52 protein-coding genes (2 of these 52 only partly in view) are annotated in these 56,993 nt (G+C 61.6%); 26 read left to right on the top strand and 26 right to left on the bottom strand.

What is annotated here, in order from left to right:
- Window positions 1–321, bottom strand: partial view of a [protein-PII] uridylyltransferase gene (locus F0A16_RS06055; RefSeq protein ID WP_149434471.1) — the 5' portion only. 2,355 nt of this gene lie to the left of the window's left edge; only the first 321 of its 2,676 coding nucleotides appear in the window; its start codon is at window positions 319–321; the stop codon falls past the left edge of the window.
- Between the two features lie 45 nt (window positions 322–366).
- On the bottom strand, window positions 367–1,158 hold the full coding sequence (map, locus tag F0A16_RS06060) for a type I methionyl aminopeptidase (RefSeq protein WP_149434472.1): 792 nt from the start codon (window positions 1,156–1,158) through the stop codon (window positions 367–369).
- A 376-nt stretch (window positions 1,159–1,534) separates the two neighbouring features.
- On the opposite strand from map, the gene rpsB reads away from it, so the two are divergent.
- From rpsB to tilS, 18 genes are all read left to right on the top strand, one after another.
- Entirely contained in the window at window positions 1,535–2,266 is a 732-nt protein-coding gene (gene rpsB / locus F0A16_RS06065) for a 30S ribosomal protein S2 (RefSeq protein WP_149434473.1), read from the top strand.
- Window positions 2,267–2,437: 171 nt separating this feature from the next.
- The gene (gene tsf / locus F0A16_RS06070; protein ID WP_110714747.1) at window positions 2,438–3,307 is read left to right on the top strand and encodes a translation elongation factor Ts; all 870 of its coding nucleotides are present in this window, start codon (window positions 2,438–2,440) and stop codon (window positions 3,305–3,307) included.
- A gap of 155 nt (window positions 3,308–3,462) precedes the next feature.
- A complete protein-coding gene (pyrH, locus tag F0A16_RS06075; protein ID WP_149434474.1) occupies window positions 3,463–4,218 on the top strand; it encodes a UMP kinase in 756 nt (251 codons plus the stop codon).
- 10 nt (window positions 4,219–4,228) lie between these two features.
- Window positions 4,229–4,786 (top strand): ribosome recycling factor, encoded by a 558-nt coding sequence (gene frr, locus F0A16_RS06080; RefSeq protein WP_149434475.1) that lies wholly within the window; start codon window positions 4,229–4,231, stop codon window positions 4,784–4,786.
- Between the two features lie 64 nt (window positions 4,787–4,850).
- A complete protein-coding gene (uppS, locus tag F0A16_RS06085) occupies window positions 4,851–5,612 on the top strand; it encodes a polyprenyl diphosphate synthase (protein WP_149434476.1) in 762 nt (253 codons plus the stop codon).
- Window positions 5,605–6,405: a phosphatidate cytidylyltransferase gene (locus F0A16_RS06090; RefSeq protein WP_149434477.1), complete on the top strand. Its 801-nt coding sequence runs from the start codon at window positions 5,605–5,607 to the stop codon at window positions 6,403–6,405. The genes uppS and F0A16_RS06090 overlap by 8 nt, the downstream gene beginning before the upstream one ends.
- Before the next feature lie 7 nt (window positions 6,406–6,412).
- Window positions 6,413–7,633, top strand: a complete 1,221-nt coding sequence (gene ispC, locus F0A16_RS06095) for a 1-deoxy-D-xylulose-5-phosphate reductoisomerase (protein WP_149434478.1) — start codon at window positions 6,413–6,415, stop codon at window positions 7,631–7,633.
- On the top strand, window positions 7,633–8,988 hold the full coding sequence (gene rseP / locus F0A16_RS06100; protein WP_149434587.1) for a sigma E protease regulator RseP: 1,356 nt from the start codon (window positions 7,633–7,635) through the stop codon (window positions 8,986–8,988). Before ispC ends, rseP begins: the two co-directional genes overlap by 1 nt.
- A 149-nt stretch (window positions 8,989–9,137) precedes the next feature.
- Window positions 9,138–11,477: an outer membrane protein assembly factor BamA gene (gene bamA / locus F0A16_RS06105; RefSeq protein ID WP_239023727.1), complete on the top strand. Its 2,340-nt coding sequence runs from the start codon at window positions 9,138–9,140 to the stop codon at window positions 11,475–11,477.
- A gap of 97 nt (window positions 11,478–11,574) precedes the next feature.
- Entirely contained in the window at window positions 11,575–12,078 is a 504-nt protein-coding gene (locus tag F0A16_RS06110) for an OmpH/Skp family outer membrane protein (protein WP_149434479.1), read from the top strand.
- Between the two features lie 22 nt (window positions 12,079–12,100).
- Entirely contained in the window at window positions 12,101–13,141 is a 1,041-nt protein-coding gene (lpxD, locus tag F0A16_RS06115) for a UDP-3-O-(3-hydroxymyristoyl)glucosamine N-acyltransferase (RefSeq protein WP_149434480.1), read from the top strand.
- A gap of 150 nt (window positions 13,142–13,291) precedes the next feature.
- The gene (fabZ, locus tag F0A16_RS06120) at window positions 13,292–13,735 is read left to right on the top strand and encodes a 3-hydroxyacyl-ACP dehydratase FabZ (RefSeq protein WP_149434589.1); all 444 of its coding nucleotides are present in this window, start codon (window positions 13,292–13,294) and stop codon (window positions 13,733–13,735) included.
- A complete protein-coding gene (gene lpxA, locus F0A16_RS06125; RefSeq protein WP_149434481.1) occupies window positions 13,732–14,499 on the top strand; it encodes an acyl-ACP--UDP-N-acetylglucosamine O-acyltransferase in 768 nt (255 codons plus the stop codon). The genes fabZ and lpxA overlap by 4 nt, the downstream gene beginning before the upstream one ends.
- A 10-nt stretch (window positions 14,500–14,509) precedes the next feature.
- Entirely contained in the window at window positions 14,510–15,679 is a 1,170-nt protein-coding gene (gene lpxB / locus F0A16_RS06130; protein WP_149434482.1) for a lipid-A-disaccharide synthase, read from the top strand.
- Window positions 15,680–15,687: 8 nt separating this feature from the next.
- A complete protein-coding gene (gene rnhB / locus F0A16_RS06135; protein WP_187775916.1) occupies window positions 15,688–16,311 on the top strand; it encodes a ribonuclease HII in 624 nt (207 codons plus the stop codon).
- Window positions 16,312–16,474: 163 nt separating this feature from the next.
- Window positions 16,475–19,984, top strand: a complete 3,510-nt coding sequence (gene dnaE / locus F0A16_RS06140; protein ID WP_149434483.1) for a DNA polymerase III subunit alpha — start codon at window positions 16,475–16,477, stop codon at window positions 19,982–19,984.
- Between the two features lie 123 nt (window positions 19,985–20,107).
- A complete protein-coding gene (locus F0A16_RS06145) occupies window positions 20,108–21,061 on the top strand; it encodes an acetyl-CoA carboxylase carboxyltransferase subunit alpha (protein WP_149434484.1) in 954 nt (317 codons plus the stop codon).
- A 186-nt stretch (window positions 21,062–21,247) separates the two neighbouring features.
- Window positions 21,248–22,558, top strand: a complete 1,311-nt coding sequence (gene tilS, locus F0A16_RS06150) for a tRNA lysidine(34) synthetase TilS (RefSeq protein ID WP_149434485.1) — start codon at window positions 21,248–21,250, stop codon at window positions 22,556–22,558.
- Window positions 22,559–22,571: 13 nt separating this feature from the next.
- On the opposite strand, the gene F0A16_RS06155 is transcribed toward tilS, so the two are convergent.
- On the bottom strand, window positions 22,572–24,080 hold the full coding sequence (locus F0A16_RS06155) for a Ppx/GppA phosphatase family protein (protein ID WP_149434486.1): 1,509 nt from the start codon (window positions 24,078–24,080) through the stop codon (window positions 22,572–22,574).
- A gap of 190 nt (window positions 24,081–24,270) precedes the next feature.
- Between F0A16_RS06155 and F0A16_RS06160 the strand changes: the two genes are divergently transcribed.
- The 5 genes from F0A16_RS06160 to folM all read left to right on the top strand — a co-directional run bounded on the left by F0A16_RS06160 (window position 24,271) and on the right by folM (window position 29,549).
- The gene (locus F0A16_RS06160; RefSeq protein WP_187775917.1) at window positions 24,271–24,603 is read left to right on the top strand and encodes a thioredoxin family protein; all 333 of its coding nucleotides are present in this window, start codon (window positions 24,271–24,273) and stop codon (window positions 24,601–24,603) included.
- Between the two features lie 424 nt (window positions 24,604–25,027).
- A complete protein-coding gene (gene rho, locus F0A16_RS06165) occupies window positions 25,028–26,287 on the top strand; it encodes a transcription termination factor Rho (RefSeq protein WP_110602257.1) in 1,260 nt (419 codons plus the stop codon).
- A 222-nt stretch (window positions 26,288–26,509) separates the two neighbouring features.
- Window positions 26,510–28,027 (top strand): 4-hydroxy-3-polyprenylbenzoate decarboxylase, encoded by a 1,518-nt coding sequence (ubiD, locus tag F0A16_RS06170; protein WP_149434488.1) that lies wholly within the window; start codon window positions 26,510–26,512, stop codon window positions 28,025–28,027.
- 20 nt (window positions 28,028–28,047) lie between these two features.
- Window positions 28,048–28,860: an FAD-binding oxidoreductase gene (locus F0A16_RS06175; RefSeq protein ID WP_149434489.1), complete on the top strand. Its 813-nt coding sequence runs from the start codon at window positions 28,048–28,050 to the stop codon at window positions 28,858–28,860.
- A complete protein-coding gene (gene folM / locus F0A16_RS06180; protein WP_149434490.1) occupies window positions 28,857–29,549 on the top strand; it encodes a dihydromonapterin reductase in 693 nt (230 codons plus the stop codon). The genes F0A16_RS06175 and folM overlap by 4 nt, the downstream gene beginning before the upstream one ends.
- A gap of 69 nt (window positions 29,550–29,618) precedes the next feature.
- Here folM and F0A16_RS06185 read toward each other — a convergent pair whose 3' ends face one another.
- Both F0A16_RS06185 and F0A16_RS06190 read right to left on the bottom strand, forming a co-directional pair.
- The gene (locus F0A16_RS06185) at window positions 29,619–30,326 is read right to left on the bottom strand and encodes an anti-sigma factor (RefSeq protein ID WP_149434491.1); all 708 of its coding nucleotides are present in this window, start codon (window positions 30,324–30,326) and stop codon (window positions 29,619–29,621) included.
- Complete coding sequence (locus F0A16_RS06190) at window positions 30,305–30,859, bottom strand: sigma-70 family RNA polymerase sigma factor (protein WP_149434492.1); 555 nt, start codon at window positions 30,857–30,859, stop codon at window positions 30,305–30,307. The genes F0A16_RS06185 and F0A16_RS06190 overlap by 22 nt, the downstream gene beginning before the upstream one ends.
- Before the next feature lie 182 nt (window positions 30,860–31,041).
- On the opposite strand from F0A16_RS06190, the gene F0A16_RS22105 reads away from it, so the two are divergent.
- Together F0A16_RS22105 and F0A16_RS06195 are read left to right on the top strand one after the other, a co-directional pair.
- Window positions 31,042–31,167, top strand: a complete 126-nt coding sequence (locus tag F0A16_RS22105; protein ID WP_275401750.1) for a hypothetical protein — start codon at window positions 31,042–31,044, stop codon at window positions 31,165–31,167.
- Window positions 31,168–31,297: 130 nt separating this feature from the next.
- A complete protein-coding gene (locus F0A16_RS06195) occupies window positions 31,298–32,401 on the top strand; it encodes a 3-deoxy-7-phosphoheptulonate synthase (RefSeq protein ID WP_149434493.1) in 1,104 nt (367 codons plus the stop codon).
- 113 nt (window positions 32,402–32,514) lie between these two features.
- On the opposite strand, the gene F0A16_RS06200 is transcribed toward F0A16_RS06195, so the two are convergent.
- The 14 genes from F0A16_RS06200 to F0A16_RS06265 all read right to left on the bottom strand — a co-directional run bounded on the left by F0A16_RS06200 (window position 32,515) and on the right by F0A16_RS06265 (window position 47,754).
- Window positions 32,515–34,650: a phosphatase PAP2 family protein gene (locus F0A16_RS06200; RefSeq protein WP_149434494.1), complete on the bottom strand. Its 2,136-nt coding sequence runs from the start codon at window positions 34,648–34,650 to the stop codon at window positions 32,515–32,517.
- Between the two features lie 128 nt (window positions 34,651–34,778).
- The gene (locus F0A16_RS06205) at window positions 34,779–35,501 is read right to left on the bottom strand and encodes a type II secretion system protein N (RefSeq protein WP_149434495.1); all 723 of its coding nucleotides are present in this window, start codon (window positions 35,499–35,501) and stop codon (window positions 34,779–34,781) included.
- The gene (locus tag F0A16_RS06210; protein WP_149434496.1) at window positions 35,498–35,968 is read right to left on the bottom strand and encodes a hypothetical protein; all 471 of its coding nucleotides are present in this window, start codon (window positions 35,966–35,968) and stop codon (window positions 35,498–35,500) included. Before F0A16_RS06210 ends, F0A16_RS06205 begins: the two co-directional genes overlap by 4 nt.
- Entirely contained in the window at window positions 35,965–37,281 is a 1,317-nt protein-coding gene (locus F0A16_RS06215; RefSeq protein ID WP_149434497.1) for a type II secretion system protein GspL, read from the bottom strand. Before F0A16_RS06215 ends, F0A16_RS06210 begins: the two co-directional genes overlap by 4 nt.
- Window positions 37,278–38,336: a type II secretion system minor pseudopilin GspK gene (gene gspK, locus F0A16_RS06220; protein WP_239023728.1), complete on the bottom strand. Its 1,059-nt coding sequence runs from the start codon at window positions 38,334–38,336 to the stop codon at window positions 37,278–37,280. The genes F0A16_RS06215 and gspK overlap by 4 nt, the downstream gene beginning before the upstream one ends.
- Window positions 38,333–38,938, bottom strand: a complete 606-nt coding sequence (locus F0A16_RS06225) for a prepilin-type N-terminal cleavage/methylation domain-containing protein (RefSeq protein WP_149434498.1) — start codon at window positions 38,936–38,938, stop codon at window positions 38,333–38,335. The genes gspK and F0A16_RS06225 overlap by 4 nt, the downstream gene beginning before the upstream one ends.
- Window positions 38,935–39,306 carry a type II secretion system minor pseudopilin GspI gene (gene gspI, locus F0A16_RS06230; protein WP_149434499.1) on the bottom strand — a complete coding sequence of 124 codons (372 nt, stop codon included), beginning with the start codon at window positions 39,304–39,306 and terminating at the stop codon, window positions 38,935–38,937. Before gspI ends, F0A16_RS06225 begins: the two co-directional genes overlap by 4 nt.
- Window positions 39,303–39,812, bottom strand: coding sequence for a GspH/FimT family pseudopilin (locus tag F0A16_RS06235; RefSeq protein ID WP_149434500.1), 510 nt, complete (start codon window positions 39,810–39,812; stop codon window positions 39,303–39,305). Before F0A16_RS06235 ends, gspI begins: the two co-directional genes overlap by 4 nt.
- A complete protein-coding gene (gspG, locus tag F0A16_RS06240) occupies window positions 39,809–40,255 on the bottom strand; it encodes a type II secretion system major pseudopilin GspG (protein WP_149434501.1) in 447 nt (148 codons plus the stop codon). Before gspG ends, F0A16_RS06235 begins: the two co-directional genes overlap by 4 nt.
- A 27-nt stretch (window positions 40,256–40,282) precedes the next feature.
- A complete protein-coding gene (gene gspF, locus F0A16_RS06245; RefSeq protein ID WP_149434502.1) occupies window positions 40,283–41,488 on the bottom strand; it encodes a type II secretion system inner membrane protein GspF in 1,206 nt (401 codons plus the stop codon).
- A gap of 131 nt (window positions 41,489–41,619) precedes the next feature.
- On the bottom strand, window positions 41,620–43,140 hold the full coding sequence (locus F0A16_RS06250; RefSeq protein ID WP_149434503.1) for a GspE/PulE family protein: 1,521 nt from the start codon (window positions 43,138–43,140) through the stop codon (window positions 41,620–41,622).
- Complete coding sequence (gene gspD / locus F0A16_RS06255; protein WP_239023729.1) at window positions 43,137–45,266, bottom strand: type II secretion system secretin GspD; 2,130 nt, start codon at window positions 45,264–45,266, stop codon at window positions 43,137–43,139. The genes F0A16_RS06250 and gspD overlap by 4 nt, the downstream gene beginning before the upstream one ends.
- Window positions 45,263–46,141, bottom strand: coding sequence for a hypothetical protein (locus F0A16_RS06260; protein ID WP_149434504.1), 879 nt, complete (start codon window positions 46,139–46,141; stop codon window positions 45,263–45,265). The genes gspD and F0A16_RS06260 overlap by 4 nt, the downstream gene beginning before the upstream one ends.
- Window positions 46,142–46,143: 2 nt before the next feature.
- The gene (locus tag F0A16_RS06265) at window positions 46,144–47,754 is read right to left on the bottom strand and encodes a bifunctional UDP-sugar hydrolase/5'-nucleotidase (protein WP_149434505.1); all 1,611 of its coding nucleotides are present in this window, start codon (window positions 47,752–47,754) and stop codon (window positions 46,144–46,146) included.
- A 392-nt stretch (window positions 47,755–48,146) separates the two neighbouring features.
- Here F0A16_RS06265 and F0A16_RS06270 point away from each other — a divergent pair, with 392 nt between their 5' ends.
- Window positions 48,147–50,300, top strand: a complete 2,154-nt coding sequence (locus tag F0A16_RS06270; RefSeq protein WP_149434506.1) for a PhoX family protein — start codon at window positions 48,147–48,149, stop codon at window positions 50,298–50,300.
- A 127-nt stretch (window positions 50,301–50,427) separates the two neighbouring features.
- Here F0A16_RS06270 and ppk1 read toward each other — a convergent pair whose 3' ends face one another.
- The 7 genes from ppk1 to ubiB all read right to left on the bottom strand — a co-directional run.
- The gene (ppk1, locus tag F0A16_RS06275) at window positions 50,428–52,638 is read right to left on the bottom strand and encodes a polyphosphate kinase 1 (RefSeq protein ID WP_149434507.1); all 2,211 of its coding nucleotides are present in this window, start codon (window positions 52,636–52,638) and stop codon (window positions 50,428–50,430) included.
- A 39-nt stretch (window positions 52,639–52,677) separates the two neighbouring features.
- Window positions 52,678–53,685 (bottom strand): porphobilinogen synthase, encoded by a 1,008-nt coding sequence (gene hemB, locus F0A16_RS06280; protein WP_149434508.1) that lies wholly within the window; start codon window positions 53,683–53,685, stop codon window positions 52,678–52,680.
- A gap of 173 nt (window positions 53,686–53,858) precedes the next feature.
- Entirely contained in the window at window positions 53,859–54,632 is a 774-nt protein-coding gene (gene tatC, locus F0A16_RS06285; protein ID WP_149434509.1) for a twin-arginine translocase subunit TatC, read from the bottom strand.
- Entirely contained in the window at window positions 54,629–55,054 is a 426-nt protein-coding gene (tatB, locus tag F0A16_RS06290; protein WP_149434510.1) for a Sec-independent protein translocase protein TatB, read from the bottom strand. The genes tatC and tatB overlap by 4 nt, the downstream gene beginning before the upstream one ends.
- Before the next feature lie 5 nt (window positions 55,055–55,059).
- Window positions 55,060–55,341 (bottom strand): Sec-independent protein translocase subunit TatA, encoded by a 282-nt coding sequence (tatA, locus tag F0A16_RS06295; RefSeq protein ID WP_149434511.1) that lies wholly within the window; start codon window positions 55,339–55,341, stop codon window positions 55,060–55,062.
- Between the two features lie 39 nt (window positions 55,342–55,380).
- Window positions 55,381–55,722, bottom strand: coding sequence for a phosphoribosyl-ATP diphosphatase (locus F0A16_RS06300; protein ID WP_149434512.1), 342 nt, complete (start codon window positions 55,720–55,722; stop codon window positions 55,381–55,383).
- Between the two features lie 68 nt (window positions 55,723–55,790).
- On the bottom strand, window positions 55,791–56,993 hold the 3' portion of the coding sequence (gene ubiB / locus F0A16_RS06305; RefSeq protein WP_149434513.1) for a ubiquinone biosynthesis regulatory protein kinase UbiB. It continues 420 nt past the right edge of the window; 1,203 of the gene's 1,623 nt are visible here — the last part of the coding sequence; the start codon falls outside the window, past its right edge; it ends in the stop codon at window positions 55,791–55,793.

Here is a 56,993-nt window from a genome sequence, read left to right on the forward strand (position 1 = left end):
CAGCAGCAGATCGATGTCGGAGTAGGGGTGCAACTCGCCGCGACCGTAGCCGCCGACGGCCAGCAGGGCGACGTTGTCGTCCGGCCACTCGAACCGCTCCCAGGCGATCTCGAGCAGTCGGTCGAGGCACCAGGCGCGGCCGTAAACCAGGTCGCGCACGTCGGCGCCGGCGCGAAAACGGTCGTCGAGGCGCTCGCGGATCGTTTTCAGGGCCTGCTTGAACAGCGCGATGGGTTGGGAGTCGCGTGCCAGTTCCTCGCGAAAGGCCGCTGCATCAAATAGTGTTTCGTCGGGTTGAAAACGATAATGGTGCAGCAGCATGCGACGGGTGTCTCCGGGGGCGGCGAGGCAGCAGGCGGGCGACGATCAGTCCGTCAGGAAGCCGAAATCTTCGTCGGAACGGGCCGTCAGGACCTCCACGCCGGAAGCAGTGACCAGCAGTGTGTGTTCCCACTGCGCCGATAGGCTCTTGTCCTTGGTCACTGCTGTCCACCCGTCCTTCAATACCTTGGTGCGATAGCTGCCGGCATTGAGCATCGGCTCGATGGTCAGGCACATGCCTTCGGCCAGCTCGGCATCGGCTTCCGGGGCGTAGCCGTCGTAATGCAGCACCTGCGGCTCCTCATGGAAGCCTGCGCCGATACCGTGACCGCAGAAATCCCGGACCACGGAGTAGCCGGCTTTCTCGGCGTGATTCTGGATGACCCGGGCGATGGTCGACAATCTGGCGCCCGGCCTGACTTCGGCGATACCTTTATAGAGGCTTTCCTGGGTGACGCGGCAGAGGCGCTCGCCCTGTATCGTGTCACCGATGACGAACATCATGCTGCTGTCGCCGTGATAGCCATCCTGTGTCTTTACGGTGATATCGATATTCATGATGTCGCCGTTCTTGAGCTTCTTGTCGAAGTCGGGGATGCCGTGGCAGACGACGTGGTTGATCGAGGTGCAGATCGATTTGGGAAATCCGTGGTAGTCAAGAGGCGCGGGGGTCGAGCCCAACTCCTTGACGATGAAATCGTGGCAGAGCCGGTCGAGTTCGCCGGTGGAGGCGCCGGCCTTGACGTGCGGAATGATCATCTCGAACACTGCGGCGGCCTGGCGGCCGGCTTCGCGCATTTTTTCGATTTCGTCGGGCGTCTTGCGTGGAATGTTCATGCGCTCTCGCAATGGGGGTCGATAGGGGCGATGGAGTATCTTGGGCAGCGATCGTCTATCCTTGGGTGTTGCCGAGCTTTAGACGACCGGCGACTTCATCTTGCCTGCGTTCTATGGTATAAATCCGCGCGCTCGACTGCAATTGCCCGCCTACACGTTCCGGCGAGAACGCGAGGACGGTCGGTCTGGCATGCGACAAGCGTCTTTCGCTGTCACCAGGGTGGTCGAGTCAGTAGCGACGACGGCTTGCGAACGATGGCCGCGTCATCAAAAACACACACGCACCGACACATGGTCCCGGGTGCCGCGACGGTCTAGCCGAGCGGTCGGATCCATGGGGTGTGTGGAGGCCTAACCCGATTCTTCAGGAGTCATCATGGCACAAGTCAATATGCGCGATCTGCTCAAGGCAGGCGCACACTTCGGTCACCAGACCCGTTACTGGAATCCGAAGATGGGGCAGTACATCTTCGGTGCACGTAACAAGATTCACATCATCAACCTCGAGCATACGCTGCCAGCACTGCTGGAAGCGACGAGCATCGTCGAGAAGATGGCCTCTTCCAGCAACAAGATCCTGTTTGTCGGCACCAAGCGTTCCGCCAGCAAGATCATCAAGGAAGAAGCGAATCGCGTCGGTCAGCCGTTCGTCAACCATCGCTGGCTGGGCGGCATGCTGACCAACTACAAGACCATCCGGCAGTCGATCAAGCGTCTGCGCGAACTCGAAACCATGCGCGAAGACGGCACGTTCGAGAAACTGACCAAGAAAGAAGTGCTGATGGCGACGCGTGAGCAGGACAAGCTCGAGCGTTCCATCGGCGGTATCAAGGAGATGGGTGGTCTGCCCGACGCGCTGTTCGTGATCGACGTCGATCACGAACGCATCGCGATCAACGAAGCCAACAAACTCGGCATTCCGGTGATCGGTGTCGTCGACACCAACTCCAACCCGGACGGCGTCGATTACGTCATTCCGGGTAACGATGATTCCATTCGTGCCATTCAGATCTATGTGCAGGCGATTGCCGACGCCTGCGGCAAGGCGAAGGAAGGTCGTCCCGACGAGTTCGTCGAGGTGAGCGAGGCCAGCGAAGCCGCTCAGTAGTCGAGATGAAAACGGCATCGAGTCTGCGCTGAGCGTGCTCCCGCAGGGCGGCAGTCGGTTCGCCGACATCGGCGCAGATACAAGGGGGCTCCATAGCCCCCTTTTTACACCCGGAGCGACGCTCTCGTGGCGTCGTTCGTCAGACGAAACAGCGATTCTCAGGGGTAGAACATGGCAGCTATCAGCGCTTCTCTAGTCAAGGAACTGCGTGAGCGTACCGGTCTCGGCATGATGGAATGCAAGAAGGCATTGACCGAAGCCGATGGTGACATCGAGCGCGCGATCGAGGACCTGCGCAAGAATTCCGGTCTGAAGGCCGCCAAGAAAGCGGGGCGAACTGCCGCCGAAGGCGCGATTCTGACCCGAGTTGCCGAAGACGGCAGCTACGCCGCGATGCTGGAAGTCAACTCGGAGACCGACTTCGTCTCCCGTGACGACAACTTCAAGAGCTTTGCCTCCAAGGTTCTGGCCAAGGTGTTCGAGACCAAGTCCGAAGACGTCGCGGCCATCATGGACGGTGAGCTGGAAGATGCACGCAATCAGCTGGTGCAGAAGATCGGCGAGAACATTTCCGTGCGTCGCGCGGTCGTCGTCGATGCGCCGGAAGGCGGCGTCGTTGGCGCTTACGTTCATGGCGACCGTATCGGTGTGCTGAGCGTGCTCAAGGGTGGTAACCCGGAAGTGGCCAAGGATGTTTCCATGCACGTGGCCGCGATCAACCCGGTCGTCGCGCGTCCGGAAGATATGCCGCAGGCCCAGCTCGACAGTGAAAAGGCGATCATCCTGGCCCAGCCGGACATGGCCGGCAAGCCGGCGGAAATCGCCGAGAAGATGGTCCAGGGTCGCCTCAAGAAGTATCTGGCGGAAAACAGCCTGACCGAGCAGCCTTTCGTCAAGGACCCGAACCAGACCGTTGCCGAGTACGCCAAGACGGCGGGCGGCGAAGTGGTTGGCTTCACACGCTTCGAGGTTGGTGAGGGCATCGAGAAGGAAGAGGTCGATTTCGCCAAGGAAGTGATGGAACAGGCTCGCCGTAGCTGAGTTCCTTGCAGTGCCTGGGATCGTGCACAGGTGCTTTTGTCTGTGGCCGGTCCCTTTGATGGCGTGCGCGAAAGCGCACGCCATCGCGTATCCGGCGGATGAGAAGATCGTCCGCCACCTGCCGAATCCGACTCGTCAAACCAGGAGAGAGCGTCATGCCTGAAGTCATCGATCGACCCAGCAAGCCCAATGAGCGTAGCGACAAGTCTAAGTACAAGCGCATATTGTTGAAGCTGTCAGGCGAGGCGCTGACCGGTGAGCAGGATTTCGGCATCGACCCCAAGGTGCTCGATCGCATGGCACTGGAAATTGGCCAGTTGGTGGGGATCGGTGTCCAGGTTGGTATCGTCATCGGCGGAGGCAACCTGTTTCGTGGCGCGGCGCTGCACGCGGCGGGCATGGAGCGGGTCACCGGCGACCATATGGGCATGCTGGCCACGGTGATGAACGCCCTGGCGATGCGAGACGCGCTGGAACGCTCCAATATCCGTTCGCGAGTGATGTCGGCGATCCCCATGAGTGGTGTCGTCGAACACTACGACCGGCGTACCGCGATTCGGTACCTCACTTCTGGCGATGTGGTCATCTTCTCTGCCGGCACGGGCAATCCCTTCTTCACGACCGACTCGGCCGCCTGTCTGCGAGGCATCGAGATCGACGCCAACGTCGTGGTCAAGGCAACCAAGGTCGATGGCGTCTACGACAAGGATCCGGTCAAGCACCCGGAAGCCGTCAAATACGAGCGTTTGAGCTACGATGAGGTCCTGGATCAGAAGCTCGGCGTAATGGATTTGACCGCCATCTGTCTGGTACGGGACCATGACATGCCGGTTCGCGTCTTCGACATGACCAAGCCTGGGGCACTGTTGAATCTGGTGGTCGGTGGGCGAGAAGGCACACTGATTGATTGAGGTTTAGGACATGATCGACGATATCAAGAAAGATGCTGGCGCGCGTATGCAGAAGAGTCTGGATGCGCTTCAGAGCAATTTCCACAAGATCCGCACCGGCCGGGCGCATCCGAGCATCCTGGATGCGGTGATGGTGGAGTATTACGGCAGTCAAATGCCGATCAACCAGGTCTCGAACATCACGATCGAGGACGCTCGGACTCTGGCCGTGACGCCTTGGGAGCGCCCGATGGTGCCGAAAGTCGAGAAGGCGATCATGACCGCCGATCTCGGGCTCAACCCGGCTACCAACGGCAACGTGATTCGCGTGCCGATGCCGCCGCTGACCGAGGAGACGCGGCGCAACTATATCAAGCAGGCGCGTGCCGAGGCCGAAAACGCCCGAGTCGCGATTCGGAGCATTCGCCGCGACGCCAATGGCGATCTCAAGGCGCTGCTCAAGAACAAGGAGATCACCGAAGATGACGAGCGTCGCGGCGAAGAGGAAATCCAGAAGTTGACCGACAAGCATGTCAGCGAGATCGATCGACTGCTGGAAACCAAGGAACACGACCTGATGCAGGTATGAGGGCCTGGGCGCCCGACGTCCTCCGGCACGCGGGCGCCGCTACCCACCTGTCTTGCGAGCTATCATGACAGACACGCAGTCGCGTGACGTTCAAGCGACGCCGTCGATGCCCCGCCACGTGGCGATCATCATGGATGGCAACAATCGCTGGGCGCGCGCCAGAGGGCTTTCCAGCGCACAGGGACATCGCGCTGGCGTCGAGTCGTTGCGCGCCGTCATTCGGCGGGCAGCGGAGCAGCGCATCGAGACCCTGACACTATTCGCCTTCTCGAGTGAAAACTGGCGTCGCCCCTCGGCCGAGGTCGGTGCGCTGATGGAGCTCTTCATGCTGGTGCTCAAGCGCGAGGTGAAGAAGCTTCACGAGAACGGTATCCGGCTGAGCATCATCGGTGATCGCCGGCGCTTTTCGTCCTCCCTCCAGAAGCACATGAATCGTGCCGAAGCGTTGACCCGAGACAACTCCGGAATGCACCTCGTCGTGGCAGCCAATTATGGCGGACGCTGGGACATCGCGTCCGCGGCGCAGCGTCTGGCACGCAAGGTCGCCGATGGGGTCATGAGTCCGGATGCGGTCGATGAATCGGCGCTGGATCGTGAGGTGTGCCTGAGTCAGGAGCCGCCCATCGATCTGTGCATCCGCACCAGCGGAGAGCAGCGGATATCCAACTTCCTGTTGTGGCAGCTTGCTTACGCGGAGTTCGTCTTCGCACCGGAGCTTTGGCCCGACTTCGATGGTGCGGCGTTCGATGCCGCGCTCGATGCTTTCAAACAACGCCAGCGCCGTTTCGGCATGAGCCAGCAGCAGGTCGAGGTTCAGGGTGCTTAAACAGCGAATACTGACGGCGCTGGTGTTGGCGCCACTGGCCCTCGGCGGCCTGTTCGGCCTCTCCGGGGGCGGCTTTGCCGCCTTCACCGCGTTCGTCCTGCTGCTCGGGGCCTGGGAGTGGGCACGTCTGGCCGGATTCGACGCGGTCAAGCCGCGACTGCTCTACACCGCCGGTCTCGGTTTACTGCTGTTGGTCGCGTGGTGGTCGGGGTGGGTTGTGGAGCGTTGGCCGCTATGGGGCGGTGCGCTCGGCTGGTTGGCCAACACGTGGTGGATTTCGCGTTACCCCGGGGCGACCGGCCAGTGGCAGCCTCCGGTGCTGCGCCTGAGCATGGGCGTGTGGGTGCTGTTGCCTTGCTGGGTGGGGCTCTATCAGTTGCGGCAGCAGGGCAGCGAGTGGCTGCTGTTCGTGTTGCTGCTGGTCTGGGTGGCGGACATCGGGGCCTATTTTGCCGGGCGGCGCTATGGCCGGCGCAAGCTGGCGGCGAACGTCAGTCCGGGCAAGTCATGGGAAGGCGTCTATGGCGGTTGGGTTGCCGTCGCGCTGCTGGTGCTCGTCTACGCAGCCTGGCTCGAACTTGATTTTGGTCAGGCGCTGGCCTTGCTGGTGGTCGCGCTGGTGGTGGCTTTTATCTCCGTCATCGGGGATCTACTCGAGAGCATGCTCAAGCGCTTCTGCGGGTTGAAAGATTCCAGTCACCTGCTGCCGGGCCACGGTGGCATTCTCGATCGTATCGACAGCCTGACGGCTGCCGTTCCCCTCTTCGCCTTGATCCGCCCCTGGCTGGGATAGCGCACCGATGTCTTCCTCTTCCTGCAAGGTCACACTACTGGGCGCGACCGGTTCCATCGGCCGCAGCACGCTGGACGTTATCGCCCAGCACGCCGATCGCTATCAGCTTCATGCGGTGACCGCCCAGCGTTCCCGCGAGGCGCTGCTTGAGATCTGCCTACGATTCGAGCCGCAGAGAGCGGTGATTGGCTCGTCACAGGATGCGGAGTGGCTACGCTCCCGGCTTCGGGAAGCCCGGTTGACGCGGATCGACGTCTCCCATGGGGAGTCTGCCCTGCTGGAAGTGTCGCGCGCGCCCGAAGTGGACGTCGTGATGGCGGCTATTATGGGTGCGGCGGGGCTGATGCCAACGCTGGCGGCGGTCGAGGCGGGCAAGCGCGTGCTGCTGGCCAACAAGGAGGCGCTGGTGATGTCCGGCGGGTTGTTCATGGATGCCGTGTCGCGCCATGATGCCACTCTTTTGCCTATCGACTCGGAACATAATGCCATCTACCAGTGTCTTCCTATGCAGCGTGCTGGTAGACATCGCGAATTGACTCGTGATGGAGTATCGCGGCTGCTGCTGACGGCGTCGGGAGGGCCGTTTCGAACCTGGTCGCTGAATGCGCTCGAAAATGTCACGCCTGATCAGGCGTGTGCGCACCCCAACTGGTCGATGGGGCGCAAGATCTCCGTCGATAGCGCCACCATGATGAACAAGGGGCTCGAACTGATCGAGGCGTGTTGGCTGTTTGATACGTCGCCTGCGCAGGTCGAGGTGGTGGTTCATCCGCAGAGCATCGTCCATTCGATGGTCGGGTACGCCGATGGTTCGGTGCTGGCGCAGATGGGTAATCCCGACATGCGTACGCCGATCGCCTACGGTCTGGCTTGGCCTTCGAGACTCGATGCCGGGGTCGAGCCGTTGGATCTGTTCGCGGTATCCCGGCTCGATTTCGAGGCGCCGGACGAGGCCCGGTTCCCGTGTCTGCGGCTGGCTCGAGAGGCGATGGAAGCTGGTGGCACGGCGCCGGCGATCCTCAATGCCGCTAATGAAGTCGCGGTGCAGGCATTCCTCGACGGAGAGCTCTCTTTTCTTGGCATTGCCAAGCTGGTCGAGGCCACGCTCGAGGCGACCGAGATGCGAGCAGCGGATTCGTTCGACGTGATATTGTACGAGGATGCACGAGCGCGGCGGTCGGCCGAGCGTCTGCTGCATCAACGGTCTTTTCAGAGGGGGCGGGCGTGATGGATACGATCCAGAACGTACTGGCGGTCATTGTCGTACTCGGCCTGCTGATTACGTTTCACGAGTTCGGGCACTTCTGGGTGGCCCGACGCTGCGGCGTGAAGGTCTTGCGCTTCTCGGTGGGATTCGGCAAGCCGCTGTGGTCGCGTTTCGATCGCCAGGGTACGGAATACGCCATCGCCGCCATCCCGCTCGGTGGCTACGTCAAGATGCTCGACGAGCGCGAGGGGCCGGTAGCCCCGGCAGAGCTGGCTCACGCGTTCAATCGCAAGAGCGTCTGGGCGAGGATCGCGATTGTGGCGGCGGGGCCGATCGCCAATCTGCTGCTGGCTTTGGTCGCTTACTGGGCGCTGTTCGTCTATGGCTCCACTACCGTGGCCCCGGTGATCGGCGATGTGACGCCGGGGTCGCTCGCGGCCCAGGGCGGGCTACAAAGCGGGCAGGAGATCGTCAGCGTCGAAGGGCGCGAGACGCCCTCGTGGACCGAGGTCAACCTCCAGCTTATCGCTGCCATCGGTGCCAGCGGCGAGCTGGACGTCACGACCCGAGATCCCGCAGGCGGGGCGACTCGAACTCATGCCGTGCCCGTGCAGCAGTGGCTGGTGCGTCAAGATCCGCCGCAGCCGATGTCGTCGCTCGGAATCACGCCCTGGCGTCCCGAGGTACCGGCGGTGCTGGGCCGCGTGCTCGAGGATAGTCCGGCGAGTCGTGCGGGATTGCAGGCCGAGGACCGTATCGTCAGCGTCGACGGCAAGCCGATCGCCGACTGGGTCGCGTTCGTCGACGTGGTGCGCAGCCACCCTGGCGCCGAGCTGTCGCTGCAGGTCGAGCGGAATGGCGCGACCCGCGACGTCACGCTGACGCCCGAAGCGAGGCAGGCGGAGGATGGCGAGAACATCGGCTATGTGGGCGCTGCTTCCCGGGCGGTCGAGTGGCCCGAGTCCTATCGGCGCGAGATTCGCTATGGCCCGGTGGCAGCTGTTGGGCAGGCGCTGAGCAAGACCGGCGAAATGACCTGGCTGACGGTGGACTCGATCCGCAAGATGATCGTCGGCTGGATTTCGCCCTCGAACCTCTCCGGACCGATCACCATCGCCCGTATCGCCGGAGACTCGGCGCGTAGCGGTGTCGAGACGTTCATCGGCTTTCTGGCCTATCTGTCCATCAGTCTGGGGGTGTTGAATCTGCTGCCGATTCCGGTTCTCGACGGCGGTCACCTGGTCTACTACCTGATCGAGCTGGTTCGGGGCAAGCCGGTGTCGGAAACGGCCCAGGCGATGGGCTTGCGCGTTGGCGTGGCATTGGTGGGATGCCTGATGGTGATGGCGTTCTACTTCGATTTGATGCGGCTTTGACGACAGGACGTCGTTGCCGGACGGCGCCGAGAGCATCGGCGCGCGGGAAGACCCCATGAGTGGCGAGTGACGAGCTTGTCAGTCATAGGGAGAAATGTATAAGGTGCCTGTTCGATACGCGGGCGGACCCCACAGAAGCGACTGATTGCATGAAACTCAAGACCATCGGATTGGCAGGACTTCTGCTGGCCAGCTCTCCCGTTGCGCTGGCGGCACCTTTTGAGATTTCGGATATTCGTGTAGAGGGGCTGCAACGCGTCTCGGCTGCATCCGTTTTCAACGCTTTCCCCGTCAGCGCCGATCAAACAGTCAATGATCAGCAACTGGGCCAAGCTGCCCAGAAACTGTTCGATACTGGGTTGTTCGACGATATTCGCCTTTCCCGCGACGGTGACGTGCTGATCGTCAACGTGGTCGAGCGGCCGTCCATCGCCGAAATCAACATCGACGGCAACTCGCAGATATCCGACGATGATCTGCGCAAGGGGTTGAGCGACGCGGGACTGGCCGAGGGCCAGGTCCTGCAGCGCTCGACCCTGGAGGAGATGCAGCGCGAGCTGGAGCGTCTCTATCAGTCCCAGGGCCGATACAGCTCGAACATCAAGACGTCGGTCGAGCAGCTCGAGCGCAACCGAGTTCGCGTCAACATCAATATCAACGAAGGCGAAGTCGCCAAGATTCGCCAGATCAACGTTGTTGGTAACCAGGCATTCGACGACGATACGCTGCGTGATCTGTTCCAGCTCGAGGACAAGCCTGGCTGGTTCTTCGGCTGGTTCTCCGACGACGAGTATTCTCGCGAAGCGCTTTCCGGTGACCTGGAAACGCTGCGCTCGTGGTACCTAGACCGAGGCTACGTCAACTTCGCCATCACCTCGACTCAGGTGTCGATCAGCCCGGACAAGTCTCGCATCTTTGTCACCATCAACGTCGACGAGGGCAAGCGCTACAAGCTCGACAAGATCAACTTCGCCGGCGACCTGAAAATTGACGAGTCGACCGCCCGTTCGCTGGTGACCGCCAAGCCCGGCGAGTATTTTTCCCAGAGCAAGCTGACCGAATCGTCGGAGGCGCTGCGTCAGAAGCTCGGTGCCGAAGGGTTTGCCTTCGCCGATATTCAGGCCGTACCCACCGTCAATGAGGCGGGCGATACGGTAGATATCACCTTCCGCGTCGACCCGGGCCGGCGTGCCTACGTGCGTCGTATCAATTTCGAAGGTAATACCACCACGCAGGACGAGGTGCTGCGTCGAGAAATGGTGCAGATGGAAGGCGCGCCGGCCTCGACGGATCAGATCTCCCAGTCGCGTCAGCGTCTCGAACGGCTGGGATTCTTCAAGCAGGTTGACGTGGATACCCGACCGGTGGCCGGCGAACCGGACCAACTGGATGTCACCTACAACGTTCAGGAGCAGCCGTCGGGTTCCATCTCCGCCAGCGTCGGCTTCTCCCAGAGTGCTGGGGTCATCTACGGTGCGGCGCTGTCGCAGAGCAACTTTTTGGGGACCGGTAACCGGGTCAACATTGGTGCACAGCGAAGCGACACGTTCACCAACGTCAACTTCGGCTTCACCGACCCGTACTGGACTCTCGACGGTATCTCGCGTGGTTACAACATCTTCTATCGCGAAACCGACTACGAAGACTCCGATATCTCGACCTATTCGACCGATTCCTACGGCGGTAACATCAATTTCGGGTATCCGATCAACGATCTGTCGCGGCTGAACTTCGGTGTCGGCCTCGAAAACCTGTCGATCGATACCTACGACGACACGCCCTCCGAGATCGTTCGGTATACGGACGATCAGGGCGAAGACTTCTTCAACTACAAGTTGACCGCCAGCTGGACGCGCAACAACCTGAATCGCGGCATCATGCCGACTGCCGGCAGCTATCAGCGCGTCTCGCTGGAGACCGCGCTGCCCGGGTCGGACGCGGAGTACTACAAGCTGCGCTATCGTGGCCAGAAACTGTTCGAACTCAACCCTGACTGGTCGCTCAAGTTCAGCAGCAACCTGGGCTATGCCGATACGCTGGGTTCCAACGATCCTTACCCGTTCTACGAGAACTTCTACTCGGGTGGCCTGGGCTCGGTGCGTGGCTACACGGGCAACACTCTAGGGCCGAAGACCACCGAACGCGGTGACGGCGACGACGATACCCTGGGGGGCAACGTGCTGGTCGAAGGTTCCGCGGAACTGATCTATCCGTTCCCGTGGGTCGAGGACCGCCGTTCGCTGCAGACCAGCATCTTCCTCGACGGCGGCAATACCTTCCTGACTGATTGCTACGAGGTGGTACCTGGCGATGGTCCCTCCAGTTGTAACAGCGGGGTCCATCTCGACGATTTGCGCTACAGCGTGGGCTTGGGGTTGTCCTGGCTGACGCCGGTGGGGCCGTTGACGTTCAGCGTCGCCAAGCCGCTGAACGAGAAGGATGGAGACGATCCCCAGGTCTTCCAGTTCTCGCTTGGCCAGACTTTCTAGTTCAAGCGCGGTGAGTTCGCGGCGTCTCGATGACGTCGCAAAGTCGAATTCAGATGTTTTCAGATGATAATTCAGGCTCGTTCCAAGGAGATGCCGCATGCGCAAAATAGCAGGAGTTCTCGGGCTAGGTTTGTTGACGATGGTCTCCGTCCCGGCGATGGCGACGGAAGTGGGCGTGCTCGATTGGCGCGAGGCACTGATGTCCTCCAACTCCGCCCAGGCATCGATGAACCAGTTGAAGAATCGCATCAGTTCCCAGCAGCAACAGGCGGAGTCGTTGAGCCAGGAGCTGCAGCAGCTGCAGCAGCGTCTGCAGAAAGATGGCGACGTGATGTCGGAGTCCGAGCGCAACTCGGTGACCCAGCAATTGCGTCAGAAAGGCGGTCAGTTCCAGCAATTGCGTGGACAGATCTCGCAGGCGCAGCAGCAGGCCGAGCAGCAGTATCTGAAAGGCGCCAAGCCCAAGCTCGATCAGGCTATTCAGCGGGTCGTCGACGAGCATGACCTGGATATGGTGGTGGATCGTGACGCCGTGGTCTACTCGGGTGACAGCCTCGATATCACCCCCGAAGTGACGAAAATCTTCAATTCGCTCAACTGATGATTCAATCCGGCGCCCGCTCATGAAGAGAGAGACTTCCCGCTCTTATACGCTTGGCGAACTCGCCGAGCGTTTGGATGCACGCCTGGTCGGCGACGCGGATCTGCGTGTCGGCGGTCTGTCGACGCTTGCCGATGCCGGTCCGACGGATCTGGCCTTCCTGGCCAACCGGGCGTACCTGAAGTATCTGGCCGCGACTCGTGCCGGTGCCGTCCTGGTCCATCCTGCGCATGGCGACAGTTGTCCGTGCCCACGGCTGGAGCTGGAGAACCCTTACCTGGGATATGCCAAGTTGTCGCGGTTGTTCGATCCGCTGGCCAATCAGCCTCTTCGTGGCGTGCACGCGACGGCAGTCGTTTCGCCGGGGGCCCGGCTCGGCGAGCGCGTCGAGGTCGGAGCCCACTGCGTCATTGAAGACGGTGCCGATATCGCCGATGACTGCGTGATCGGCGCAGGATGCTTCATTGGCACCGATACCACGGTGGGCCGCGAATCCCGCCTGCATGCCAACGTGACGCTTTACCACGGTGTGATCGTCGGAGACCGTGCCATTCTCCATAGTGGCTGCGTCATCGGGGGCGATGGCTTCGGCTTCGCCCACGATGGCACGCAGTGGGAGAAGATCGCGCAGCTTGGCGGTGTCATGCTCGGTGACGACGTCGAGGTGGGTAGTTGCTCGAGCATCGATCGCGGTGCGCTGGGCGATACGCGGATCGGCAATGGGGTCAAGATAGATTCTCAGGTCCAGATTGCCCACAACGTGCAGATCGGGGATCACAGCGCCCTGGCGGGATGTGTGGGTATCGCGGGTTCCACTAAAGTCGGTCGCCACTGCCTGCTGGGCGGCGGAGTCGGGCTCTCCGGCCATCTCACTTTGGCCGACGGTGTACAGGTGACAGGCATGAGCCTGGTCACCAACTCGATACTGGAACCCGGCGTCTACTCCTCCGGCACCGGCTCGATGTCGAATAGTCAGTGGCGAAAGAACGCTGTACGCTTCAAGCAACTCGACGAAATCGCCAAGCGGTTGACGCGTCTCGAGCGGGATATCCGCGATAGCTGAAGGGCTTGGGCCCCATGCCCCGTAGCCGCGCCGAAAGGCTGGCGGTCGCCATGTGCGCCTGTATAATGCCCGCCCACACGGGTGAACGCCGTTTTGCCGCCCTGTGCCTGCCTTCATGGCGGGCATTTCGTTATTTCAGAGGTTGTATTGATGATCATGGACATCAACCAGATTCGCGAATATCTACCGCATCGTTATCCATTTTTATTGGTAGATCGCGTGATGGAAATCACGATTGGCGAGTCGATCGTGGCGTACAAGAACGTCAGCATCAACGAACCCTTCTTCAACGGTCATTTTCCTCATCATCCGATCATGCCTGGCGTGCTGATCATCGAAGCAATGGCCCAGGCCTGTGGCATTCTCGGTTTCAAGACCGTCAACAAACTGCCGGCCGACGGCTATGTCTACTATCTGGTCGGTAGTGATAACGTACGCTTCAAGCGCCCGGTCATGCCGGGAGATCAACTGCGGCTCGAGGCCAATGTCATCAAGGGCAAGCGAGGCATCTGGAAGTTTGCTTGCCAGGCAACGGTTGGTGACGAATTGGCCTGCGAGGCGGAAATCATCTGCGCCGAGAGGAAAATCGCTTGATTCATCCCTCCGCCATCGTCGATCCCTCTGCCCGACTGGCCGACGACGTCGAAGTCGGTCCATTCAGCGTGATCGGAGCCGACGTCGAGATCGATGCCGGGAGCGTGATCGGGCCGCATGTCGTGCTCAAGGGGCCGACTCGACTCGGCAAGCGCAACCGAATCTTTCAATTCGCTTCGGTCGGAGAAGACTGCCAGGACAAGAAGTACGCCGGCGAGCCGACGCGGCTTGAAATGGGGGACGATAACGTCGTTCGCGAGAGCGTGACGATCCATCGAGGCACCATTCAGGATCGCGGTGTCACCACCATCGGCGACCGCAATCTGTTCATGGCCTATTCCCACGTAGGGCATGACTGCCTGATCGGCAACGACTGCATTCTCGCCAATCAGGCCACGCTGGCCGGCCACGTGACCCTGGGGGATTTCGCCATCATCGGCGGGCTATCCGCCATCCACCAGTTCGCCCATATGGGCGAACATGCGATGGTCGGCGGTTGTTCCGCGATCACCAAGGATATTCCGGCCTTCATCATGGTCAACGGCAATCCGGCTGCACCCCACGGGCTGAACTCCATCGGTCTCAAACGCCGTGGGTTCTCCGCCGAGGCGATCAAGGCATTGGGTGAAGCTTACCGTCTGGTCTATCGCAAGGGGCTGACGCTCGAACAGGCCGTCGGCGAAATCGAGAACCGGTTCTCGCTCGACGAGACGCGCCGCTTCATCGATTCTCTCAAGGTTTCCCAGCGCGGTATCATCCGCTAGGAGAGGGCGGATGCGCGTCTATCTCGTGGCCGGGGAGCTGTCGGGCGATATTCTCGGCGCCGGACTGATGCAGGCGTTGAAGCGCCGTCACGCAGACATCGAGTTCCGTGGCATCGGAGGCCCGCGGATGCAGGCACAGGGGCTCGATTCGCTCTATCCCCTGGAAACCCTGTCGGTGATGGGCCTGGTCGAGGTGTTGAAGCACCTGCCTGGCCTGATCAAGGTGCGTCGTCATCTCAAGCGCGACGCGCTTGCCTGGCGTCCCGACATCATGGTCGGTATCGACGCACCGGACTTCAACATCGGCCTCGAGCGACAACTGCACGATCAGGGCGTGTGTACCGCCCACTACGTCAGTCCCTCGGTCTGGGCCTGGCGACAGGGACGGGTGAAGACGATCGCCAAGGCGGTCGACGGCATGCTCACCTTTCTGCCGTTCGAGGCCGACTTTTACGCCGAACATCGTGTGCCGGTCGCCTATGTTGGCCATCCGCTGGCCGATGAGCTGCCGCTGGTCAACGATCGCGACGCGGCGCGGCGAGAACTCGGACTTGCCCCCGATGTGCCGACCTTGGCCGTGCTGCCAGGATCGCGCGGCAACGAGATCCGTTTTCAGGGCGAGCTGTTTCTGCGAGCGGCGTCGGCACTACGCCAGCGCCTCGGTGCGTTGCAGGTGGCCGTCCCTGCCGCCTCTCCCGAACGGCAGCGAGAGCTCGAGGCTCTGCTCGCGCAATTTCCCGATCTGGCCGCCGACACGGTGATCGTCGAGGGCCGCTCGCGGGAGGTAATGACGGCTGCCGATGCGGTGCTGTTGACTTCCGGCACGGCTGCGTTGGAAACCATGCTGTGCCACCGTCCCATGGTGGTCGCCTACCGTATGGCGCCCGCCACCTATTGGCTGGCGCAACGACTGGTCAAGACGCGCTGGATCTCGTTGCCAAACCTGATCGCGCAGGAAACTCTGGTGCCGGAGCTGATCCAGAATGCGGTGACCCCCGAGTCGCTGGTCGAGACGCTACTGCCCTGGTTCGAGGACGAGCCGGTGCGGTTGGCACTCGAACAGCGTTTCGTGGCGATGCACGCCGAGCTGCAGCGCGGCGCCAGCGAGCGAGCTGCAAGCGCCATCACATCACTGGTCGGGCACGGGGTGCTGGGTCTCGAGCTCGAGAATGGTGAATGAGAGAAGCCATGCCATTGAAATCTTCGCCATCCGTCTGGCCGGACATCGTCATCGAGTACGAAGGGCACCTGATCGCCGGTGTCGACGAGGTGGGGCGAGGGCCGCTGATCGGCTCGGTCGTGGCCGCCGCGGTCATCCTAGACCCCGGGTGTCCGATCGACGGACTGACCGACTCCAAGTGCCTGAGTGCCGCGCGTCGCGAAGCGCTCGATCTCCGGATTCGCGAATGCGCGCTGGCGTTCTCCATCGCCGAGGCCTCGCCGCGGGAGATCGACTCGCTCAACATCTATCACGCCACGCATCTGGCGATGCGGCGGGCGATCGACGCGCTGCCGACACCGGCCGAGTATCTGCTGGTCGATGGCAATCGGTTACCCGGCCACGCCTGCCCGGGACAGGCCGTGGTCAAGGGCGATCTTCGGCATCCTGCCATCAGCGCAGCGTCGATTCTGGCCAAGGTGGCCCGGGATGCGCAGATGTTGGATCTCGATGCAAGCTATCCGGAATACGGATTCCGTCGTCACAAGGGGTATCCGACGCCGGAACATCTCGAGGCGCTGGCCCGTCTGGGGCCGCTGACGGAGCATCGCAGCTCCTTCGCGCCGGTTAGAGAGCGGCTCGCCGGGGTGTGAGCGCTTCATTTGACCGATAGACCCATTGTGGCTCGTACCGCCTTTGGGCATGCTTGTCCTGCCGATGCGCTGGCCACGTCGATACGTTAACGGCGTTGCCGTCCGCATGACGGGATCGATTGCCCGATATCCGAATCCATTCGCCGCCTGACTCGAGTTCGTCATGACAACACCCTTCGTTCACCTTCGTGTTCACAGCGAATACTCTCTGGTCGATGGCCTGATTCGACTCAAACCGTTGATCAATGCCACCGCCGAGGCCGGCATGCCGGCCGTGGCCGTGACCGACGATACCAATTTGTTCGGCCTGGTGAAGGTCTACAAGGCGGCCCAGGGGGCTGGCCTGAAGCCGATCATTGGTGCCGACCTGTGGCTGCACAACGCGCACGATGAGAGCCACCCTTATCGTCTGACTCTGCTGGCGATGAACGATACCGGCTACCGCAATCTGACCGAACTGATCTCGCGGGCCTGGACCGACGGCCAGCGGCAGAACATGGCGATTCTCGACAAGGCTTGGGTCTTCGAGCAGAACGAGGGACTCATCGCGCTGTCCGGCGCCCGGGAGGGGGAAATCGGGCGGTTCCTGATTGCCGAGCAGGTGGCCACTGCACGTCAACTGCTGGATGAGTGGCAGCGACATTTTTCCGGGCGTTTCTATCTCGAGCTGCAGCGCACCGGCCGCCAGTACGACGAGGAGTGCGTGCATCACTCCGTTCGCCTGGCCAGCGAGAGCGGTGTGCCGGTGGTGGCGACCAATGACGTGCGCTTTCTCGAACGCGACGACTATTGGGCGCACGAGACTCGCGTCTCGATCGGCGAGGGCAAGGCGCTGGAAGATCCTCGTCGCGAGAAACGATATAGCGAAGAGCAGTATCTGAAGACACCCGAGGAGATGGCCGAGCTCTTCGCCGATATTCCCGAGGCGCTCGAGAACAGCGTGATGATCGCTGCCCGCTGCAGTGCCAGCGTGCGTCTGGGTGAGATATTTCTGCCCGAATACCCGATTCCCGAGGGCCTGACCCAGGACGAGTTCTTCCGCAAGATCTCCCATGACGGTCTCACCGATCGTTTGAACCAGCTGTTCAAGGGCGACACGCCGATCTATCCCGGCCGCTCACTGGCGGAGCACGAGCCGGCGTATCGCAAGCGACTCGATTTCGAGCTCGATATCATCCTCGAGATGGGGTTTCCCGGTTACTTCTTGATCGTGATGGACTTCATCCAGTGGGCCAAGGACAACGACATCCCCGTCGGGCCGGGGCGAGGTTCGGGTGCCGGCTCGCTGGTCGCCTATGTGCTCAAGATCACCGATCTAGATCCGCTCGAATACGACCTGCTGTTCGAACGCTTCCTCAATCCGGAACGTGTCTCGATGCCCGACTTCGATGTCGACTTCTGCATGGAGAAACGCGATCGGGTCATCGACTACGTGGCCAATCGTTACGGCCGTGACGCGGTATCCCAGATCGTCACCTTCGGCACCATGGCGGCCAAGGCCGTGGTGCGTGACGTCGCGCGTGCCCAGGGCAAGCCGTACTCGATGGGCGACAAGCTCTCCAAGCTGATTCCGTTCGAGGTCGGCATGACGCTGGCCAAGGCGATCGAGCAGGAGCCGCAGCTCAAGGAGTATCTCGAGTACGATGAGGAAGCCGCCGAAATCTGGGAGATGGCGCTCAAGCTCGAGGGCATCACCCGGGGTACCGGCAAGCATGCCGGGGGCGTGGTCATTGCGCCGACCAAGCTGACCGATTTCTCGCCGCTGTTGTGCGAGGAGAACGGCTCCGGACTGATGGTGCAGTTCGACAAGAACGACGTCGAGGACGCCGGACTGGTCAAGTTCGACTTTCTCGGCCTGCGGACGTTGACGATCATCGACTGGGCGTTGGAGATGGTCGATGTGGTGCGTGCTCGCGATGGCGTCGGCCCGCTCGATATCAGCACCATTCCGCTGGACGACAAGCCGACCTTCGACATGCTCAAGAAGGCCGAGACGACGGCAGTGTTCCAGCTCGAATCGCGGGGCATGAAGGAGTTGATCAAGCGCCTGCAGCCGGACTCGCTGGAGGACATGATCGCACTGGTGGCACTGTTCCGCCCGGGGCCGTTGCAGTCCGGCATGGTCGACGACTTCATCAACCGCAAGCATGGCCGTGCCGAACTCGCCTATCCCAGCGCGGATTATCAGCATGAGCTGCTCAAGCCGGTACTGGAGCCGACCTACGGCATCATTCTGTATCAGGAACAGGTCATGCAGATCGCCCAGGTGCTGGCGGGCTACACACTGGGCCAGGCCGACATGCTGCGCCGTGCCATGGGCAAGAAGAAGCCCGAGGAGATGGCCAAGCAGCGCGCCGGTTTCATGGAGGGGTGCGCCGCCAACGGCATCGACAAGGATCTGGCCGGCAACCTGTTCGACCTGGTGGAGAAATTCGCCGGTTATGGCTTCAACAAGTCGCACTCGGCCGCCTACGGCCTGGTCTCCTACCAGACCGCCTGGCTGAAGGCGCATTATCCCGCGCCATTCATGGCGGCGGTGCTCTCGACGGAAATGGACAACCTCGACAAGGTCGTGCCCTTGATCGAGGAGTGCCGCCACATCGGGCTGACGGTGACGCCGCCCAACGTCAACGTCGGCGCCTACAAGTTCACCGTCGACGAAGACGGCCAGGTCGTCTACGGGCTCGGCGCGATTCGCGGCGTCGGCGAGGGACCGATCGGCGCCATTGTCGAGGCGCGGGAAGCCGAAGGCGAATTTTCCGATCTGTTCGATTTCTGTCGCCGCATCGATGGCAAGCGCATGAACAAGCGCACCCTCGAAGCCCTGATCCGCTCCGGCGCACTGGATAAGCTGGGACCGTCGCGAGCGGTGCTGGCGGTCTCCCTGGATGCGGCCATCAAGGCGGCGTCGCAGAACCAGGCCAACCAGAACCTGGGCATGATGGACATGTTCGGCGAGGCGTTTGTCGAAGCCGACGAGAATCAGGACATCTACGCCGACTATCGGCACGCTCGGGACTGGAGCGACAAGGAGCGACTGGCTGGCGAGAAGGATACGCTTGGTCTCTATCTCACCGGCCACCCGATCGATGAGTACGAGCATGAACTCAAACGCTTCGTGGCGACACGCATCGTCGATCTCAAACCCTCTCGCGAACCTCAACGGGTCGCCGGGCTGGTCGTCGCGATGCGGACCATGAAGTCCAAGCGTGGCGACACCATGGCGTTCGTCACCCTCGATGACCGCACCGGTCGTATCGAAGCCTCGCTGTTCGGCGAGCTGTTCGATCAGGTGCGCGGGAAACTCACCGCCGATCAGGTGCTGATCATCGAGGGAGAAGTCTCCAGCGACGACTACTCCGGCGGTTTGCGTCTGCGCAGCAAGGACGTCACCCTGATGGCTGACGCGCGCGCGCGTTTCGGCGAGGCGGTGGAGCTGTCCGTCGATGGCGGCCAGCTCAATGGGCGTTTCTCTCGCACGTTGCACGACAGTCTCTCGCCGTGGCTGAGCGAAGCCGGTCTGCCCGTGCGCGTGCGCTATCGCAACGCCAAGGCCAGTGGCTGTTTCGAGCTGGCGGCCTCATGGAAGGTGTCGCCCAGCGACGAGCTGATGACGGCACTTCGCGAGGTCGAGGGCTATGAAAACGTCGCATTACGCTACCGTGGCGGCTGACGTCGCACCGGGTGCAGCTCCTTGCTAACACTCGTGAAGGTGCGATAATAATCCGTTTCGCGGCACGCCAGTCGCTCGTATTTCAGACACCGAAGCTTGCCAGGATCACACAGTAGAAGCTCTATGAATCCCAATTATCTAGACTTTGAACAACCGATTGCCGAACTTCAGGCCAAGATCGAAGAGCTGCGTCTGGTCGGTAACGATAGCCGCATCAGCCTGAGTGACGAGATCGGCAAGCTCGAAGAGAAGAGCCGCAAGCTTACCGAGCAGATCTTCCGTGACCTGACCGCCTGGCAGGTCACGCAGCTGTCCCGCCATCCGCAGCGCCCCTACACGCTCGATTATCTCGACAGCATCTTCACCGACTTCGATGAACTGCATGGCGATCGCCATTTTGCCGACGATGCCGCGCTGGTGGGTGGCGTGGCGCGCCTGGACGACAAGCCGGTGATGATCATCGGTCACCAGAAAGGCCGCGACGTGAAGGAGAAGGTGCGGCGCAACTTCGGCATGCCGCGTCCTGAGGGATACCGCAAGGCTTGCCGCCTGATGGAGATGGCCGAACGTTTCAAGATGCCGGTGCTGACCTTCATCGACACGCCCGGTGCCTATCCCGGAATCGATGCCGAAGAGCGTGGCCAGTCGGAAGCGATTGCCTACAATCTGGCGGTGATGTCGCGATTGAAGACGCCGATCATCGCCACGGTCATCGGCGAGGGTGGTTCCGGTGGCGCACTGGCCATCGGGGTCTGCGACGAGTTGCAGATGCTGCAGTACTCCACCTATTCGGTCATCTCCCCGGAAGGCTGCGCTTCGATTCTGTGGAAGAGTGCCGAGAAGGCGTCGGAGGCCGCGCACGCCATGGGCATCACCGCCTCGCGTCTGAAGGAGTTGGGCTTCGTGGATACGCTGATCGACGAGCCGTTGGGTGGCGCCCACCGCAATCCTCGCAAGACCGCCGAAAGGGTGAGGGAAGCGCTGTCGGGAAGTCTGGAGCGGCTGCAGGCGATGGATACCGAGACGTTGCTCGAACGGCGGTATGGGCGTTTGATGTCTTACGGCGCCCCTCAGTAAAAATGACTGGCTGCGCTCACTCATACGGCGTTGAACGCTCGCTCGGACTGCTCATGTAGCGAACTACACTGCGCATCCTCGCTCGCGCTCGCCTTGTCTGAGTGTCGCTCGCGCAGTCACTCTAGGTTGAGGGCTGATCTGGTCGTCCTCGAAGCCCCTCTTCCTGCGCCCAGGAGGAGTTGATATATGACGCTACAACGATTTGTCGATAACGCCTTGGCGGATCATGTGCCGGGGCGTGTCGTTTGGGTGGCGCTCTCCGGTGGTCTCGACTCTTCGCTGTTGTTGCATCTGGTGGCGCCACTGGCGCGTCGGCGTGGCATCGAGCTGCGGGCGGTTCACGTCAACCACGGACTGCAGGCGGCGGCGGGCGGTTTCGAGACGCACTGTCGGGAGCTGTGTCAGGCGCTGGCGGTACCGCTGAGTGTGGCCCATGTCGAGGTAGAATCGGAGGGTCGGGGGCTCGAGGCCGCGGCCCGGGAAGCCCGCTACCGGGCGTTTGTCGAAACGCTCTCTGTCGGCGACCGTTTGTGGCTGGCGCAGCACGCTGACGATCAGGTCGAGACGTTCCTGTTGGCGGCACTGCGGGGCAGTGGCGTGCGAGGTCTGGCGGGCATGCCCGCAACGCGGCAATGGCGGGGGCTTCGAATCGAGCGTCCATGGTTGACGCTGCCCCGGTCCGATCTCGCGCGGGAGGCCCGGCATCGGGGCATCGCCTGGTGCGAGGACCCCTCCAACCAGAATCTCCGGCACGACCGCAACTTCCTGCGCCACCGGGTAACGCCGCGGCTGGCCGAGCGCTGGCCGCGGGCTGCCGACGCCGTGGGGCGCAGCGTCGCGCACCTGCAGGAGGCCGATGAACTACTGGGAGAGCTGGCGGAGATCGATCTTGCCCGCGCCGGTGGTGACCCGGAGCGCTTGCCGTTGACGACACTGCGAACGCTGACCCCGTCCCGCCTGCGCCTGCTGGTGCGTCATGCGCTTCAACGTCAAGGACTTCCCGCCCCGCCAGCCAAACGCCTGGTCGAGCTCGAGCGCCAGTTGGGCGTATCCGGTGGGGACCGGTTGCCCGCTATCGCCTGGATGGGTGGCGAGGCACGAATCTGGCGCCATCATCTATTTCTGATGGCGCCGCTGGTGGCGATCGATCTCGACTGGCAGCGGCTCTGGGATGGCCAGTCGCCGCTCGAGACGCCCTGGGGGCGTCATTCATGGGAGCTGCGATCCTCGTTGCATGACGCCGCCAGGCCGATGTTGCGAGTCGGCCTGCGACGGGGCGGCGAGACCATGCGCCTGGCTGGCCGGGGCTTGCGAGATATCAAGCGGCTGTTCCAGGAGGCCGGCATTCCACCCTGGCGGCGCGATCGGCTACCGCTGGTGTGGCAAGGTGAAGAACTCGTCGCCGTGCTGGGCGCGCTGACGGCAGAGGGATGGCGACAGACGGCATTGCCGATTCGTCCGGCGGCGGCGAGTGCACGGTCCGAAGGCGACGCCTGAAATGGCGTCGCGTTCAGACGTCGTAGGTCAACGCCAATCCTGCGGTCTTCTGATAATCGGCTTCCTGTTCGAGATCGTTGAGCAGTAATGCCTGAAAGCTGATTTCCGGTAGCGAGAGGTGCAGATCGTCACCGTTGCAGGCTAGCTGGAAATTGACCGGCGCTTGCTCCGGACGCGGATGATTGAGCATGACCGCCAGGCGAAGCAGGCGGGCCAGTCGGCAGTAGGTCGGCTGTATGGCACTGGGCAGAGCCTCCAGCTCTTTCTGGGCAAACTTGCGCCGATGCGCGCGTACCAGAAAAGCCAGCGCCTGTTGCTCGGGACGCGAGAAACCGGTCAGGTCGGAGTACTCGATGAGATAGGCTCCGTGGCGATGGAACTGGCTGTGGGAGATCGCCAGTCCGATCTCGTGCAACTGGGCCGCCCAGACCAGGAATAGTCGCTGTTCCTCACCGAGGGCCCACGACTCACTCACCTGGTCGAACGCGACCATGGCGGTTTCCGTCACATGGTCGGCATGGGATGCCTCGACGCTGTAGCGACGCATCAGCAGTTCCACGCTGTGACGGCGAGAATCCTCCGGTGTGTTGCGGCCGATCAGATCGAACAGCACGCCTTCACGTAGCGCGCCATCGGAGTAGCGCATGCGCTGGAGGTCGAAGGCCTCGAACACCGCGCAGAGGATGGCAACCCCAGCCGGGAACACGCGTGCCCGGTCCTCCTTGAGGCCTTCCATGGCGACTTTGTCCAGTTGACCGAAGCCGACCAGTCTTTTCCGCAGCTTCATCAGGGCGTCGCGTTCGATCAACGTGGCGTCCCCGTCTCCTCGTGCACCGGTCACGGCCGCCACCGCCTTGATCGTGCCGCTGGAGCCGATCGGGTCTTGCCACCCCAGCCGGCAGTATTGGCGCTGGATGTTGGCCAGTTCGGAAAGCGCGGCCATCTCGGCGCGTCGGAAACGTTTCTCGCTGAGTTCGCCATTGGCGAAGAACGCGCCAGTGTAGGCGACACAGCCCATGTGAAGGCTCTCCAGCTCCTGCGGCTGGAAATCCTCGCCGATGATGAACTCGGTGGACCCGCCGCCGATATCGACGATCAGGCGTCGGCCGTGGACCTCGGCCAGCGCATGGGCGGCCCCCAGGTAGATCAGGCGGGCTTCTTCACGACCGCCGATGATCTCGATCGGATGGCCGATCAAGGCCTCGGCACGATCGATCAGCGCGCGCGCGTTACGGGCCGAGCGGAGCGCATTGGTACCGACGATGCGCAAATCGGCGGCGGCGACGCCAGCAAGAAAAGGCGCAAAGCGTTCCAGGCACGCCAGCGCTCGATCCATGGCCGCGTCGGTGAAGTTCTCTTGGTCGTCCAGTCCGGCTGCGAGCTGGACTTTCTCGCCCATTTTGGCGACGACCTGTAGCTGACTGTCCTGATAGTTGGCCACCAACAGATGAAAACTGTTGGAACCGAGATCGATGGCGGCCAGACGGCGCGTCGCGTCTTTGGCGGTCGACTTCCCGCTCATGGCGTGGCGTCCTCGAAGGCTGGCGTAGAAGATGGATGTCCACAGGGCAACGTCGACGCCACGTCGTTCCTGGCATCCGAGGCCCTGCGTCGGGTGGCTCAAGATTGCGGTGGGGACGTGGCCTTGTCAATCGTCGGGGTGGCAGGCATGCTGCAAGACGAGGTCACTTTCACGATCGAGACGGATGCTCATGCAGCCATCGCGGCATCATTTGAATAGCGAGACTTTCGAGCAACAGCGTGAAGAGCGGGAATCGCCCTGGTTGGCGATCTTCGTCGCCGACTGGTGTCCGCCCTGCGAAACGCTGTTATCCCGACTGTCCTCGGTCTCGCACGAGTCGATCATCGGCGTGCCGGTGGGCGTGGTGGATGTCGACCGCGAGCCGACGCTGGCCGAACGCTACGGGGTCAAGGGAACGCCCACGATGATTTTGTTCGTCGCCGGGGAGCCTCGATTGACGCGTGTCGGGGCATTGTCGGAGCAGCAGCTGTTGCAGGTGGGCGAGGAGTGTACGCGTCATTAGTCGCGACACTTGATATCATGGCCCACGATCTCCATATCGTTACTTGCTTTCGGAAGATAGCTTGTCTACCATCTGGACGTTCGCCTGTTCCGAATGCTTCTCGACCGCGTCGCGGTCCCCCAAGTCGTCAGTCAATCCCAGTACCGATTCTCGGCCAACGCCGATTTTTGGATAGCGACAACTCTTTCGGATGACTCTTTCCGCGAGATTGCAGGCGAATCGAATCGCTCTCCCGGCACCTTGGTCATACGGCAAGTCGGCATCCCGACCTGCGTTGATGGCAGGGCCAATAGACCATGCGAAGCGCCTGGCTTCTGGGACGACTGAACGCGCCGCGCGGCGTTTGAACTGACCGCCTCTTGTCCTTCTTTTCTATCTCGGCAAAAGTCATTGCCTGCGACACGAGCCCTCTCTGACCGAACTCATGAATCTAACCGAACTCAAGCAAAAATCCGTTCCTGAACTGCTGGATATCGCCCGAGAAATGGGCATCGATAATCTGGCGCGCTCACGCAAGCAGGACATCATCTTCGCCATCCTGAAAAAGCATGCGAAGAGCGGCGAAGACATCTACGGCGATGGCGTCCTGGAGATTCTGCAGGATGGATTCGGTTTCCTGCGTAGCGCCGACTCCTCCTATCTCGCCGGTCCCGACGACATTTACGTCTCTCCGTCCCAGATTCGCCGCTTCAATCTTCGCAAGGGCGACTCGATCTCCGGCAAGATTCGGCCGCCGAAAGAGGGCGAGCGCTATTTCGCGCTGTTGAAAGTCAACGAAATCAATTTCGACAAGCCGGAAAACGCCAAGCACAAGATCCTGTTCGAGAACCTGACGCCACTGTTCCCGCAGGAACGGATGGTGATGGAGATCGGCAACGGTTCCACCGAAGACATCACGGCACGCGTGATCGATCTCACGGCGCCGATCGGCAAGGGCCAGCGCGGACTGATCGTGTCGCCGCCCAAGGCCGGCAAGACCTTGATGCTGCAGAACATCGCTACCTCGATCACGCGCAACAATCCTGAATGTCACATGATCGTGCTGCTGATCGACGAGCGGCCGGAAGAGGTGACCGAGATGTCGCGCACGGTACGAGGCGAAGTCGTGGCCTCGACTTTCGACGAGCCGCCGGCACGTCACGTTCAGGTCGCCGAGATGGTGATCGAGAAAGCCAAGCGGCTGGTCGAGCACAAGAAAGACGTGGTCATCCTGCTCGACTCGATCACTCGCCTGGCTCGTGCCTACAACACTGTCGTGCCGTCCTCCGGTAAAGTATTGACCGGTGGTGTCGACGCCCACGCCCTCGAGAAGCCCAAGCGCTTCTTCGGTGCTGCCCGTAACATCGAAGAGGGAGGTAGTCTCACCATTCTCGCCACGGCGCTGGTCGATACCGGCTCGAAGATGGATGAAGTGATCTTCGAGGAGTTCAAGGGCACCGGCAACATGGAAGCCCATCTGGATCGGAAGCTGGCGGAGCGGCGCGTCTACCCGGCATTCAATATTCGCCGCTCGGGTACACGCCGCGAGGATCTGATTGCGTCCGAAGAAGAGATGCAGCGCATGTGGATTCTGCGCAAGCTGCTCAACCCGATGGATGACGTCGCGGCCACCGAGTTCCTGATCGATCGTCTCAAGGATACCAAGACCAATCTTGAATTCTTCGAAGCCATGAAAAGACGTTGATTCTGGCTGGCTGCACTCGATGATACTGCGTTGGAAAATCGCTCAAGCTGCTCATTTACTCTCGTAAACTCCGCGCTCTCGCGATTTTCCGCCTTGTCTCATCTTCGTTCGCTCAGCCAGCTCTCAACGTTTCGTGAGATCTCTGGGACAAAGCAGAAAATAGAGGGCGGCATGTTATGCTGCCCTCTTTGCGTTCTTGGATAGCGGGATGCGGGCAACGGTATGAAATATCACGATTTACGGGATTTCATCGCGGCGCTGGAGTCACGCGGTGAACTCAAGCGTGTCACGGTGGAGGTGGATCCCTATCTGGAGATCACCGAGATCTGCGACCGTACCCTGCGCGCCGGCGGGCCCGCGCTGCTGTTCGAGAATGTCAAGGGCAGCGACATGCCGGTACTGGGGAATCTGTTCGGCACCCCTGAGCGGGTCGCCTTCGGCATGGGGCAGGAGAGTGTCGAAGCGCTGCGGGAGGTGGGTAAGCTGCTGGCGTTCCTCAAGGAGCCCGACCCGCCCAAAGGCCTCAAGGACGCCTGGGAAAAGCTGCCGATCTTCAAGCAGGTCATGAGCATGGGGCCGAAGACATTGCGTTCCGCGCCGTGTCAGCAGGTGGTGCTCGAGGGCGAGGATGTGGACCTCGACCGCCTGCCGATTCAGCACTGCTGGCCCGGCGATGTCGCGCCGCTGGTGACCTGGGCGCTGGTGGTGACCAGGGGGCCGCACAAGTCGCGGCAGAACCTGGGCATCTATCGTCAGCAGAAGCTCGGCAGGAACCGGCTGATCATGCGCTGGCTGAGCCACCGGGGCGGGGCGCTGGATTTCCGCGAGTGGCAGCAGGCGCACCCCGGCGAACCTTTTCCGGTGGCAGTGGCGTTGGGCGCCGATCCGGCGACCATCCTCGGTGCCGTGACACCGGTACCGGACACGCTCTCCGAGTACGCGTTCGCCGGGCTGCTGCGTGGCTCGCGGACCGAGCTGGTCAAGTGTGGCCACGCCGACCTGGAAGTTCCGGCCTCCAGCGAGATCGTACTGGAGGGTTTCATTTACCCGGACGACATGGCGGCCGAAGGACCCTACGGCGATCACACCGGCTACTACAACGAAGTCGAGCATTTCCCCGTGTTCACCGTCGAGCGCATTACCCATCGGCGGGACCCGATCTACCATTCGACCTATACCGGCCGGCCACCGGACGAACCCGCCGTACTCGGCCTGGCACTCAACGAAGTGTTCGTGCCGATCCTGTGCAAGCAGTTTCCCGAGATAGTCGACTTCTACCTGCCACCGGAAGGGTGTTCCTACCGCATGGCGGTAGTCACCATGAAGAAGCAGTATCCCGGCCATGCCAAGCGCGTGATGATGGGGGTATGGAGTTTCCTGCGTCAGTTCATGTACACCAAGTTCGTGATCGTGCTGGACGACGATGTCGACGCGCGTAACTGGGAAGACGTGATCTGGGCGATCACCACGCGAATGGATCCCGCTCGGGATACGGTGATGGTGGAGAACACGCCGATCGACTATCTCGATTTCGCCTCGCCGACGGCAGGGTTGGGATCGAAGATGGGGCTGGATGCGACCAACAAGTGGCCGGGCGAGACCACGCGCGAGTGGGGCGAGCCCATCGTCATGGATCCGACGATCAAATCGCGGGTCGACGAGCGCTGGGACAGCTATGGCATCGATATCGCGCCGCCACTGGCGCGGACTGGAAAATCCTCGAATGATGGGGCGGCATGACGGCAAGTAGCGAGGTGAACATGACGGTCAGGACTTTGACCTGCCAAGTGGAGTCCGTCGAGGATCTGACACCCGATGTGTTCCGGGTGATACTGGAGGGGCGTGCCGAGGCGATCGCCCATGCGCCCGGACAGTATCTCGAACTGGAACTGCAGCCAGACACCTGGGTGCCTTTTTCGATTGCCTGCGCCGAGACCGGCGACGGGCGACTGGAGCTGCATATTCAACACTGGCCCGAACGCACCCACTCGGCACGCCTGCGGGAGCTGTTGACTCATCGCAACCGACTGTCGGTGCGGCTGCCCAACGGTGAATGTACGCTCCCCGCCGGTCGCCCGGAGCCCCTGCTGCTGATTGCGGCCGGCACCGGCTTTGCCCAGATCAAGGCCATCGTCGAGGCGGCATTGACCGAAAACCCCGATAGAGAAATATCGATCTGGTGGGCGGTGCGTGAGCGTCGCGATCTTTATGCCGAGACCCTGGCCCAGGAATGGGCGCTGAGGTATTCGAACGTGGCGCTTCACGCCGTGGTCGAGACTCCGGAAGCCGCTCTCGAGAGTTTGCCCGGCATTCACTGGCACACCGGACGTATCGACGAGGTGCTGGCCGACGTTCTGGGCGGAGAGCCCGGGTCGTTGGTGGGCAGGGAGATCTATCTCGCCGGATCGCCGGGCATGGTCTATGCCTGTGTGGACACGCTGGCGCCGCTGGGGCTCGCCGAGCATCAGGTGCATTCCGACGTCTTCAGCTATGCGCCACGAGTACCATTCCTGCCACTGCCCGAGGGCGATCCGGCGCAGGCGCCGCTGATGCCGGGGGAGAGTGAGTCATGAGCCAATCCCCGATCCTGATAACCGGAGGGGCGCAACGTTTGGGACGTCACTGCGCCGAACGGCTGCTGGATGACGGGCATCCGGTGATCGTCACCTATCGTCGGGAGCGGGAGACATTGTCGGGGCTACGAGAGCGGGGCGCGGTGACGCTGGCGGCGGATTTTGGGAGTGAAGCCGGGATTCTCGATTTTATCGCCCGTCTCCGCGACAGCACCTCGAGTCTGCGCGCCATCATCCACAATGCCGGTGAATGGTTGTCGGATCCCGAGCCGGAGGCGGCAGGAGCCACCTTCGAGCGCCTGTTCCGGGTTCATATGCAGGCCCCGTACCTTATCAATCTGCATGCCAGAAGCCTGTTGGAAGCCTGCCAGGAACCGCAGCGCGATATCGTGCATATCACCGACAGCGTGGTACAGCGTGGCGCGTCGGGTCAGTCGGCGTATGCTGCCACCAAAGCCGGACTCGAAAGTCTGACTCGATCGTTCGCTGCCCAGTTCGCGCCGACGATTCAGGTCAACGCCATCGCGCCTGGTCTGGTGATGCTCAACGAGGGGGATGACGGGGATGGCAGTCGCGAGCGGCGCGTGCCGGGGCCGGGAGTGATCTATCAAACCCTTCGCTATCTGCTCGATAATGATTTCGTCAGCGGTACCGTTGTACCTGTCGATGGTGGTAGATATTCGGTTTGAGGGCAAAGGAAGTGAACCTAATTTGCCCGTATCAGAAAAGTTGGCAGGGAGAACATCCCGTCCAGAAAACTACAGCGACACCGTACGGCCGCGGATCGGCATGAGTTTGCCATGGTCCATGATCGGCCCTGTCGGTTTACCATCGGGCGCGCCTGCGCTTGGCTCGATGCTGACGGTAAGTCTGATATTGTTCAACTGCGTAAGCAGTTGCTTCGGCATTTGCGTCTTCATCTGTCCTTTGCTTGGTAGCATGCCCAGCGAGATAGGTGTGCCGTTATCCATTATCCACAACTCGCAAGCCTTGCCCTTTGGCATGGGGTCGGGATCGATGGCCTGGATCATCATCGTGCCGTCATTCGATGCGTTGACAATCCAACCAGGCTCCTGATTTCCGTAATTGATCACGAAGACATATTCGCCAGGCATCATTGCCGGTTCCTGTGGTGTCAGCGCGATCACCGTCAGGATCAGCGCCGCCGCCGTCGCGAGCCCGCTGAACGCCCGCCAGAAACCTAGTCGTTGCGACAGTCCGGTCTTCAGCCTCAGGCGCGTCGCGATATCTGGCCAAAGCCCTTTGGGAGGCGCGACGGGCTCCAGTTGCTGGTTGAAGAGTTGCAGCCGTTCGCGCCAGGTTTCGACGCTGTGCTGGAGATCCGCGCTGACCGCCAGCAGAGCCTCGAATTCGGCCCGCTGATCGCCCGTCAGGGTGCCCAGGACGTATTCGCCGGCAGCCATCTCGCGCTCCTCGGGATCGGTCAGGCGAAACGTGTCATGCATGCTTTCAACCTCTCGAGGCCTCTTCGGACCCAGCTCTTGACGGTGCCCAGCGGCGTGCCCAGGTGGGATGCCAGATCGTGATGTGTCAGGCCCTCGAAAAATGCGAGTTCGAGGGCCTGACGCTGCTGCGTCGTCAATTCGGTCAAGCAAAGTTGAAGCGACTCTGCCTGTTGATTGATATCGCTCTCGCTCTCGACATCCGATGCGCTCGGCAGTGTCTCGATGATGGCGTCGCCTTCGGTCTCCTGTGGCCGTTGGCGCCTGAGCCAGTCGATACCGATGTTGCGCGTGAGCGTCGAAAGCCAGGTCATCGGCCGGGCACGACCGGCGTCGTACTGGCCGGCCACTTGCCACACGCGGAGGTATACCAGTTGCAGACAGTCCTGAGCCGCTGCTTCCTGCCTGACGATACGCAGCAACTGCGCATACAGATGCGGGCTGGTCGCGCGGTAGAGCTTTTCGAAGGCAGGGCCATCGCCGCGCGCGCAAGCCTGGAGATTGTCGATCAACACGTCATGAGGCGGGTAGGCCATGAAAGTCCTTTGAATTCTTTCTTTTTCTTGGCTAGCAGTCTCGTCAACGAGATCGAACAAGTAAAGCCCAGAGGGAAGCCTGTCCACTGTTTGGCACCAAAAGACTTGTCAAACCGTGCCGCCACGTTAGGATAGAGCCACGACTTCATGCACAGCACGTTTGCGAGAAAGCGGAAAGCGACATGACCGAACGCCACGATTCACGTTTCATCGACACCACCAACGCCGTTGGCGGTGCGATGGCGTTTGCGTTCTTCGGTTATGGCTATTGGTTTAGGACTGGCGTGCCCGCCGGTTGGTCAACATGACCTGAACCCGCGAGGCACGCCCGGAACCGGGCTGCCTCCTCGCATCAAGAACCCCCGGATGGCAGGCCCACCCGGGGGTTCTCGCGTTTTTAGGTCTCGATTCTTGAACATCACCTGGAATGAGATCGTTATGGACGCTGCCACATCCGAATTGAAACCGGCCCAGTCGACACCGGCATCATCATCTTCCGTCAGAGCGCTGCCATTGCCGACGGCGCAGGAACTGCGTCAGAGATTGCCGTTGGGTCCAGCGCTCGAGGCTCGGATCGCCGCGAGCCGCGAGGCCATTCGGGCCATCGTCGAGGGTGAGGATGATCGCCTGCTGGTCGTCACCGGCCCTTGTTCGATACACGATCCTGTCGCGGCGCTGGAGTATGCCGAGCGTCTGGCGGCACTCAATGAAGCACTGGGAGATCGACTGCTGCTGGTGATGCGGGTCTACGTCGAGAAGCCGCGCACCACCGTCGGTTGGAAAGGGCTGGCCTACGACCCCCACCTCGATGGCAGTGACGACATGGCCGCGGGTCTGGCCATGGCGAGACGGCTGATGCGAGATATTGCCGAGCTGGGCTTGCCGGTCGCGACGGAACTGCTGCAGCCGATGGCAGCGTCCTACTTCGACGATTTGCTGAGCTGGGTGGCAATCGGCGCCCGTACCACCGAATCCCAGATTCATCGTGAACTCGCCAGCGGGCTGGCGGCGGCGGTAGGGTTCAAGAACGGCACTCAGGGCAATGTCGACGTCGCTATCGCCGCCATGCAATCGGCGGCCCATTCGCATCGCCACTTCGGTGTGACCGAAGACGGTGGCCCGGCGATGATCGAGACGCCGGGCAATTCTGCCACGCATCTGGTGCTTCGCGGTGGGCGGGACGGGCCCAATCACGATGCCGGGAGCGTTGCCGCCAGTCGCCGGGCGATGTCGCAGGCGGGACTCGAAGCGAGGATCATGGTCGACTGCAGTCATGCCAATTCGCACAAGGATCATCGACGCCAGACGGAAGTTCTCTACGATGTGCTGAAGCAGCGACTGGCTGGTGACCGAAGCCTGATCGGCGTGATGCTCGAAAGCCACCTGTTCGAAGGCAAGCAGGCGCTCAACCCCGCTGCGCTGCGCTACGGCGTATCGATCACCGACGCCTGCCTAGGCTGGGAGACTACCGAACAGCTATTGATACGGGTTGCCGCGGGGCTTGGGCAGGAGAGTGAAGAGCGCCGCCCGCAACAGAGTTGAGCAGGGCTGAGTTGGGAAGTGTGGTATGGCTATGGTAGCGCCCGCGGCCCCAGACGCGGACGCTGCCATCATTCTGCTGGAGTAGCCTCGATAGGCTATGTGAGTCGCGCTGTCTACTGGACCGTGGCGGCGATACCGCTGTCGCTATAGCTCAGCTCGACGTTGACATCGCCCGCATCCACGTTGCCGAAGGTACCACTCACGGTAGCGCCGTTGATCAGGGTGAATTTGGTGCCGGCGGTTGGCCCATCGTCAGCGAAATCCAGCTTCAGCGTGCCGCCTGCGATATAGACCTGCTGGCCGACGGTAATTTGGCTGTTGTCTTCATCCATGGACATCGCCAACGTGCCATTTTCCATGGTGAGGTTGCCGCCGATTTCCAGCGCCTTGTCATCGGCGGGATTGATCCGCAGTGTCCCGTTTTCGACGTACACGTCGCCCGTGCCGAAAGCGGAAGCGGAAGCGGCTTCCAGCGTACCGCCCTGCAACAGGATGCCACCGCTGTAGCTGTTGTCGCCGGTCAGGGTCAGCCGGCCGCTGTTGTCCTGGGTCAGTGTCAGCATGCCTTTGCCGTCAATATCGTTACGCCACCAGTCGTGGGCGTTGAAGCCACCTTCGCTGGCATCCATCGTCACACTGACATCGCCATCGAAAGCGCCGTAGCCATCGGCGGCGGTGACCAGGTCCAGACGCCCCCAGCCGTTGCTGTCATCCAGAATCGGATAGCCGGAGTCGATTTCCGTGGTGGCCAGCACTGCGCGACGCTGCTCATCGCTCAGATAGGGCTGGCGCGACTTCAGCAGCGCTTCGGCACCTGCGGGCACGACCGGATCCTGACCGGCTTCGTCTTTGTTCTGAGACAGGCCATAGGTCAGACGCTGACGGTACAGCTTCTTGTTGGCGCCATGATCGTCGTAGTCGTTGTTGTCATAGACTGCCGTATTGATCATGTTGCCATCGATCAGCCCTGTCTCGTCACTATCGTCGATGCTCTGGTGGGCGAACTCGTAAAGGCTCATGCCTTCGGCTCCTGCCATATCACCGAAATACTGCTGGGCCTGCTCGGAGGCAGCTTCGGCTTCGCTCTCTCCACCATTATTCAAGGCGTAGCTGGCAACGCTCAGGGCGTGAATACGTCCGCCGATCACGTCGACCGGAGAGTGCATGCCCGCGACGATACGATCCTCGCCCAGTTGGGACCCCCGCGTCAGCATTGCCGAATAACGTTGCGGCAGGGCGTAGGCATAGGCCATCGCGGCGAGATAGCCGGCATTGGTATGGCCGCTGGGATAGCCGCCATCCTTGCGCCGGTTCTCGGTTTCGGCGGTATAGAGTCCGTCGGCTTCCTTCTCGGCGTCATGCGCGCGGCGCGAGCACATCAGGCCGGGCACGACCTCGACGCTACTGGTGTAGCGGTCGTAGGTAACCGTCGATGCGGTGCCTTCGCTGTCGGTACAGGTGTAATGCCTGTCGGTGCCGAGGAAGTCGATCTCGCCGCTATCGTTCATGCGCCACGGACGCGGTGTCGAGAAGATGTACTTGGAGGCGCTGGTGGAGGCGGGCGAGCGCTGGCGGAAGAGATCGACCAGGGAGACGACGGCGCCCAGATCGGCGCTTGTGTTGCCAGCGAAGGCGATATTGTCATTGTGGGAAGATTGGTAGTTGGCGTCGACCAGGACCTGATCCACTGTCGGCACCGGGATGTCCACATAGGCGTCGGAGCCTTCGACATAGGCTTCGGTCAAGGGGCCATAGCCGTCGATGACGCTATAGTTTTTGCTGCGCTGATCGTCCAGGAAGGCCAGGATGGCCTGCTCGTCGGTGCGATTCTGCGTCACATCGACGACGTACTGGATATTCTCCTTCCAGATCTTGGGGTCGAGGATCGGATCAGGCAGATAATCATCAGGGCCGTTGCCATTGGCGGCATTCTGCCAAGTCTCGGAGGTCCCATGCCAGATTTCGTTGATTCCGCGTAGTAGATAGGCGATGGGGTTTTGGCCAAGCGTATAGCGTAGGCTGCCGTCGGCATTGTTCTCGGCGTTATCAACCGAAGGCAGCGGATAGTCGACCTGTGGAATATCCACCGTCTGCTCTGAGCCTAATCCGGTAGGCTTGGCCGGCTTGGTGGCGGCCGATGAGTCGTCGTGGTCATGATCGTCGTCCGAACAACCAGCCAGCGCTAGTGCTGTCGCGGCCACGATGGCCAGGTACAAATGGTGTTTCTTCAACTTGATTGCGTCGCTCATATAGGTATTTCGCCATTCTTGTGTCGAATCGGCCCGGTAGGCATTTCCATATGCCTAATGGCCGGGCATGTCATGGTGGAGCGACGAGTAGGCTAAGCATCGTTTATTATTTGTCGGTGACAGAACGACTACCAAATTAAACTTTCGTCTACCTGAGGGAATGTCATGCCCGGCGTGGTCCATTGCCACCAGGTGGCAAGCGGATGATCGGCGGCGAGCGTGCCTTGAAGCCGGCCTTTGCCGCCCGCGGCAGTGAATGTGGCATCGGCGGTGAGATCGAGCTTCGGTGGATCGGCAAGAGCCGCCTGTAGTCGAGGGAGGCCGTCCGCGCAGGTTAGCGTCAGCCGGCCGTCGCCCAGCGCTATCGGCTCGGGAGTGAGAATTTCCAAGCCTGCTGCCGTCAATCCACCATGTGCACTCTGGCACTGGACCATCGAGAAGTCTGCTTCGAGCTGTCCTTGCCAGTCCCCGTGCAGCGTAATTGGCCACTGGCTCGTATCGAGCGTCTCCAGGTTGCCACCCGTCAGTTGCCAACGGCTACCGAGGCCATCGAGCCGCGCATCGAGCTTCCAGGGCTGTCTTTGTCCGGTCTGGAGTTGCAGATGGGCGAACCCCGGCCATGTCCAGGTGACCGGCCCCAGTCCGATCGGCCAACCCTGGCGCGGTGTATAGATCAACTGACCGATCCTGCCCGCGTGCAGGCTGCCTTGAACGGCCTTGAACTCCATGGCAGCGGGCAGCCACGGGGAGATTAGCGTCCAGAGCTGGCCGGCGGGCCAGTACCACAGCAACGTCATCAGGAAGATCATCACGACACTAATGATGCCGAGTCCCCGCCGCAGATAACTCATGGGGTCGCTTCCTCCTCTAGATAGGCGACGAAGCGCGCGGTGAAATGCAGGCTGTCGTCGTCATCGCGCTGCAGCTGCCATTGCGTGGCCCACCAGCCTTGCTTGGCCGCCCAATGACTGAATGTGGTAAATGCCGCCGCGTCACTGAACTGGCCAGCCAGTTGCCAGCCGCTGTCCTTCTGCGCGATCTGCGTCAATGCGATGCCATTGCGTCGAGCTGATTGACGCCAGGCTTCGGTATCCAGTCGGGATATGGCCGGTAAAGACGTCAACGTTGACGTAGATGCCGCCCCGGCAACCGACAAGGAAGTCGTGTCAGCGTCGAAAATACCGCTGCGGCTGACGATCAGATAGCCCAGCAACAGGACGCAGACAGGAAGCGCGATCGCAAGGCGGCGCCGTTCGGCGGCAGAGCGTTCCGCCCATATTTGCGATAGCGTCTGGCGAAGACGTGAAGCCGGCATCATGCCTGCTTCTCCGAAGCAGGGTTCTCCACGTCATTCTCCAAACTGGCCGTCTCCAGGTCGACCGAGACGCGTACCCGAGAGTCGCCTTGCCATTCGAGTTCGCCGATCCGAGTGTCGATATGAGTGGTGATTTCCGATCGGGCAGTGCTGCTTGATGCGTCGTCGGATCGGCGAAGCTGCCAATCGACGATCAAGCGCTGCCCATCAACGCGTAGCGCTTCCAGTTGCCAGCGTTGCGGATCGAACCGGTGCATCAGCGCTGTCTGGAATTCGGCGATTCGACGATTGCGCATTTCCAGCGCCTGCAGGGCATCGAGCCGTTGACGCAGTGCTCGCCAATTGGCATCGCCGGGCGGTGCATCCGGCCTCAGGCGTGCCGCCAGCGCTTGTTGCTGTAACTGATCCTGTTGCTGGTGATCCCACAGGTGCTGGGTCAGCAGCAATCCGCCATGTAGCAGGAGCAGTACCGGCGCGGCGAAACCCAGGCGCCGCATGCCACGCGGCAGCTGCCGTAAACCTGCCATGCGGGAAGCGGTGCGCTCGCCCTGTACTGGCGGCAGTCTGGGCAGTGAGGGGGGCAGATGCTCCGCCTGAAAGCGCAGCGTCGCCGTGATGTCGGCTTCAAAGCCGGCCGGCGGCAGTGCCTCATCTGCTCTCTTTTCGTTCAGCAGGGGGCTGTACCAGGCATGCGTTCGCCATGCCGGCGGTAACTGCTCCAGCGGCCACTGGCGTGGCCAGGCCAGCCAGTGGCGGGTCGTGCCTTCCCGGGCCTTGAACAGCCAGTGGGTCAGATCCGGCAGTACGCTGAGCTGGTCGGCTTCGGGAGCATCCGGCTGCGCCATGAACGCCACTCCCCAATACTCGATATCGAGGTCGAGTTCTCTACACCAGTCACGCCACATGGCGAGATGCTGGCGCTCCACGGCGATCACCTCCAACTGGCCGCGCGGTGTCGCCAGCGGATATAGCTCCATCTGCTCGGGATCACGGCATAACTGTTCTTCCAGTAGCGTCGGCCATTCGCGGCGCTTGAGGCCGGGTGGAATCGAGAGATGGAAATGGCTGACACTGGCGGGGTCGAGCAGCAGCACGCCTGGCAGGGCCTGACTGTGTCGGCGCAGCTCGGCGAGACCGGCCTGATCACTGGGCGTCACGTGGCCTTGTGCGGTCGTTGTGCCGTGGTCTTGGGCGATGACCCAGAACAGGCTTTGCCAGGCAGGCGTGTCCTCTTCGATCCGGCCGCCAATACGGATAACCAGGCGCGGGGCGGATTGGGGCGCCGCCGAGCGGCGCCATTGGGGGAGGCGAATCATGAGGGGCTCTCCTCTGGTGTCGTCTCGCGCATCCAAGCTTCGTTACTACCGTTGCGGCGTTGTAAAACCTTGACCCGGGCTGCGGGGGAGGTGGGATTCCAACCGCTGACGCCTTCCGCTTTCAGCAAGCGGACGAAATGGAAGCTCTCGCTGCCGATGGTGAGCGTGATATCCAGTGACAGGTAGTCTGGCGTCAGCGTCAGGCGGTCTGCATAGGTATCCAGCCAGTTGCTGTTCGCGCCGGCCTGGACGCGTACCGCATCGATATCGGGATAGCCGGTGGCGGGCCGGGCATTGATCAGGCGGATCAGCGTGCCGCGCGGGACCTGTCCTTCGAAGAGTGCTTCCAGCAAGGGCAATTCGCGTAGCGTGATGCTGTTGAGATCGAGTTGCCAGGAAGCGGCTTCCGGTAATGCGCAGAGTTCGGGCAATGTCGCGGCCCGCGAGACGTCCAGCGGTGCCAGCCAGTTGAGTTCGCTGGCATCGCGCAGCCAGGTGTCGGCACTGGTGCGCGGAGGATCGAAGCGCGCATAGTCGGCCCCGTCAAGACTATTTTCGCGGGCTTGAGTATCGCTATCTATCCAGTCCGACAGCCGTGCGACGAAGGCATCGGGGGAGAGCCCTCCCAACCGCTCCTGCGGTTGATGCGCCAGCCAATAGCGCAATTGGCTGGCGGCGAGATCGGCGTTGTCTCCTGCCAGCGAATTGACGTTGAAGCAGGTACGCAGATCGTGCACGACGAGGCGCAGGTGGCCTTCATCGGTGGGGTAGTCGAGCGGTTTCCCGGCCAGGGTTTGCCACCACAGACTGGCCTGGCGCACTGCGGCATCGGTCAATCCGCGTATCGCGATGATCTCGGCGCCATGGGCGTAGAAACTGGCCTGGGTTTCGGTTTGAATCAAACGCAGCCGGGTGATATCGCGGCGGCCATCTTGCGCAATGCTTGCCAGCAGAATGGCGCACAGCGCCACGCATAGCAGCACCATCAGCAGTGCCGCACCGCGCTGGCGAGAATAATGCTGACCCTTAAACGGCATGACGTCGTCGCGACTCATGACACTACCTCCGGCAGCTGCACGATCAGCGTGAGAGGGCGTTGGTCGTGTCGCCAGGTCAGGCGAACGCCGAGTGTCGGGGCGTTGGCCTCTGGTGCCGCGTTCCAGCGGCTGCCGTCGAAGAACGCCCATTCGATCTGGGTGACGTCGTCAAGCCGCGCGATGAGCTGCCATTCCGGCACTCCGGCGGCGTCCAGCAGACCGGTGGAGGCCAACGTCATTCGCTGAGTGTCGGGATTCCACTGCAGACGCATGCGGCGCAGGCGGGTGTAGTGATCGCCAATCGGCAATGGGGTATCTGCCAGCGACACCCACTCTAGCGAGTGACTGTCCGGTGAATATTCCAGCCGTGCGTTGAGCAGTGGTTGACCGTGTTCGTGCAGCGGACGCGCCACCAGTGTCTCCAGTCGGCGTTCCACTAGCCGTATCCAGCGCACGTCGCTATAGAGGAGCGTGGGTTCGGCTAAGCGTGTGCGTGCCGTGGTCAGGTTGTTGACTAGTGCCGCCACGCCGAGACCGACCAGCGCTGTCAAGGCGATGGCGATCACGACCTCGAGCAGCGTGAAGCCGGTTTGGGGCGAAGGTGGTCGCGGTATGCTCATGGCGGTGCAAAGAATAGAGTGAACTGGATTTCCCGCTGCGTGTGCTGTTCGTCGTGGAACAGTGTTAGCGTGCCGCGTCGCATGGCGCGAATGGCGGTGGACTCGACATCGAGCTGCCAATAACAGGTCGTGCCGGCTTGTTGAAACGCCCCCTGGCTGCTCCCGATGGGGGGCCAGTAGTGGGTCAGCTTGAACTCGGCGGCCTGCGCTCGGGCGCACAGAATCATCGGCAGACGCTGGCGTTCGCTGATGGCGATCCGGGTGCGCTGATGCAGGGTCTGGGCAACGCCGGCGGCGATGATGGCGAGAATGAACAGCGCAATCATCACTTCGAGCAGAGTGAAGCCGCGGGCCGTGGCAGCCTTCATGGGAGACTCTCCGTCATGCTGTCGTCTGCGAGGCGCACGGCCAGCGCATCGACATGCAGCGTCATTTGGTCCTGCCCGCTGTGCAGGGTCAGCTCGCCGCCCGTGACCTCGCCATTGGGCCACCAGATCAGCCAGGGCGCGGCATCGTCTGCTGCCGGCGGCACCCGCGTCGCCGTGACCGGCTGCGACCACGAGCGGTCGGGTAACTCCCCGTCGTCGTTCAGCGGCACCCACTCCCCACCATTCGACTGTGCTCGCCAGGTGACGAAACGATAGCCCTGAATACCGGGCCGCCAGCCGATGATGCGTTGCTGGCCGAAGGCGATATCGCCGGCCAGCCGCATGTCGCTCTGTAACTGCTCGACGCTGGATCTCAGCCTTGCCGGTTCTCCGCCTCCCAGCCACGCCACGCTAAGCGTGGCCGCCAGCGCAATGATCACGATGACGACCAGCAATTCCAGCAGCGTCACGCCCGCTTGTCGGGAGGCGTGCGGGCATGGATTCATAACATCCAGTTGCCGATGTCGGCATCGGTGCCCTCACCGCCGGAGGCACTATCGGCACCCAACGAGAAGATATCCACCGAACCGTGCTCGCCGGGACTGCGGTATTGATAAGGATGCCCCCACGGATCTTCCGGCAGACGGCGGATATAACCATCTGCACGATAGTTCTTGGGCTGAGGTGCCTGGCTGGGCTGGCTGACCAGCGCTTCCAGACTCTGCTGGGTAGTCGGGTAGCGATAATTGTCCAGTCGATACATATCGAGCGCCTGCTCCAGCGTGGAGATGTCGGCCCGCGCCTTTTGCTGCATGGCATCGTCCTGGTTGCTCAGCACATTGGGCGCGACGATGGCGATCAGCAGGCCGATAATGAAGATCACCACCATGATCTCCAGCAAGGTGAAACCGCGTTGCCCGGTGGCAAGGGAGGGGGTGCGATAGGGCATGACGAGCTCCTTCGATGGCATGAACGTTCACAGCGCCATTGCGCCGTTGAGACGCATGATGGGCAGCAGGATGGATAACACGATGGCTAGCACGACGCCGCCCATGGCTAGGATGATGAGCGGTTCGAACAGGGCGAGCGCCATGTCGACACGCCGATTGAAGGTGCCTTCCTGGGTGTCGGCGATACGCTCCAGCATTGGTTCCAAAGTGCCGCTGGCCTCACCGCTGGCGACCATGTGCAGCAATGTGGGGGAGAATTGCCGACTCTCCGCCATGGCGCGATTCAGACTGATACCGCTGGTGACCTGTTCGGCGATTCGATCGACGGTCTGACGCAGGCGCTGATTGCCCAGCGTGTCGCGGCTGACACGCAGGGCGTCAAGAAGAGGAATGCCACTACGGGTCAGAATGGCGAGAGTGCGCGTCAGACGCGCGGTGTCGAGCAGCAATACCAGCTCGCCGATACGTGGCAGTCGTAGCAGTCCACGATCCCAGCGCAGTCGCAACGCGGGACGGCGCAGCGCGCGGCGTAGGCCGACGACCGCCAGCCCGATCAGCAGAGCGATCCACAGCCCACTGCTCTGCAGCAGTTGCGACAACCCGATCATGATCCGAGTGATCAACGGCAAGGCCATGTCGGCATGTTCGAATTGGGCGGCGAGTTTGGGCACGACGTAGGTCATCAGACCGATGACCACGGCGATCGAAACCGCTACCAGCACCATCGGATAGACCAGTGCGGTGCGCGCCTTCTGGCGCTGGGCCTGAACGCGTTCGAGATAATCCGCCAGACGCTCGAGCACCGTCGCCAGTCTCCCCGCCCGTTCTCCGGCGGCCACCAGGGCGCAATAAAGCGTCTCGAAGCTCGTCGGATGGTCGCGTAGGCTGTCGGCGAGGCTATAACCCTCGCGGACACGATTGAGCACCGCCAGCAGTATGGCGCGGGCGCGCGGCTGGTCGGCCTGTTTGACCAGCGCATCCAGCGCATCGCCCAGCGGAATTCCGGCATCCAGTAGCGTGGCGAGCTGGCGGGTAAGCAGAGCCAGGCTGGTGGCGCCAATGCGGCCGCGTCGGGATGCCTTGCGGGAATGTGCCTCGGCCAGGGCTAGACGTCGGGGAAACAGTTCCTGGTCGCGGAGTAGCTGACGTGCCTGGCGCTCGCTATCGGCTTGTATGACGTCGCGGCGTCGTGTGCCGTCCGCCGTCAAGGCCAGGTAGCGGTAGGTCGGCATGGAAATCCTTGCTTATTGTCATCGCTGGTTGTCATCGCTTGCGCGCTCGAGAGCGCTGACGAACGACTGCGCTGGTGAATACTGCGCAGCGCAAAAGTATCGCAATGAAATGTTGCAGTTTTGCGGTGATGTCATGTGTGGATGTGGATCGCGCGCAAGATCTCGTCGTAGCTGGTCTCACCTGCCTCCAGACGCTGCTGCGCCGCTTGTGTCAGTGAAAGATTGTGGGCAAACGCATGGTGGCTGAGTTCGGCTTCGGAGGCACCGTCGTGGATCAGGCTCATCAGGGTGTCGTCGATAGCGATGAATTCATAAAGACCCAGACGTCCGCGATAGCCGGTGTGGTCGCACTGCTCGCAACCCACGGGGATGGCAACACGTTCCAGTTGGGGCAGGCCAGGAAGCGACGGTACGCCGCCGTCCGATGTGGCGTGCCATTGGCGACAGGCAGGGCATAGCCGTCGCACCAGACGCTGGGCCATCACGCCCTTGAGGCTGGTGGCCAGCAGGTAAGGCTCGATGCCCATGTCGCGTAGACGCGCCACGGCTCCCAGTGCGCTGTTGGTATGCAGCGTGGAGAGCACCAGATGGCCTGTCAGACTGGATTGCACGGCGATGGCGGCGGTTTCCAGATCGCGAATCTCTCCAATCATGATCACGTCCGGATCCTGACGCAGAATGGCGCGCAGACCTCGGGCGAAAGTCAGCCCCGCATGAGGGTTGACAGGGGTCTGCCCAATGCCGGGGATGGCGTACTCCACCGGATCTTCGACGGTCAGGATATTGCGCTCGCTGTCGTTGAGGAGATTGAGACTGGCATACAGCGTGGTGGTCTTGCCGGAACCGGTAGGGCCGGTATTGAGCAGAATGCCGTTGGGCTGACGCAGCGTATGACGGTAGCGATCCAGCATTTCCTGTGGCATGCCGAGTCTTTCCAGATCGAGCAGGCTGGCATGCTTGTCGAGCAGGCGCATGACGACACGCTCTCCGTGAATGCCGGGCAGGGTCGAGACGCGAATATCGACCTGGCGTCCCGCCGTGCGCACGGCGATACGACCATCCTGTGGTTGGCGCTTCTCGGCGATATCGAGCTTGGCCATCACCTTGATTCGCGAAATCAGCATTGCTGCCAGCACGCGGGGCGGCTTGAGCGCGGTACGCAGTGAGCCATCGACGCGCAGGCGGATCACCAGCTCTTTCTCGAACGGCTCGACATGAATGTCCGAAGCGCCGAGCCGCAGGGCCTCGGAAAAGACGCCGTTGATCAGGCGAATGACTGGCGCTTCGTTCTCGGCATCGAGCAAATCTTCGGCACGTGGCAACTCCTGCATCAGACTATCGAGATCGACGTGCTCGGCGAGACCCTCCAGCAGTGCTTCGGTACTGGCCCGGTCGGTATCATAGAGTTCGCCCAGACGTGCTTCGAAGCGGGTTTCATCGAGCCACTCGCATCCTTTGGCCGTACCGTGGACTCGCTGTAGTTCTTGCAAGATCGCGATCTGTTGCTGTGGTCCGTCGTGACGACAATAGAGTTGGTAGCTCTGTGCCGTGGGCACTGCCGCTATGCCGGCTCGTTGCGCGATACGGTACGACAGCAGCGGTGGCTTTGACGTGTTCTCTCCCTGTGTCTCTTCTTCGGCTTGTTCGCTCATGGCGTCAGCGTCCCCAGGCGCTCCCGGGCTGAGGGATAGAGCGTCTGCCAATCGGTGGCGGGCCTTTGGCCCTCCGCTGTCGACGAGTCTGGGGCCGACGAGATAGAGGCGTTTGCCGTTTCCAGCTCGGGCAGACGCTGCTCTGCATCCAGATCGTGCAACAACTGCTGCGCGCGCATGTAGCGGTATTTTTCCGCCGTTGCGGCATCCATCGTCTGTGCATCACGAATCACCCGGGCGCGGATGAATACCATCAGGTTCTGCTTCTCGCTTTCATTGCTGGAATAGCGGAACAGATTGCCGATCAGTGGGATATCGCCCAGTAGCGGCACGCGTTGCTGGGCATTGCTGTTCTGGCGGCTGATCAGTCCCCCCAGCACGATGATGCCGCCATCCTGGGTCACCACGGTGGTTTCGATTTCGCGCTTGTTGGTGACAACGTCGCTGGCGTCGACGTTGTTGGCGATCGATGACACCTCCTGAGTGATCTGCATGCGAATGGTATTGTCCGCGCTGATGGTCGGTCGGATATGCAGTTTGACGCCGACATCCTCGCGCTGGATCGTCTGGTAGGGATTGGAGTTGTCGACGGTGGTGGAGCCGGTGACGAAGGGCACTTCCTGACCGACCAGAATGTAGGCCTCGGCGTTGTCCAGCGTCATTAGCGAAGGCGTCGACAGCAGGTTGGTATCGGTATCGCTACGCAGGGCGTTGAGCAGCACGGCGAAGCTGATCCCGCTATCGCTGAGGCGGCCCACACCCGTGGTAATGCCCCCCATGCTGCCCAACAACGAGCCCAGTGCCGAGGTATCGTCGCTAGCGGCTGCGGCAGCTATCTCGGCAATACCGGGGTTGGAGGAAGTCGGAAAGTTGACACTACCGACGGGGATTGAGCCGCTTCCGCTGGTATCGGCAAACAACCATTGCACGCCGATCTGTCGAGCACGACTCTCGGTGATCTCGGCAATGATCGCTTCCACCGCTACCTGGGCGCGACGAATGTCGAGACGTTCGATGATGCGTTGGTACTTGTCGAGTTGATTGGAAGGGCCGGACAACACGATGGCGTTGGTATCGGGATAAACTGCAAAGGAGACGTTCTTGCCGTTGTCCAGTGACGACATGGTGCCCGAGGCGCTGCTGGAACCAGTGCCGGATGCGCTGGATGTGTCGGCAGCGCTGGTATCGCTGCCGGCGAGCGCCGTGCCCGGGTTGGCGCTATCGAGGCTGCTGGACAAGCCGCCTACGCTGTTGCCGCTACGCAGGTTGTTCAACACATTGACCACGGCTTCGGCGCTGCTGTGGTTGAGATAGATCACGCGGGTGTTGGTTTGCTGGCTGGTTTGGGTATCCAGCGAGGCGACGAGTCGCTTGAGACGTTCCCGCTCGCGGCCAGGACCGAAGACCACCAGGGCATCGTCGCTGGGGGCGGCGATGACGCGGGTCTGGCTGCCCTCCTGCTGCATGACACCATCCAGCGTTTCCGCCAGATCCTTGGCCGAAGCATTGTGCAGCGGAATCATCTGCGCCTCGCTCTCGCGGCTCTGGTCCAGACGCTGGGCCAGACGGGTCAAGCGTTCCAGGTTGTCGCGCCAGTCGGTGACCACCAGCAGTCGGCTATCCGGATAGGCGGTGACGAGGCCGACTCGAGTATCCACCAGCGGTTTCAGAATCTCGGCCAGCGTCGTGGCATTCAAATGCTGGGTTTCGATCACCTGGGTCGCAATGACCTGGCCTGCGTCATCCCCGCCCAGTGGCACGGGCTGGGTGCGGGCGACTTGATCCGGCACCACGCGCACGCTGCCGTCGCTCAAGGGAATGGTGGCATAGCCGTTGACCTGCAGTTCGTTCTGAAATACCCGGTAGAGTTCATCGGCGGTTAGCGCACGCTGGCTGTTGAGACTGATATTGCCGCGCACGCGTGGGTCGATGACGAAGGACTTGCCGGTAATACGGCCAATGCTGTGGATGAATTCCGCCAGACTGACGTCATCGAAATCGACTTCGTAACGCGGAGCCTCTACGTTACCTTCGGGGGGCCAAGGCTGGCCGCTGGCGGTGGGCAGCCAGGCGAATAGTGACCAGGTGAATAACAATAGGGTGCCGAGCACCATACGCAACATCATGGGGAAAGCTCCAATACCAGCATCACGGGTTGGCCGTCTCGTTGTAGTTGTACGCGGACCTCGGAAGTGTCTTCGAACGCGGCGCGCAGTTGATCCAGGCTCAATGCGTTCACGGCGTGGCCGGCAATCGCCGTTATCACATCGCCGGAGTGGAATGGCAGTGCCTCGAACAGCGTGCCGTCCCGCCCCGGACGTAAGCGATAACCGCTCAGCGTGCCGCCATGGGTGATGGGAATGGTCTGTATCTGGGGCAGCAGACGGGTAGGCTGGGCGAGTAACTGATTCCGGTAATCGTCGCCGAACTGGGCGCGTAGCGCTTGCTCAGGCCACCTCGCGCGTTCGATGGGGATGCCACCGGTGGGGTGACCAGACGACGGGGTGGGCTCGGCCTTTGTCACAGCATTGGGAGTAGTGGTCGGTTCATCGCTGGGCCATGGCAGAAGTTCATGACGTCTACGGTTGTTCAGAACCAATCCTTGCGCAGTGATATCGATCAGATCCACTTCATCCAGTAGGGCGTCGCCGCGCATGGCGACCTCGGGGCCTTGAGGCGTTTCGAGCACGATCACGGACCGCGACAGCGGAATACCACGCAAGACCCCGACAATATGCAGGGGCAGTTGCGTTCGAGGTAGATCGCTCTGGTCCTGGTCGGCGGTAGTGCGATGCCATGAACCGTCGGCCACTATCGGCAGGGCCGCAGATGGAGGCGTGTAAGTCTGATAAGCCATGGGATGAGACGGGTGGTTGAAGTCCCAGATCAACTGGGCGCCGCCTGCCAGCACGCGCGCCGCCAGCCATACCACCACGCACCACAGCAGCCAATGCCCGTAAGGACGCAGCCTGTCAGCAGCCGATGACAGAACCGGACGCATCATCAGCTCAGACGGCGCTTGGGATGCCAGCCGGGATGCCCATCCACGAAACGCAGCTCGGCCCGGGGCGGAAGAGGCAACGGCGCCTTGGGATCGCGTGCGAGGAGATAGCGCTCCAGTATCTGCCAGAGTGGATCGCCAGATGGTGCATCTGGCCTTGAGCTCCAACTGATGACCCGTTCACTGGGAGCATTGCGCAGCTTCACCCGCTGGCCACGCTCGGTGCCGTACTGACACTCCCACTCGACGCCGATGACACGCGGCAGATCTTCACTGTTATCCAGCAGGATCGGGTCGTCGAAACACTGATCCGATTCGCGTTCCAGCAGTCGACGCAGGCTGTCGGTAGTCATCGACAGACTGAATACCGACGTACTGTGACCACCGCTCAAGCTGAGCAGGTGATCCCGAGTGATCGCGCCGTTGGGGGGAACGATGCGGTCATAGCGCTGGCCCGGAGAGAGGCCGGTTTGTGTGGTCTCGCCGCTGGAGTGGCGCAACGCCTCGAGGATCAGGGAATCCCAACTGCCCCCCGTGGTATCGCGCCGCCACAGCCAGTCCGGCACCCGGCCTACCGAGCGATCGAGCCAATCCTGATAGGGCGCGCGCAGGCGCTCGACCTCAGTCTGGTAATAGTCGAACCTGGCGCGGGCTGTCGGCGTTAGTGCCTGTTCATCCGCGCTGTGAAAGGCAGCCTTGAACTGCCATTGTCCGTTGACGCTGCGGCAACTAATTTGGAATAACCCTACTCCCCGCGACCCGGAGAAACAGACCGGAATCTGTCGTCCCTGGGCTTGATCGACCATGACCAGATCGGGCCATAGGTCCAGTCCGCGGGCACACAGCAGGATATCAGCATCCTGCAGTCGCTGGGCCAGCCATATCCCGGAGCCGCTACCGGTATCTGCCAGCACTATCACCAGATCGGCCTGTTGGCGGGCTTGCGCCACTTGCTCTTGGACCGCCAAGAACCAGACATCCAGTGCTCTATGCTCGTCATGGGCGTAAGGGTTCGTCGCTCCGACCACGGCGATATCGACACCGCCGCGCTCGAAATAGCCGATACCGCTGACGCTGTCGTCGGGATTGCTCGCGTGGTCCAGCACGCCGAGCACCGGTTTGCCGTAGCGTCGATACAGCGCGGCGCTATCGTCGTACCATTGCGTGCGCTCATCGCTGCTGACACGGGCGTCGCTACCCAGCAAGCCGCTGACGTCGACGCCGGATGCTCCTCGCGTGAGATAGCCCATGCCGCCGCCATTCCAGCACTGACCGTTTTCCAGCGTGAGGCAACGATCCGTTCCCAGAGTCTTGCGCAACGCTTCCAGCATGGCAGCCAACGTGGCATAGCCACCCAGAGAGAACTGAGTGGCTTGCCGGGGCGAAGTCATGAAGGCTGGTACCGTGCCAGGGGCGATGGCATTGATGCCTTTGCCGGTGGCCCAGGGTGCGCGCCCCAACATACTGGCGGGGCCCAGTCGCGTTGCCGGCACACAGGGGGTGTCGGCATGAAACGCATCCAGTGTGTCGGCGTAATAAAGCAGCTCGACCTGAGCGGAAGCCGGTGCACGTGACTGGGTTCGAGAACTGCCCAGAGAGCTGCACCCCGCCATTATCCACGGCAGAAAAAAGGATGCGGCTGTGCCTTGCAGAAACTGCCGGCGTCCCTTGCTCGAAGAGGACGCGGCGTTCGCGGAAGAAACTGCTGGCTTGTCAGGGCGTGGTGGCGTTGTTGTGTTCGGCCTGGTGAGGTCAGTCATGAGTCTCGGTCATTAGGCGGTACACGTTCATGAGCCATGGCTTCATCGCTCATGTCGGCCGTCCATCTTAATGACGACTCCATGACAATTTGACGATAGGTGAGCGTCATTTTCAGGCTGTCTCGGTTCGTTAATCGATATGTCATTTCAATAGCCTATGTTCGTTGCAGCGTAATGGGTGGATTCGAATTACAAGCTTGACTGCTAACGACCGATATAACTGAACAGACTTGAGTGAGGGAACCATGAGCAAGGAAATCGAAGATCATCGCATCCTCAACCGCAGTGATAACGAACCGTTCTCCGCGATTCTGGACCGCCGTGTCTCGCGTCGTGGCATCATGCAGGGAGGACTCGGCGTCGCGGCCATGACGGTCCTGGGTGGTTTCGGTCTGGCGGGTTGTAGCGATGACGATGATGCCCATGCCGATGACCAGCCGGCGAAGACGCCACTGGCACTGGCGTTCGAATCGGTCAAGGGATCGAAGACCGACGCCATTGTCGTCCCTGCCGGTTATAGCGCGCAGGTCCTGATTCCCTGGGGTACGCCGCTCAACAGCAGCGCGCGTGACTGGAATCCCGGGATGAAAATGACGCCGGAAGATCAGCTTAATATGGTGGGGATGCAGCATGATGGCATGCACAACTTCCCGCTGGACGAGAAGAACGCCTCTTCCGACTTCCTGTTGGCGATGAACAACGAATACATCGATCAGACAGCGCTATGGTTCCAAGATGGCCCCACAAGCGACGTCGATGGCAAGCGTCCCGCCGATGAAGTGCGCACCGAAATCAATGCCCACGGTGTCACTATCGTGCGCCTCAAAAAGCAAGGTGACGGTTCCTGGGTACATGATCCCAGCTCGCTTTATAATCGTCGTATCACCAGCGCCACGTCAATGGATCTGGCCGGTCCGGTGGCGGGTAGCGATTACGTCAAGACCAAGTACTCAAAAGACGGTAAAACGGTGCGCGGCACCAATAATAATTGTGCCAATGGTTATACGCCTTGGGGCACCTACCTGACCTGCGAAGAAAACTGGCCGGGATATTTCATCAAGAAAGACGGTCGCGAAATGGATGATGACCGCCTGGGGATCGAAGACGAAAACGGCCGTTATGGCTGGGAGACGGCCGCCGGTGATGCTAGCGAAGTCGATGACGAATTCGCGCGTTTCGATACCACTCCGCGTGGCGGGAGTGCCACAGACGATTATCGGAACGAGGCGCGCGGCTTCGGCTATATCGTCGAGATCGACCCTTACTCAGACGCCCGAGCGATCAAGCGCACGCATTTGGGCCGTTTCCGCCACGAAGGTTGCTGGCCGGGCAAGCTAGTGGAAGGAGAGCCGGTGGTGTTCTACTCCGGTCACGATTCCCGCAACGAATACATCTACAAGTTTGTCTCCAAAGCCGTGTGGGACCCGGCTGATGCCAACCGCCCCGGTGACAACTATGATCGGTTGTCAATCGGCGCCAAGTACATGGACGAGGGCACGTTATATGTGGCCAAGTTCAATGATGATGGCACTGGTGAATGGTTGCCGCTGACTCCGGATGCCCAGACGCCCGGTGGTAAGTCTCTCGCCACTGCCCTAGGTTTGGATACCGGCGATCTGGCCGGCATTATCGTGCATACCTGCGATGCCGCCGATCTGATGGGGGCGACGCCGATGGATCGTCCGGAGTGGGGCACGGTCGATCCGCACACCGGAGAGGTCTATATGACGTTGACCAATAACTCCGATCGTACCGAAGCAGGGACCGATGCAACGTTTACCAGTGGCAACAGTGTCGAGGAGCTTGGCGTAGGATATGCTTCTGCCCCGGTCAACGGTCCCAATCCGCGCGCCGAGAACGAAGGCGGGCAGGTGATCCGATGGGTCGAGCCCTCGCCGAAGGAGGCCACCTTCGAGTGGGATATCTTCGTATGCGGTGCTGCCTCTGGCGATGCCGATAACCTGTCGGGTCTGACCGAGCTAAATCAGTTCGCCAGTCCGGATGGCTTGTGGTATGACGATCGCGGTGACGGCAAGGGCATTCTGTGGATCGAGACCGACAACGGTTACGAGAACGTTACTGAAGATACCAATGACCAGTTGCTGGCGGTGGTACCGGCAGCCGTTAGCCAGGGCGAAGGCGACACCACGGTGATCGGTAGCGGTAACCAGACCCAGTTGAAGCGTTTCCTGGTTGGTCCCAACGGCTGTGAAGTGACCGGTATCTGCGCCACGCCGGACAAGTCCGCGCTGTTCATCAACATCCAGCACCCAGGCAACTGGCCGGCGGATGACTCGGCAGCGACCCAGGATGCGACGAAGGTGACCAGCGGAACCGTGCGTCCACGAGCATCGACTGTCGTCATCTGGAAAAACGATGGCGGCCAGATCGGACTCTAATCTCCCGGCAGGTAGCTGTATAAATCAAGGGCCGAATGCTTTGGCATTCGGCCCTGTCGTTGGAGAACCACCAGGCGGTGGCCCTCGATGGATTGACTCGATTGCTATGGGACGCAATGCGCCGATTTCACGCCTGACTGGCGTAGGCGTAGAGCAGTGTCTCTTGGGCGCTGATGGGTTCGGCATCGCCTGGATCGCGAAGATGATATTGCCCTTCGGTGTCGAGCTCCCAGCTCTGGCAGTTGTCCAGTAGATAGGTGTCGAGATCCTTGCGCACCTGCTGCGCGACTTTCTTGTCCAGCAGCGGGAAGCAGGTCTCCACGCGATGGAACATGTTGCGCTCCATGGCGTCCGCGCTGGAGCACCATACCTCGTGCTTGCCGTCATTGTGGAAGTAGTAGACGCGCGTATGTTCGAGGAAGCGGCCGATGATCGAACGCACCCGGATATTGTCGGAAATACCCGGTATGCCGGGGCGGAGACAGCACATGCCGCGAATGATCAGGTCGCAGCTTACGCCGGCCTGCGAGGCTCGATAGAGCGCGCGAATCAGCTTGGGCTCGGTGATCGCATTGCACTTGATGACGAGCCTGGCTTTCTTGCCGTTCTCGGCCAGTTTGGCTTCGCGATCGATCATCTCGACCAATGTCTTGTGCAGCGTAAAGGGAGCATGCAGCAGCGTGTTGATCTTGCGTGGCTTACCCATGCCGGAGAGCTGCTGGAACACCTTGTGCACGTCGTCGCATAGCTCGTCGTTGGCGGTCATCAGACTGTAGTCGGTGTACAGCTTGGCGGTCTTGGCGTGATAGTTGCCCGTGCCGAGATGGGCGTAGTGACGCAGTTCGCCCTTCTCGCGCCGGACGATGTGCATCATCTTGGCGTGAGTCTTGTAGGCCATCACCCCGTAGATGACGATGGCGCCCGCTTCCTGCAGTCGGGAGGCCAGCGCCAGGTTGTCGGCCTCGTCGAAGCGTGCCCGCAATTCGATGACCACGGTGACTTCCTTGCCGCCGCGAGCCGCTTCCACCAGCGCGCCGACGATCGAGGAGTCGGCGCCGGTGCGATAGAGCGTCTGCTTGATCGCCATGACGTCGGGATCGCGCGCTGCCTGACGTAGCAGATCCTCCACCGGCGTGAACGACTGAAACGGATGATGCAACAGGATGTCGCCCTGGCGAATGGCGGAGAACAGGTTGACCTCGCCGCGTAACGGCTTGGGCAGGCCGGGGGTGAATGGCCGATAGCGCAGATCGGGCCGCTGGACGTCGCCGAGAACCGCCATCATGCGGGTCAGGTTGACCGGGCCATTGACCCGATAGAGATCCTCCTCGCCAAGCTCGAACTGCTTGAGCAGAAAATCGATCAGGCTATCGGGGCAGTTGTCGGCCACCTCGAGGCGGACGCCACTGCCGTAGCGTCTGGCCAGCAGTTCACCCCGAAGTGCGGAGGCCAGGTCCGAGACCTCTTCCGGATCGACCGACAGGTCGGCGTTGCGTGTCAGGCGAAACTGGTAGCAGCCCTCCACTTCCATGCCGGGGAATACCTCATGGGCGTGAGCGTGGATCATCGATGACAGGAACACGTAATCGGTGAAGCCCGCTTCGCAAAGCGCTTCCGGCAGCCGAATCAGCCGCGGCAACGAACGCGGCGCCGGGAGAATCGCCATGCCGCCCTCGCGGCCGAAGGCATCGGTACCCTCGAGCTCGACGATGAAGTTGAGACTCTTGTTGACCAGGCGGGGGAAAGGGTGAGAAGGATCCAGTCCGATCGGGCTGATGACCGGGGCGATCTCCTCCTCGAAGTAGTCGGCAACCCAGGCCGCCTGTTCGGGCGTCCACTGCGCGCGGCGCCGGAAACGGATCTTCTGCTCTTCCAGGGCCGGTACGAGAACATCGTTGAGTATGCGGTACTGACGTTCCACCTGCTCATGGCCGATGCGCGAGACCTCGCTCAACACGCGAGCCGGCGTCATCCCATCGGCACCGGTCTCTTCATGAAACGAGGCCAACTGATGCTTGAGGCCGGCGACCCGAATCTCGAAAAACTCGTCGAGATTGGAGGAGACGATCAGCAGGAACATCAAGCGGTCGAGAAGCGGATGCGAGGCATCCAGCGACTGCTCGAGGACACGAATGTTGAACTGGAGATGCGACAACTCGCGATTGAAATAGAGCGCGGCGTCGTCGAGATCCGCGTGCGAAGAGGGCGCCTCCTTGGCATGGATCCCCTTGCGCGTGCGATTGACGCGCAAGGGCGGGGGCGGCGTCTCTTCACCGGTGGCCGGCAAGGGGAGATCGACCGGGCTGTTGGGCGTGTCCGTTGTGCCAGAATCCGTCATCAGAAGTCTCCGGTACCGGGGCCGACACGCCCGCGGCCCTCAGGTGTTGAGCAGTTGCGCTGCGCGTTTGGCGAAGTAGGTCAGAATGCCATCGGCCCCGGCGCGCTTGAAGCAGGTCAGTGATTCCAGAATTACGCTATCCGCATCCAGCCAGCCTTTCTCGAAGGCGGCCATGTGCATGGCGTACTCGCCGCTGACCTGATAGGCGAAGGTGGGCACGGCGAACGACTCCTTCACCCGCTGGATGACATCCAGGTAGGGCATGCCGGGTTTGACCATTACCATGTCGGCACCTTCCTGGATGTCCAGAGCGGTTTCGTGCAGTGCCTCGTCGGTGTTGGCTGGGTCCATCTGGTAGCTGAACTTGTCGGCACGGCCCAAGTTGCCACTGGAACCGATGGCATCGCGGAACGGGCCGTAATACTTCGAGGCGTATTTGGCCGAGTAGGCCATGATCTGTGTCTCGTGCAGCCCCTCGCGTTCGAAGGTGGCGCGAATCTCGCCGATGCGACCATCCATCATGTCGGAGGGGGAAATCACGTCGGCGCCGGCCTCGGCGTGGGAGAGTGCCTGCTTGATCAGTGCCTCGATGGTGCGATCGTTGAGCAGGTAGCCGTTCTCGTCCGGCACGCCATCCTGGCCGTGCGTCGTGTAGGGGTCGAGCGCCACGTCGGTGATGATGCCGAGATCGGGGAAACGCTCGCGTAGCGCCCGGATCGCGCGCTGGATCACGCCGTCCGGGTTCCAGGCTTCGGCACCGTCGACGGTCTTCTTCTCCGGCGGGGTGAAGGGGAAAAGGTCGATCGCCGGAATGCCGAGCGCGACCAGCTCTTCGGTCTCGCGCAGCAGTTCGTCGATGGAGAGGCGTTCGACACCCGGCATGGACGAGACCGGCTCGCGGCGATTTTCACCGTCGAGCACGAAGACTGGGAGGATCAGGTCGTCGGTGGTCAATGTCGATTCTCTGACCAGGCGGCGGGAAAAGTCGCTTTTGCGCAGACGGCGCAGGCGAGTAGCCGGATATTGACGCGACAGGGAATAACGCATGAATCTCTCCACGATAGGCGGCGAATGTGCCTCGCAGCACGCTCGCGTCACCGACAGCCAAGCTATCAGTGACGAATGACAAAAAGATGACAGCGGGGCTTGGCGTCCCAGTATAACAACCGAGTCGACGGACCGGATGGGGGCCTTTGTCGCAGCGGCTGGAACCGGACGAATTAGTCTGAGTCCGCAGGCGCTTCCGCGCGTCGACGCTGGACGATGCGGCCGAAGAGGATGCCGACTTCGAACAGCAACCACATGGGAACGGCCAGCAGGCTCTGCGAGATGATGTCCGGCGGAGTCAACAACATGCCGATAATGAAGCAGATCAGGATCACGTAGGGGCGTTTCTTGCTCAAGCTCTCCACGTCGGTGATACCGGTCCAGATAACCAGGAACGTGGCGATGGGGATCTCGAAGGCCACGCCGAAGGCGAAAAACATCTTCAGCACGAAATTGAGATAGGCGTTGATGTCCGTCATTACCGTGACGTCCTGCGGGCCGGTATGCACGAAGAAGCTGAACAGGAGCGGGAACACGACGTAATAGGCGAAGGCTGCACCGCAGTAGAACAACAGGATGCTGGAGGCGAGCAACGGGAACGCCAGCGCCTTCTCATGCTTGTAGAGCCCCGGCGCGATGAATGCCCATGCCTGATAGAGAATGAACGGAATCGCCGCAAAGATGGCGACCACCATGGTCAGCTTGAACGGTGCCAGAAAGGGCGACGTGACTTCCGTCGCGATCATCTTCGAGCCGACAGGCAGAAGCGCCACCAACGGATCGGCCACGAAGCGGTAGATGTCGTTGGAGAAAGCGTAAAGGCCGACGAAGACCAGCACGACGACGATCACCGCCTTCATCAGGCGCGAACGCAGCTCTATCAGATGCTCGATCAGCGGGGCCTGTGACTGCTTTTCATCTGGCGGTGGAGAAGAGGCATCGCTCATCGGGAAGCCGAATCCTTGTCCGCGGGTGAGGAAGAGGGGGGCTCGGACGAGGCATCAGCCGGCGCGGAAGGCGCTGGCTTTCCGGCGCGAGTGGATTCGTCGACCGGCGTGGCGTCGCCAGCGGTCGAAGGCGTCGGGGCCTCCGAATCCTCCTTCTTGTCGATTTCGAAATGCTTTTCGACGCCCCGGCGCGCCTGATTGACGTTCTCGTCCAGTTTTTTCTGCTGCTCGGCCAGTTTCTGGCGCAGCTCCTCGGCCTCGAGCTGGGACGTGATCTCCCGTTGCATGGTCGAGACGCTGCGCTTGATCCGACCGACCCAGAGTCCGGCCGTGCGGGCAGCCCTGGGCAGCCGCTCGGGCCCCAGCACCAGCAGTCCGACGATGCCGATCAGCAACAGCTCGAAGAAACCGATATCGAACATGCCGGTTACTTGCGCTCGGCCTTGTCGTCGGACGGCTTCTGCGTGTCGTCCGGGCGGCTGTCGAAGTTGCTGTCCTGGGTCGTGTGAGTCGAATCCTGGGAGTGGTCGATGCTTTGCTGCGTGTTACTCCCTTTTTTCTCCTCTTCGTCTTCACCGACGGCTTTCTTGAAGCCTTTGACGGCCCCGCCGAGGTCGCTACCGACATTGCGCAACTTCTTGGTACCGAAGATCAGGATGATGATCCCGAGGACGATCAACAGCTGCCAGATACTGATCCCACCCAGCATAACTTTCTCCTTACTGATGCGCGTTGACGCGATGGTGATTCATGAGTCTCGTTGGCGAGAGGCCTTCTCGTCCAGTCCGGAAACGCCGAAACGCCTGGCCAGCTCCGCCAGCACTTCCCGATGATCGATGTCGAGATGCGACAGCATGACCAGGCTGTGAAACCACAGATCGGCCACTTCGCCGATCAGGTCCTGGCGGCTCTGTGCATCATCCACCCGGACATCCTTGGCGGCAAGAAGCGTTTCGGCAGCTTCTTCGCCAACCTTTTCCAGGATCTTGTTGAGGCCCCGGTGATGTAGCTGGGCGACGTAAGAACTGTCCGGGTCCGCGTTGCGGCGAGCGTCCAGAACCGTTGCCAATCGTTCGAGAGTATCACTCATGAGATGACATTCCTGCTTATGGGGCTACATTGGCTTCGAGCTTCGAGCTTCGAGCCATTATTCTACGCTCAGCGCCAGACGAGCAGCAGCAGGCCCAGCCCGGCCGCCACCAGCACCGGCCAGGGTTGCTGCTCCGCCCAGCCGAGCATCGGCTGCCAGGCCAGCGCCACCGCCAGCAGAACGGCCCCCAGGCGGAGACGTCTGGCGCGCGGTGCCGCCCGTTGGAAACGCGCTTCCAGGCTCGTCAGCGCTTCCGTCTGCTGGCGATAGAGCCGGCGCTGCTGTTCGCGATCGGAGAGTGCCTGATGGGCGAGCACCGGCAGCTCGGGAATCTGGTGCGCCAGTTCCGGCGCGTGCTTCTGCAGCGTCTTCCAGAAACCCTTGGGGCCGGCGCGCTCGCGCATCCAGCGCTCGAGATAGGGTTTGGCGGTGCTCCACAGGTCCAGGTCGGGATAGAGCTGGCGGCCCAGGCCCTCGATATTGAGCAGGGTCTTCTGCAGTAGCACCAACTGTGGCTGGACCTCCATGTTGAATCGCCGCGCGGTCTGGAATAGTCCCAGCAGCACCTGGCCGAAGGAGATGTCCTTGAGCGGTTTCTCCAGGATCGGCTCGCACACCGCGCGGATCGCCGAGGCGAACTCGTTGGCCCGGGTGCCTTCCCCGACCCAACCGGATTCGATGTGTAGTACCGCGACCTCGTAATAGTCCTGACGGAAGAAGGCGAGCAGATTGCGCGCCAGGTAGTCCTGATCCTCGCGGGTCAGGCTGCCGACGATGCCGCAATCGATGGCGATGTAAAGAGGTTCGGTGGGGTTGTCCCGCGAGACGAAGATATTCCCCGGGTGCATGTCGGCATGGAAGAAGTTGTCGCGGAAGACCTGGGTGAAGAATATCTCGACGCCGCGCTCGGCCAGTTTCTTGAGGTCGGTGCCCTGCGCGCGCAGGGCGTCGATGTCGGCGACCGGGATGCCGGTGATGCGCTCCTGGACCATCACCTGGCGGTGAGTCAGCGACCAGTGGATGGCCGGGACGTAGAGCAGCGGCGATCCCTGAAAGTTGCGCTTGAGCTGGGAGGTGTTGGCGGCCTCCTTGTTGAGGTCGAGCTCGTCGAACAGGGTCGCTTCGTAATCCTGAACCACCTCCACCGGCCTGAGGCGGCGCGCCTCGGGAATCCGTCGCATCAGGCGTGCGAAGGTGTAGAGCAACCCGATATCCTCGCGCATGATGCGATCGATGCCGGGGCGGATGATCTTGACCACGACCTGCTCGCC

Source organism: Salinicola corii (assembly GCF_008298015.1).
GTDB lineage: Bacteria > Pseudomonadota > Gammaproteobacteria > Pseudomonadales > Halomonadaceae > Salinicola > Salinicola corii.

Bases quoted from the DNA above. Each gene is read 5' to 3' on its own strand.
- F0A16_RS06185 (WP_149434491.1), bottom strand. From the start codon at position 30,326: ATGCATGACACGTTTCGCCTGACCGATCCCGAGGAGCGCGAGATGGCT.
- tilS (WP_149434485.1), top strand. From the start codon at position 21,248: ATGACGCTACAACGATTTGTCGATAACGCCTTGGCGGATCATGTGCCG.
- F0A16_RS06300 (WP_149434512.1), bottom strand. From the start codon at position 55,722: ATGAGTGATACTCTCGAACGATTGGCAACGGTTCTGGACGCTCGCCGC.
- uppS (WP_149434476.1), top strand. From the start codon at position 4,851: ATGACAGACACGCAGTCGCGTGACGTTCAAGCGACGCCGTCGATGCCC.
- F0A16_RS06175 (WP_149434489.1), top strand. From the start codon at position 28,048: ATGACGGTCAGGACTTTGACCTGCCAAGTGGAGTCCGTCGAGGATCTG.
- F0A16_RS06270 (WP_149434506.1), top strand. From the start codon at position 48,147: ATGAGCAAGGAAATCGAAGATCATCGCATCCTCAACCGCAGTGATAAC.
- tatC (WP_149434509.1), bottom strand. From the start codon at position 54,632: ATGAGCGATGCCTCTTCTCCACCGCCAGATGAAAAGCAGTCACAGGCC.
- frr (WP_149434475.1), top strand. From the start codon at position 4,229: ATGATCGACGATATCAAGAAAGATGCTGGCGCGCGTATGCAGAAGAGT.
- F0A16_RS06205 (WP_149434495.1), bottom strand. From the start codon at position 35,501: ATGAGTTATCTGCGGCGGGGACTCGGCATCATTAGTGTCGTGATGATC.
- F0A16_RS06195 (WP_149434493.1), top strand. From the start codon at position 31,298: ATGGACGCTGCCACATCCGAATTGAAACCGGCCCAGTCGACACCGGCA.
- F0A16_RS22105 (WP_275401750.1), top strand. From the start codon at position 31,042: ATGACCGAACGCCACGATTCACGTTTCATCGACACCACCAACGCCGTT.
- F0A16_RS06225 (WP_149434498.1), bottom strand. From the start codon at position 38,938: ATGAGCATACCGCGACCACCTTCGCCCCAAACCGGCTTCACGCTGCTC.
- F0A16_RS06260 (WP_149434504.1), bottom strand. From the start codon at position 46,141: ATGCGTCCGGTTCTGTCATCGGCTGCTGACAGGCTGCGTCCTTACGGG.
- ispC (WP_149434478.1), top strand. From the start codon at position 6,413: ATGTCTTCCTCTTCCTGCAAGGTCACACTACTGGGCGCGACCGGTTCC.
- F0A16_RS06235 (WP_149434500.1), bottom strand. From the start codon at position 39,812: ATGAATCCATGCCCGCACGCCTCCCGACAAGCGGGCGTGACGCTGCTG.
- ubiD (WP_149434488.1), top strand. From the start codon at position 26,510: ATGAAATATCACGATTTACGGGATTTCATCGCGGCGCTGGAGTCACGC.
- F0A16_RS06110 (WP_149434479.1), top strand. From the start codon at position 11,575: ATGCGCAAAATAGCAGGAGTTCTCGGGCTAGGTTTGTTGACGATGGTC.
- F0A16_RS06250 (WP_149434503.1), bottom strand. From the start codon at position 43,140: ATGAGCGAACAAGCCGAAGAAGAGACACAGGGAGAGAACACGTCAAAG.
- fabZ (WP_149434589.1), top strand. From the start codon at position 13,292: ATGATCATGGACATCAACCAGATTCGCGAATATCTACCGCATCGTTAT.
- F0A16_RS06215 (WP_149434497.1), bottom strand. From the start codon at position 37,281: ATGATTCGCCTCCCCCAATGGCGCCGCTCGGCGGCGCCCCAATCCGCC.
- pyrH (WP_149434474.1), top strand. From the start codon at position 3,463: ATGCCTGAAGTCATCGATCGACCCAGCAAGCCCAATGAGCGTAGCGAC.
- ppk1 (WP_149434507.1), bottom strand. From the start codon at position 52,638: ATGACGGATTCTGGCACAACGGACACGCCCAACAGCCCGGTCGATCTC.
- tsf (WP_110714747.1), top strand. From the start codon at position 2,438: ATGGCAGCTATCAGCGCTTCTCTAGTCAAGGAACTGCGTGAGCGTACC.
- gspI (WP_149434499.1), bottom strand. From the start codon at position 39,306: ATGAAGGCTGCCACGGCCCGCGGCTTCACTCTGCTCGAAGTGATGATT.
- dnaE (WP_149434483.1), top strand. From the start codon at position 16,475: ATGACAACACCCTTCGTTCACCTTCGTGTTCACAGCGAATACTCTCTG.
- hemB (WP_149434508.1), bottom strand. From the start codon at position 53,685: ATGCGTTATTCCCTGTCGCGTCAATATCCGGCTACTCGCCTGCGCCGT.
- rseP (WP_149434587.1), top strand. From the start codon at position 7,633: ATGGATACGATCCAGAACGTACTGGCGGTCATTGTCGTACTCGGCCTG.
- tatB (WP_149434510.1), bottom strand. From the start codon at position 55,054: ATGTTCGATATCGGTTTCTTCGAGCTGTTGCTGATCGGCATCGTCGGA.
- F0A16_RS06200 (WP_149434494.1), bottom strand. From the start codon at position 34,650: ATGAGCGACGCAATCAAGTTGAAGAAACACCATTTGTACCTGGCCATC.
- gspD (WP_239023729.1), bottom strand. From the start codon at position 45,266: ATGATGTTGCGTATGGTGCTCGGCACCCTATTGTTATTCACCTGGTCA.
- rho (WP_110602257.1), top strand. From the start codon at position 25,028: ATGAATCTAACCGAACTCAAGCAAAAATCCGTTCCTGAACTGCTGGAT.
- gspF (WP_149434502.1), bottom strand. From the start codon at position 41,488: ATGCCGACCTACCGCTACCTGGCCTTGACGGCGGACGGCACACGACGC.
- rpsB (WP_149434473.1), top strand. From the start codon at position 1,535: ATGGCACAAGTCAATATGCGCGATCTGCTCAAGGCAGGCGCACACTTC.
- gspK (WP_239023728.1), bottom strand. From the start codon at position 38,336: ATGAGTCGCGACGACGTCATGCCGTTTAAGGGTCAGCATTATTCTCGC.
- F0A16_RS06210 (WP_149434496.1), bottom strand. From the start codon at position 35,968: ATGATGCCGGCTTCACGTCTTCGCCAGACGCTATCGCAAATATGGGCG.
- F0A16_RS06190 (WP_149434492.1), bottom strand. From the start codon at position 30,859: ATGGCCTACCCGCCTCATGACGTGTTGATCGACAATCTCCAGGCTTGC.
- lpxD (WP_149434480.1), top strand. From the start codon at position 12,101: ATGAAGAGAGAGACTTCCCGCTCTTATACGCTTGGCGAACTCGCCGAG.
- bamA (WP_239023727.1), top strand. From the start codon at position 9,138: ATGAAACTCAAGACCATCGGATTGGCAGGACTTCTGCTGGCCAGCTCT.
- tatA (WP_149434511.1), bottom strand. From the start codon at position 55,341: ATGCTGGGTGGGATCAGTATCTGGCAGCTGTTGATCGTCCTCGGGATC.
- F0A16_RS06265 (WP_149434505.1), bottom strand. From the start codon at position 47,754: ATGGCGGGGTGCAGCTCTCTGGGCAGTTCTCGAACCCAGTCACGTGCA.
- F0A16_RS06155 (WP_149434486.1), bottom strand. From the start codon at position 24,080: ATGAGCGGGAAGTCGACCGCCAAAGACGCGACGCGCCGTCTGGCCGCC.
- folM (WP_149434490.1), top strand. From the start codon at position 28,857: ATGAGCCAATCCCCGATCCTGATAACCGGAGGGGCGCAACGTTTGGGA.
- gspG (WP_149434501.1), bottom strand. From the start codon at position 40,255: ATGCCCTATCGCACCCCCTCCCTTGCCACCGGGCAACGCGGTTTCACC.
- rnhB (WP_187775916.1), top strand. From the start codon at position 15,688: ATGCCATTGAAATCTTCGCCATCCGTCTGGCCGGACATCGTCATCGAG.
- map (WP_149434472.1), bottom strand. From the start codon at position 1,158: ATGAACATTCCACGCAAGACGCCCGACGAAATCGAAAAAATGCGCGAA.
- lpxB (WP_149434482.1), top strand. From the start codon at position 14,510: ATGCGCGTCTATCTCGTGGCCGGGGAGCTGTCGGGCGATATTCTCGGC.
- F0A16_RS06145 (WP_149434484.1), top strand. From the start codon at position 20,108: ATGAATCCCAATTATCTAGACTTTGAACAACCGATTGCCGAACTTCAG.
- F0A16_RS06160 (WP_187775917.1), top strand. From the start codon at position 24,271: ATGCAGCCATCGCGGCATCATTTGAATAGCGAGACTTTCGAGCAACAG.